The organism is Streptomyces sp. WM6386 (genome assembly GCF_000972385.1).
GTDB lineage: Bacteria > Actinomycetota > Actinomycetes > Streptomycetales > Streptomycetaceae > Streptomyces.
This window is the reverse complement of the sequence record NZ_JXTE01000049.1, coordinates 1-55463: the sequence shown is the minus strand read 5'-3', so window position 1 is coordinate 55463 and position 55463 is coordinate 1. Positions and strand designations below refer to the sequence as shown.

Genomic DNA, 55463 nt, shown 5'->3' with positions numbered 1-55463 from the left:
GCGAGCAAGTCCGTCCTCTTCGAGGAGCTGCTGCGGCACGGCGTGGGACTGCTCACCGCCTTCCTCCGGGAGGCCGCGGAGCGGACGGCGCAGGACGGCGGCAGCAAGACGGACGCCCTGGACGCGATGATCCGGGCCGGCCTGGTCTTCATCGACCGCTATCCGGCCTTCACCCAGCTCTACGTGGCCGAGCTCTGGCGCACCAACCGGGCCTGGCAGTCCACCCTCCTGGTGGTCCGGCAGCAGGCGGTGGCGGTCGTCGAGGACGTGCTGCGCGAGGGCATCGCGAACGGCGAGTTCCACGAGGCGATCGATGTCTCCCTGACCGCGTCCGCCCTGGTCGGCATGGTGCTGGTGGCGGCCCTGGACTGGAAGGCGTTCCAGGCGGAGCGCTCGCTGGACGATGTGCACTCGGCGCTGTCACGGCTGCTGCAGGGACGGGTGAGCGGCCGGGGCTGAGCCGGCGGTACGCGCGCGTGGACAGACGAAAGCGCCGGTCCGCTGTGGCCGCGTCCCCCGCGGGCCACCTCGAACCGGCGCCTTCTCCTGCTCCCCCGTGTTCCCCCGTTGGACCCCCGTTCGGTCATTCCCCCGGGCCCCCCGTGCCTCGCTCCCGCCGGCTTCCGCCGACGGAAGGAGCGGATCCGGGGCGGCTCCGCTCCGGCGCCCCGTGTCGCCGGTGCCGAGCCGTTCCCCTTCTCCGTGGCTCCACTCTCTCGTTCGCGCAGGTCGGCCCCCATCCGCGCGCGTACTCATCTCGCCCACTAGGTACGGATACTCAGACCTGCGTACTCAGGCCCAGGACGCTCCGTTGCCCAGTGGTTACGATCGCCTCCGTGTCGGTACTCCCTCTCGTCTTCACCAGCGGCTGGGCCAGCGGAATCAACGCCTACGCCGTCGTGCTGCTGCTCGGCGTCTTCGGCGCGACCGGGCTGAGCGACGACGTCCCCGAGACGCTCCAGCGCCCTGAGGTCCTCATCACAGCCGGCGTGCTGTTCCTGTGCGAGGCGGTCGCGGACAAGATCCCGTACGTCGACTCGGCGTGGGACTCGGTCCACACGGTGATCCGCCCTGCCGCGGGCGCCTGGGTCGGTGCGGTGCTCGCCGGGCAGAGCGGTTCGCTCAACGACGCGGTCGCGGGTCTGGTCGGCGGTTCGACGGCGCTGGCCAGCCATGCCGTCAAGGCCGGGACGCGGATGGCGGTGAACACCTCGCCCGAGCCGTTGAGCAACGTGATCGTGAGCCTGGCCGAGGATCTCGGGGTCGCCGGGATCGTCACCTTCGCCATATTCCACCCGGAGGCGGCGGCGATCATCGCGGGCGTACTGCTGGTCGGCGGCCTGGTGATACTCGTCTTCCTGATCTCCCGGATCCGACGGTTCCTGCGCCGCCGGGCGCAACGGCGGGAGGAGAAACGGCTTGCGGGGCGGACGGGGCACCCACCGGGCTGGTGACCCCCCGCAGTCCTCCGACGCCGCCCGCGGCCAGGGCTGTCAGTGGTGGCCGATAAAGTCGCAGGCATGGCACGGATTGCGGTGATCGGCGCCGGGATGGGCGCGATGGCGGCCGCTGCCCGGCTGGCCGTCGCGGGCCACCGGGTGGCGGTGTACGAGCGTACGGAGACGTACGGCGGTGCGGTGCGCCGCCTCGAGCGCGACGGGTTCGCGTTCGACACCGGCCCGGGGCTGCTCACCCTCCCCGCGGTCTACCGCGATCTGTTCGTCAAGACCGGCAAGGAGCCGCTGGAGTCGGTCGTCGAGCTGGTCCAGGTCGACCCGTCGACCCGGCATGTCTTCGCGGACGGCACGGAGGTCAGTCTGCCGAACGCCTCCCGCGCGGGTGTCGTGTCGGCGCTGGACGAGGCACTCGGCTCCGACTCGGGCGCCCGCTGGGGCGACTTCCTGGTCCGGGCCCGCGAGGCCTGGGACCGCACGCGCAGGCCGCTCCTGGAGGAACCCCTCTGGCCGAACTGGTCGGTGCTGGCCGACCGCGAGCCCTATCCGTCGGTCCCCCACAAGAAGCTGCTCCGCACCCGCCGGGCCGGCACGCTCGCCGAGGTCGGCGCCTGGGAGCTGCGCGATCCGAGGCTCGTCGCCCTCCTGGAGAGCCATGCCCTCGCGTACGGCCTGGACCCGAGGCTCACCCCGGCGAGCGCGGCGGTGCTGCCGTACATGGAGCACGCCTTCGGCACCTGGTATGTCCGTGGCGGCATGCGGGAGTTGGCGCGCGCGGTGTACGAGCGGTGTGTGGCGCGCAGGGTGGAGTTCCACTTCGGCGCCGAGGCCACCGGTGTGCTGGAGAAGGACGGCCGGGCGGCGGGACTCGAACTGGCGGGGGGAGAAGCGGTGGCGGAGGCGGACTTCGTCGTCGCCGGTGTCGCACCCGACGTGCTGAGCCGCTGCGTGCGGGGCACCGCGGTGCGGGAGGACGGTGCGGTCCCTCCGCTGCGCGGGCTGCCGAGCCGTTTGACGGTGCTGGTGGCGCTGCGCGGCGGGCGCCCGGAAGGAGCGGCGCACCGGACGGTCGTGCACGCGGAGGACCGGGAGCGCGAGCTGGATCTGCTGTTCGGCTCGCCCTGGGGGCTCGACGCGCGCCCCACGCTCACCGTGCTGCGCCCCGACGACCCCGGTGTGGTCCCGGGCCCGGACCGTGAGGCGATCACCCTCACCGCCACCGTGCCCGCCTACGCCGGCCGGGCCTGGCCGGCGTCGGAGGTCTTCGACAGTCACGCGGACAAGCTGATCACCGCAGCCGAGCGTGCCGTACCGGACATACGCGAGCGCCTTCTCTGGCGCGAGGTGCGCGTCCCGGCCGACATCGAGGAGGCGACCGGCGCGGAGGGCGGCGCGGTCCCCGCCCCGGCTCTCGCCGCGGCCGAAGGACGCCTGCTGCACCCGGCGAACACCACCGGCCTGTCTGGTCTGTTCACCGTCGGCGGCTGGTCCCACCCCGGCGGAGGCCTCCCGCACGCAGGCATGTCAGGTGCGCTGGTGGCCGGATTGATCGTGGAGGGGCCGGAGTTCCGGGGCTCTCGGTGACCGCTGGTCAGAAGCGGTACTGCTCGTCGTAGCCGTTGCCCTGCTGGCCGTTCCCCTGCTGGCCGTTGCCCTGGTAGGGGTACTGCTGCTCCTGCGGGAGTTCGCCGCCGTATGTCTCGTCGGTGCGCTGCTGCGGGACCCACACGCCGCCGGCCGGGGTCTCGCCACCGTAGGTGGGGTTGCCGTACTGGTCCTGGCCGTAGGCCTGCTGGCCGTACTGCTGCTGACCGCCGTAGGACGTGTCGTAGCCGCCGTAGGTCTGGGTGCCGATGTACGGGTCGGAGTAGGCGGCGTACTGCTGCTGTCCGGCCATGTCGTAGCCGTACTGCTGCTGGTCGTAGCCGGTGTAGCCGTCGTAGCCGTAGTTCTGGTCGGCGCCCTGGGCGGCCGTGGCGTACTGGTCCTGGGCCTGTCCCTGACCGGCGTACGTGCCGTCGTTGTTGTATATGCCGTAGGAGCCGGTGTCGTCGGGCATCGGCTGCGGCTCGTAGACCTCGGCTGCCGCGGGGCGGGCGGGCGTGAAGACGTCGTCGCGGTCGTAGTCGTCCTGGCCGTAACCGGACGCGTTCGGGGCGTAGTTGCCCTCGTCGCCGTAGGCGGCGTCCGTCGCCTCGAGGTCGGAGACCTCCAGCGTCGGCTCCTCGCGGCCGCGTTCGCGGCGCCCGCCGCGCTTGCCGCCGACCAGGCCGCCCAGGGCTTCCGGCGGATTGACCGCCCAGCCCTGTTCGAAGCCACGGCGGAAAGAGAGGGTGACGTAGGTCTGGCCGACCGCGAAGGCGATGGCGCCCAGTCCGATGACGACCACCGAGGGGATGAGCACACCGAGTACGACACCCACGAAGCCGGCGAAGGCGAGCAGTCGCCAGCGGAGCCGCGCCTTGTACTGCAGCAGCACCTCGCCCAGCAGCCACAGCGCGACGATTCCGAACGCGATGTAGAGGACCGTCCAGCCCATGTACGCCCCTCTCCCAGTGACCGCTACGCAGTGTGTCGTATATCCGTGCGGCCGGTCTAGGCCCGCGGTGGGTGGTGCAGGCCCAGGTTCTCGTAGATTTCCAGCGTCGCCGTGGAGTTGTTGAGCGTGATGAAGTGCAGTCCGGGCACTCCCTCGGCCAGCAGCCGGGCGCAGAACTCCGTGGCGAATTCGATACCGATGGAGCGTACAGCGGCCGGATCGTCTTTTGCTGTGAGGATCCGCTCTTTCAGGACAGAGGGGATGGCCGCGTTGCTGAGCTGTGGCAGGCGCTCCAGCATCCGCACGCTGGTCACCGGCATGATCTCGGGGATGACGGGGGTCTCGCAGGCCGCTTTGACGACTCGGTCACGCAGTCGCAGATAGGACTCCGGCTGGAAGAACATCTGCGTGATGGCGTAGTCGGCGCCGGCCCGGCACTTGTCGACGAAGTGCGCGACGTCGGCGTCCCAGTCCCCGGACCGCGGGTGCATCTCCGGGAAGGCGGCGACGCCGACGCAGAAGTCGCCCGATTCCTTGATGAGCCGGACGAGTTCGGCGGCGTAGGTCAGCCCCTGCGGGTGAGCCACCCAGTCGCCCATGGGGTCGCCGGGCGGGTCGCCGCGGACGGCCAGGATATTGCGGATCCCGGCGTCGGCGTACTGGCCGATGATGTTGCGCAGTTCGGCGATGGAGTGGTTGACGGCGGTGAGGTGGGCGACCGGCGTGAGCGTGGTGTCCGCGACGATCTGCTGGGTCTCCTTGACCGTGCCCGCGCGGGTGGAACCGCCGGCACCGTACGTGACGGAGACGAAGTCCGGGGCGACCGCCTCGACCCTCCTGAGCGCGCTCCACAGGTTCCGCTCACCCTTGGGGGTCTTCGGCGCCGAGAACTCGAACGAGTACGTCGCCTTGCCCGTGGCGAGCATGTCGCGCACGGTGCGTGCGCGGTCAGTCCTGGTGGATGCGGTTCCGAGGGCCATACCCGCAGGTTAGCCAGGGGGCAGCGGTCACCCAACCGGATCCGGGAAATTTGCCCGGTTTGTCGACTTGTTGTCCACCCCTCGGACACCGGAGCCGGTCACGCCGGATCCCTGAGCCGCTTCGCGAACTCCGCCGCGGCGGCTCCCGGGTCGTCGGCCTCCGTGATGGCCCGTACGACGACGACCCGGCGGGCGCCGGCCTCCAGCACCTCGTCGAGGTTGCCGAGGTCGATGCCGCCGATGGCGAACCAGGGGCGGCCGGTGTCGAGGGAAGCGGTGTATCGGACCAGGTCGAGGCCGGGTGCGTGGCGGCCGGGCTTGGTCGGGGTCGGCCAGCACGGGCCGGTGCAGAAGTAGTCCACGCCTTCCTGGACGGCGGCCGCGGCGGCCTCGGCCTCGGAGTGCGTGGAGCGGCCGACGAGGATGTCGTCGCCCAGGATCGCGCGGGCGGCGGGGACCGGGAGGTCGCCCTGGCCGAGGTGGAGTACGGCGGGCGGCCAGGGGTGGGTGGCCCGCGCCGCGTGCGCCAGGTCGGCGCGGTCGTTCACCGAGAGGACCTTGCCGTACATGTGGCACTTGTCGGCGAACAGTTCCAGCCAGCCCAGTTCCTCGTCCGCCTCCAGGGTCTTGTCACGGAGCTGGATGAAGTCGACTCCGTTCTCCAGGACGGCGTCCAGGAACTCGGGCAGGTCGCCCTGCTTCTTACGGGCGTCCGTGCAGAGATACAGCCGGGCGTCGGCCAGCTGGGCGCGGGCGTCGGTATCGGACGTGACGGGCATGGGGGTCCCCCGATGTCGGTGGCGTACAGGCCGCGGGCCGGTGCGGTCGACCTGGGCGGGCCGCCCGTAGTGAACCACAGGGCTGGCTCCGCGGCCCACGTCCGCCGACAGCTGCGACAGGCAGATCCGTCCCACGTCCTGGCGACAAACCCGCAGGTCACCGAGGCCAGGCGTGAGACACATCCGCCAATCACCGCCGTGGCACCCTGCGCACGGGCCGACCGCGACCCGTGCGGCGGGACGCGGGTGACGGCCCGCGCCGGGCGGTGCCGGACAGCGGCCGCCAGGCGCGGGGCGGTTCAGCTTCTCGGGTCAGACGGCGAGCGCCTGGGCCCTGCGCTTCACCTCCGTGCCGCGGTTCTCGCTCAGCGCCTGGGCGGGGGTGCCGGGCAGGCTGTCGTCGGGGGTGAAGAGCCACTCCAGCATCTCTTCGTCGGAGAAGCCGTCGTCCCTCAGGAGCGTCAGGGTCCCGGTGAGGCCCTTGACGACCTTCTGCTCGACCCCGTCGATGAAGGCGGCGGGGACGTGCAGTGCGCGGTTCTCACCACGGCGTACGGCGATGAGCTGGCCGTCCTTGACCAGCTGGCGCGCACGCGTCACCTCGACATCGAGGATTTCCGCGATGTCGGGGAGGGTGAGCCAGGCGGGGACGAGAGCATCGATCTTTGCGTCAATCTCGGTCACGGCATCAAGCCTGCCATCCCGCACCGACAGTCGGAAGCCAGACCCCTGCGACCTGGGCTTTCGAACTACACTGTCGCCGCCTTCAGCGGCCTCGCCGGGTCCGCCAGCAGCTCCGGGTCCAGCTCCGGCCCCGCCTCGATCAGCCGCCGTCCCTGTGCCAGGTCCCGGGGCCGGCCCACCGCCAGCAGGGCGATGAGGCGGTTCTCGCGCAGCCAGCAGACCGTCCAGGCCGGGCCGGACGGGTCGCCGCGCCACAGGACCGTGTCGGCGGACGTGTGGTGGCCGACGTACTGGACGAAGCGGCCGAACTGCTCGGACCAGAAGTACGGCACGGGGTCGTAGACCGCGGGCGTCTCGCCGATGATGTTGGCCGCCACCGTGCGCGGGCCCTGGAGGGCGTTGTCCCAGTGGTGGACCAGCAGTCGCTCGCCGTACCTTCCCGAAGGGAAGGACGCGCAGTCGCCGACCGCGTAGACGTCCGGCGCGGAGGTGCGCAGGCGGTCGTCGGCCACGACCTCGCCGTGCGCGCCGAGCTCGATGCCCGAGCCGGCCAGCCAGGCCGTGGCGGGGCGGGCGCCGATGCCGACCACGACGGCGTCCGCGGGCAGCCGGGTGCCGTCGTCCAGGAGGACCTCGCCGGGCCGCACCCGCTCCACGCGCGCGTGGGTGCGCAGCGCGGCACCCGCGTCGGCGTACCAGGACGACATCGGCGCGGCCACCTCCGCGGGGAGCGCCCCCGCGAGCGGCCGTTCGGCGGCCTCCACGACCGTCACCGCGCAGCCCGCCTCGCGCGCGGCGGTGGCGAACTCGGCGCCGATCCAGCCCGCGCCGACCACCACGATGTCGTGCTGTCGGGCGAGTACGGGCCGCAGTCGCTCGGCGTCGTCGAGGGTGCGCAGCAGATGGACGCCGGGGACGCCCTCCGCGCCGGGCAGCCGGATCGGTTCGGCACCGGTGGCGAGGACCAGGACGTCGTACGGCACAGGCCCGGACTCGGTGTCCAGTTCGTGCTCGGCGGGGCGGACGCCCAGCACCTCGCGGCCCAGTTCCAGTTCGATGCCGAGCGCCTCGAAGTCGACGTCGAAGGCGGAGCCCTCGGCCTTGCCGAGCAGTACGGCCTTCGACAGCGGCGGCCGGTCGTACGGCTGATGCGGCTCCGCGCCGATGAGGGTCACGGTGCCGGTGAAACCCTGTTCGCGCAGGGCCACCGCGGTCTGTACGCCGGCCATGCCCGCGCCGACCACGACCACGCGCCGCTGAGACTGCTCCGTCTGCTCACTCACCGGATCACCATAGACAACTGACAATTTGTCAGTCAGCGGTCATGCACCGTGACCTGCTCCACAACGCTCGTCCCGGTGCCCGACTGCGACTCCCACTCCCAGCTCTCCTCCAGCCGCACCCGCCCGTCGGGCAGTTCGACGACCGTGGACACGCAGTGCCCCGACGAGGTCGTCCCGTCGTGCTTGAGCTGGACGTACCGGAAGTCGAGCCGGTCGCCCTCCCGGGTACCCACCAGATGCCCGCGCACGACATCGCCGCCCGCGTACTCGGCCCAGATCTCGCCGCTCTTCTCGTGGTACGTGAACCGCGTGCGGGTACCCACCTGACCTGGGGCCTGGTCGGCGACAGGGGCGAGGACGAGGCCGTCCAGCGAGCGGGGCATGGCAGCAGGCTCCCTTACACAAGCGCAAAACCAAGAGCTAGGGTGGCCAACGTAGAGCACTCGCGGGAGCCCGGACGCACCGGGCTGAGAGGGAGGCTGGCGGCCTCCGACCGTACGAACCTGATCCGGGTCATGCCGGCGAAGGGAGGGGCTGGACGCCCATGTCCTCACGTACGTCAGACGTCCTCGTCGTCGGGGGCGGAATCATCGGCCTCGTCACGGCCTGGCGGGCCGCGCAGCGCGGTTTCGCCACGGCCGTCGTCGACCCCGAACCGGGCGGCGGGGCCGCCCAGGTGGCCGCCGGGATGCTGGCCGCCGTCACGGAACTGCACTACGGCGAGCAGACCCTGCTGGGCCTGAACCTGGCCTCGGCCCGCCGCTATCCGGAGTTCGCGGCCGAGCTCACCGAGCTGACCGGCCACGACCTCGGTTACCGCCGCTGCGGCACGCTCGCCGTGGCGCTGGACGCCGACGACCGTGCCCATCTGCGGGAACTGCACACCCTGCAGCAGGAGTCGGGCCTGGAGTCGGAGTGGCTGTCCGGGCGGGAGTGCCGGCGCCTGGAACCGATGCTCGCACCGGGCGTGCGCGGCGGGCTGCGGGTGGACGGCGACCATCAGATCGACCCCCGGCGGCTGATCAAGGCGCTGCTGGCCGCCTGCGAGCGGGCGGGCGTGGTCTTCCACCGCCTCTGGGCCGAACGCCTGGACCTGGTAGGGGACCGGGCCGCCGGCATCACGGCCACCGATGGCACCCGGCTGGGCGCGGCCCAGTTGGTGCTCGCCGCCGGCAGCCTCAGCGGGCGGCTCGCCGGCGTCCCCGACGACGTACTGCCGCCGGTGCGGCCCGTGAAGGGGCAGGTGCTGCGGCTGACCGTGCCGCAGCGGTACGCGCCCTTCCTGAACCGGACCGTGCGGGCCGTGGTCCGTGGCAGCCAGGTCTATCTGGTGCCGCGCGAGAACGGCGAGCTGGTGATCGGGGCGACCAGCGAGGAGCAGGGCTGGGACACCACGGTGACCGCGGGCGGGGTGTACGAGCTGCTGCGCGACGCCCATGAGCTGGTGCCGGGCATCACGGAGCTGCCGCTCACGGAGACCCGCGCGGGGCTGCGCCCCGGTTCCCCCGACAACGCCCCGCTGCTCGGGCCGACCGGACTGCCCGGGCTGCTTCTCGCGACGGGCCACTATCGCAACGGTGTGCTGCTCACGCCGGTCACCGGCGACGCGATGGCCCATGTGCTGACCACAGGTGAACTGCCTGACGAGGTCCGCCCCTTCACCCCCCGGCGTTTCACCTTCACGGAGCTGCCCGCATGAACATCTCCGTCAACGGAGAGCCGCGACAGATCGCTCCCGGCACGGCTCTCGACACCGTCGTGCGGGCCCTCGCCCCGGCCCCTGCCGGAGTGGCCGCGGCCCTCAACGAAACCGTCGTCCCGCGCGGACAGTGGCCGTCGACGTCCCTCCGTGAGGGAGACCGCGTCGAGGTCCTCACCGCCGTCCAAGGAGGCTGACCCATGGCCGACGATCCCTTCGTCCTCGGCGGCAGGACCTTCTCCTCCCGCCTGATCATGGGCACCGGCGGCGCGCCCAGCCCGGATGTGCTGGAGCGGGCGCTGATCGCCTCCGGCACCGAGCTGACCACGGTCGCGATGCGGCGGGTGGACCCGACGGTGCACGGCTCGGTCCTCTCCGTGCTGACCGGGCTCGGCATCGAGGTGCTGCCCAACACCGCTGGCTGCTTCACCGCGGGCGAGGCCGTGCTGACGGCCCGCCTCGCGCGCGAGGCCCTCGGCACCGACCTGATCAAGCTGGAGGTCATCGCCGACGAACGCACCCTGCTGCCGGACCCCATCGAGCTCCTGGACGCCGCGGAGACGCTGGTCGACGACGGTTTCACGGTGCTGCCGTACACCAACGACGACCCCGTCCTCGCACGGAAGCTGGAGGACGTGGGCTGCGCGGCGATCATGCCGCTGGGCTCCCCGATCGGCTCCGGGCTCGGGATCCGCAACCCGCACAACTTCCAGTTGATCGTCGAGCACACGCGCGTGCCGGTGATCCTGGACGCGGGGGCCGGTACGGCGTCGGACGCGGCGCTCGCGATGGAGCTGGGGTGCGCGGGTGTGATGCTCGCCTCGGCGGTGACACGGGCCCAGGAGCCGGAGCTGATGGCGCACGCGATGCGGCACGCGGTGGAGGCGGGCCGGCTGGCGTACCGGGCGGGGCGCATCCCCAAGCGGCATTTCGCCGAAGCCTCGTCCCCCAGGGACGGGTTGGCGCGACTGGATCCCGAACGCCCCGCATTCTGAACGTACGTTCGACGCAGGCCGAAATTCGTTGCGATGTCCGTCACAGGACGGCTTCAGTCCCGCCCCGATCTCGCCCGAACCCGCGGCCCTGTCAGTCGCGGCTCGTACACTCACCTGCGTGGATACGACCCTTCAGGACCCTCTGGTCGGGCAGGTGCTCGACGGCCGCTATCGCGTGGACGCGCGGATCGCGGTCGGCGGGATGGCCACGGTCTACCGGGCCGTGGACACCCGCCTCGACCGCGTGCTCGCGCTGAAGGTGATGCACCCGGGCCTCGCCGCCGACGTCACCTTCGTCGACCGGTTCATCCGCGAGGCCAAGTCCGTCGCCCGGCTCGCCCACCCCAATGTGGTGCAGGTCTTCGACCAGGGCACCGACGGGTCGTATGTCTATCTCGCCATGGAGTACGTGGCGGGCTGCACCCTGCGTGACGTGCTGCGCGACCGTGGCGCGCTGCAGCCGCGGGCCGCGCTCGACATCCTGGAGCCGGTCCTCGCCGCGCTCGGCGCCGCGCACCGCGCGGGGTTCGTGCACCGGGACATGAAGCCCGAGAACGTGCTGATCGGGGACGACGGCCGGGTCAAGGTGGCCGACTTCGGGCTCGTCCGGTCCGTCGACACCGTCACCAACACCACGGGAACCGTGCTCGGCACGGTCTCGTATCTCGCGCCGGAGCAGATCGAGAGCGGCACAGCCGACCCCCGCGTCGACGTGTACGCGTGCGGTGTCGTGTTCTACGAGATGCTGACCGGCGAGAAGCCGCATGACGGGGACTCCCCCGCCGTGGTGCTCTACAAGCACCTCCACGAGGACGTCCCGGCGCCCTCGGGCATCGTCCCGGGGCTGGCGTTCGAGCTGGACGAGCTGGTCGCCTCGGCGACCGCCCGCACCCCGGACATCCGCCCTTACGACGCGGTGGCGCTGCTCGCGCAGGCCCGCGCGGCGCGCGGCGCGCTCAGCGAGGACCAGCTGGACCTGGTGCCGCCGCAGGCCCTGTCCGTCGCGCACAGCGGCGCCGAGGACCGCACGAGCGTGATCCCGCGTTCCTTGACGGTGCCGCGGCCGCTGCCGGTCAACGAGGACGGGGCCGCGCTCCACCACACGAGCCGCTTCGAGTCCCCGCCGCCCCCGCCGCCCCGGCGCCGTTCGGGACCACCGCGCGGGCCGCTCGCGATCGTCGTCGCCCTGCTGCTGATCCTCGGTGTGGGAGCCGGCGTCTGGTACATCAACTCCGGCCAGTTCACCAAGGTCCCGGCGCTGATCGACAAGACCGAGGTGCAGGCCCGGGACCGGTTGGAGGAGGCCGGGCTCGAGGTCGGCAAGGTGAAACAGGAGTACAGCGACACCGTGAAGCGCGGCCGGGTCATCGGCTCGGACCCCTCCGTGGGCACCCGCATACGGAGCAACGACTCCGTGACGCTGACCGTCTCCAAGGGCCCCGAGACCGTGAAGCTGGGCGACCTGAAGGGCCTCCGCCTCGACAAGGCGAGGGCACGGCTCAAGGGCGACGGCCTCGAACCGGGCATGGTGACCCGGGAGTTCAGCGACGACGTCATCAAGGGCTTCGTGATCAGCACCGACCCGGAGGCGGGCACCACGCTCCGCTCGGGCGCGGCGGTCGCCCTGGTCGTCAGCAAGGGCAGCCCCGTGGACGTCCCGGACGTCACCGGCGAGAGCCTGGAGGACGCGAAGGCGGACCTGACGGACGCGGGGCTGAAGGTGAAGGTCTCCGCCCAGCAGGTCAACTCCGAGTACGACAAGGGCATGGTCGCCGCGCAGACGCCGCAGGACGGCAGCGAGGCCGCCGAGGGCGACACCGTGACGCTGACGATCTCCAAGGGCCCGGAGATGGTCGAGGTCCCGGACGTGGTCGGCGACAGCGTCGACGACGCGAAGGCCGAGCTGGAGGGGGCCGGCTTCGAGGTCGACGAGGACCGCGGGATCCTCGGGCTGTTCGGCGACACCGTCAAGAACCAGTCGGTGGAGGGCGGCGAGACCGCCCCCAAGGGGTCGACGATCACGATCGAGATCCGCTGAGCGGGCCCGATCACCATCCGTCGACAGGGTGCCCCGGGCCGCGTGACACCCTGGGCGGGTGATGACTCAGCGCAACCCCGTCGGCGGCCATGTCCCCGTGGCCGGCGGTCTGAACTCCGTCGGCCTGTCCTACGCCCGTGACCTCGCGGCCGAGACCGTGCAGGTCTTCGTCGCCAACCCGCGCGGCTGGGCCACGCCCACCGGCAACCCGCGGCAGGACGAGGAGTTCCGTGCGGCGTGCGCGGCGGAGTCGATCCCGGCGTACGTCCATGCCCCGTATCTGATCAACTTCGGCTCGCACACCGAGGCGACGGTGGAGAAGTCGGTGGAGAGTCTGCGGCACTCGCTGCGGCGCGGGCGGGAGATCGGGGCGCTCGGTGTCGTCGTGCACACGGGCAGCGCGACCGGCGGACGGGACCGGTCCGTCGCCCTCAAGCAGGTCCGGGAGTACATGCTGCCGCTGCTCGACGAGCTCACCCACGACGACGACCCGTTTCTGCTGCTGGAGTCGACCGCCGGTCAGGGCGCCTCGCTCTGCTCGCGGACCTGGGACTTCGGTCCGTACTTCGAGGCGCTGGACGCCCACCCCAAGCTGGGTGTCTGCCTCGACACCTGCCACATCTTCGCGGCCGGCCACGACCTGACCGGCCCCTGCGGCATGCACCAGACCCTCGACCTACTGGTGGACACCGTCGGCGAGGGCCGTCTGAAGCTGATCCACGCCAATGACTCCAAGGACGTGGTCGGCGCCCACAAGGACCGGCACGCGAACATCGGCGCCGGCCATATCGGCGAGGACCCGTTCCGGGCGCTGATGACCCACCCCGCCACCGAGGGCGTACCGCTGATCATCGAGACGCCCGGCGGCAAGGAGGGGCACGCGGCGGACGTGGAGCGGCTGAAAAAACTGCGAGACGCCCAACCCGATATGGAATACCCCTGGGGGGTATACGGTTCTTGCTCGGTGCAGGAACCGTAACCCGGCATTGGGGGCACACATGCAGCACGAGGCGCACGCGGAACACGCTCACCACCAGTCAGGCGGCAGCTGGGCCATGGCCGTCCGGGCCACCCTCCACTGCCTCACGGGGTGTGCCATCGGCGAGGTGCTCGGCATGGTCATCGGCACCGCGCTCGGCTGGGGCAACGCCCCGACCCTGATCCTGGCGATCGTCCTCGCCTTCTTCTTCGGCTACGCGCTCACCCTGCGTGGCGTCATGAAGGCGGGCCTGGACCTGCGCGCCGCACTGAAGGTGGCGCTGGCCGCGGACACCCTCTCCATCGCCGTGATGGAGCTGGTCGACAACGGAGTGATCGTGCTGTGGCCGGGGGCCATGGACGCCGAACTCGCCGACCCGCTGTTCTGGGGCGCGCTGGCGATCGCTCTGGCCGTCGCCTTCGTCCTCACCACGCCGGTCAACAAGTGGATGATCGGCCGGGGCAAGGGGCACGCCGTGGTGCACCAGTACCACCACTGAGCCCTACAGGTCCGGGCCGTCCCCCGGCACCTCCTGGTAGGAGTAGCGCTGCTCCCGCCAGGGGTCGCCGAGGTTGTGATAGCCGCGCTCCTCCCAGAAGCCACGGCGGTCGGCGGTCATGTACTCGACGCCGCGGACCCATTTGGGCCCCTTCCAGGCGTACAGATGGGGGACGACCAGCCGGAGCGGGAAACCGTGCTCGGCGGTGAGCAGCTCGCCGTCCTTGTGGGTGGCGAAGATGGTGCGCTCGGCGGCGAAGTCCGCGAGGCGCAGGTTGGAGCTGAAGCCGTACTCGGCCCACACCATCACATGGGTGACGGCCGGGGCCGGCGGGGCGATGTCCAGGATGGTCCGGGCGGGGACGCCGCCCCACTCGGCGCCGAGCATGCTGAACTTCGTGACGCAGTGCAGATCGGCCACGACGGTGGTGTGCGGCAGAGCCGTGAACTCGTCGTGGTTCCAGCACTGTTTCTCACCGTCGGCGGTAGCTCCGAAGACGCGGAACTCCCAGCGTTCGGGGCGGAACTTGGGGACGGGTCCGTAGTGCGTGACCGGCCAGCCGCGCTGGATTCGCTGTCCCGGCGGAAGCTCGGACTGTGCCGCTTCTCCTGACTCGCGTTCCACCGGCTGACCCATGACTCCATCCTGACAGACCTCGAGCAGTGCACATGACCAGCCCCTTACGGATTCACCTCAAATCGGACTAAGCATGCCCTTACTTACTAAGTGAAGACTTACTGGACGATCTTCGATACCGGTGCAAGGATGCGGCGCAACCTGCCAGTTCCCCCCGGTTGGAAGGAGCCTCTGCGATGCAGGGCGACCCCGAGGTCATCGAATTCCTCAACGAGCAGCTCACCGGCGAGCTCACCGCGATCAACCAGTACTTCCTGCACGCGAAGATGCAGGAGAACTTCGGCTGGACGAAGCTCGCCAAGTACACGCGCCACGAGTCGTTCGACGAGATGAAGCACGCCGAGGTGCTCACCGACCGGATCCTCTTCCTGGACGGGCTGCCGAACTACCAGCGCCTGTTCCACGTCCGGGTCGGGCAGACGGTCAAGGAGATGTTCGAGGCGGACCGGCAGGTCGAGGTCGAGGCGATCGACCGCCTCAAGCGCGGTATCGAGGTGATGCGCGCCAAGGGCGACATCACGTCCGCGAACATCTTCGAGTCGATCCTCGAGGACGAGGAGCACCACATCGACTACCTCGACACCCAGCTGGAACTGGTGGAGAAGCTCGGCGAGGCGCTCTACATCGCGCAGCTGATCGAGCAGCCGGAGAGCTAAGCGGCCTCGTCCAGCCCGGCAAGGACCGGCCGGCCCTGGTCGGCGAGCTCACGTGTCGGGCAGGCGCCCCGGCCCAGCAGCGCCTGGATGCGCCGCACACAGGAACCGCAGTCGGTGCCCGCCTTGCAGGCGGAGGCTATCTGACGCGGGGTGCAGGCACCGTCCGCCGCGTGCTTCTTGACCTGCTGCTCGGTGATGCCGAAGCAACTGCAGACGAACACGCGGTTCACCTCCCGCCGGGATGGATAAGTGGCGCCGTCCCGACTAATCGGTGAGGCTAACCTAACCTTACCCGGCGCGCAGGAGCCGCAAAAGTGGAGTGGGGCGCGGATCGTATGTGATCCGCGCCCCACCTCATGCTCCTGTAACAGGCGCATCCACTGCTGATCTGCTACTAGTCCCGGTACAGCTCCGCGACGAGGAACGCCAGGTCCAGGGACTGGCTGCGGTTGAGCCTCGGGTCGCAGGCCGTCTCATAGCGCTGGTGCAGGTCGTCGACGAAGATCTCGTCGCCGCCGCCCACGCACTCGGTGACGTCGTCGCCGGTGAGCTCCACGTGAATGCCGCCCGGGTGGGTGCCCAGACCCTTGTGGACCTCGAAGAAGCCCTTGACCTCGTCGAGCACGTCGTCGAAGCGACGGGTCTTGTGGCCGGAGGCCGCCTCGTAGGTGTTGCCGTGCATCGGGTCGGTGATCCAGGCGACGTTCGCGCCGGAGGCGGTGACCTTCTCGACCAGCTCGGGCAGCTTGTCGCGGACCTTGTCCGCGCCCATCCGCACGATGAAGGTGAGGCGGCCCGGCTCGCGGTCCGGGTCGAGGCGCTCGATGTACTGCAGCGCGTCCTCGGCCGTCGTCGTCGGGCCCAGCTTGATCCCGATCGGGTTGCGGATCTTCGAGGCGAACTCGATGTGCGCGCCGTCCAGCTGGCGGGTGCGCTCACCGATCCAGACCATGTGGCCCGAGACGTCGTACAGCTGGCCCGTACGCGAGTCGACCCTGGTCAGCGCCGACTCGTAGTCGAGGAGCAGCGCCTCGTGGGAGGCGTAGAACTCGACCGTCTTGAACTCCTCCGGGTCCGTGCCGCAGGCCCGCATGAAGTTCAGCGCGTTGTCGATCTCCCGCGCGAGCTGCTCGTAGCGCTGCCCGGACGGGGACGACTTCACGAAGTCCTGGTTCCAGGCGTGCACCTGGCGCAGGTCCGCGTATCCACCCGTGGTGAAGGCGCGCACCAGGTTGAGCGTGGAGGCGGAGGCGTTGTACATCCGCTTCAGGCGCTCGGGGTCCGGAATGCGGGCCTTCTCGTTGAACTCGAAGCCGTTGACCGAGTCGCCGCGGTACGTCGGCAGAGTCACGCCGTCGCGGGTCTCGGTGCCCTTGGAGCGCGGCTTGGAGTACTGGCCGGCGATCCGGCCGACCTTCACGACCGGCACCGAGGCGGCGTACGTCAGCACGGCGCCCATCTGGAGCAGGGTCTTGAGCTTGTTGCGGATGTGGTCGGCGGACACCGCGTCGAAGGCCTCGGCGCAGTCGCCGCCCTGGAGGAGGAACGCCTCTCCCTTGGCGACGGCCGCCAACCGGGCGCGCAGCTGATCGCACTCGCCCGCGAAGACGAGCGGCGGATACGACTCGAGGTCCGCAACGACTGCGCGCAGAGCCTCGGTGTCGGGGTACTCGGGCTGCTGCGCCGCGGGCAGGTCTCGCCAGGTGTTGCCGGCGCTCTGGCCGGTCTTAGCGTTCACGGTCACGGCCTCAACATTACGGGGTCGTGTCGCATCGCTTTCGCACGGCTCGACAGGTGAGACGCACCCATGCTCAGGTGCGCGTGGGGTAAGGTGCCTCGCATGTTCGCGCACTCGACCCAGAACTGGTGGTGGACCGCTCATCCGGCGGCCCACTGACTGCGCGTACGCAAGACTTCGCGAAGGCCGCCCGAGGGGCGGCCTTCGGTGTTTCCGGGGTCCGTTCCTCCCAGTGAACTCCTGATGAGTTCCCACCGAGAAGGACAACGGACCCATGCATCTGATCGACCTGCTCGACGATCCCCGCCCGTTCGCCCTGCTGCGCCGTCGCACACCGGGCCATGACGAGCGGACCGTGGAGCTGCTGGTCGGCCCGGTCACCACGTACGACCGCCTCGCCGACCTCCCCGACGAAGGCCTTGCCCTGGTCCCCTTCCGCCAGATCCGCGAGCGCGGCTTCGACGTGCGGGACGACGGGACGCCGCTCGCGGTGCTGACGCCCGAGGAGAGCCACACGCTGGATCTGGAGGAGGTCCTGGACCGGCTCCCGGCGCATGACGTGCGTGTCGAGCGCGGTGGCTTCGACGTCGGCGACGAGGAGTACGCCGCGATCGTCGAGCGCGTGCTGCGGGAGGAGATCGGGCAGGGCGAGGGCGCGAACTTCGTGATCCGGCGGACGTACGAGGGTGAGATCCCGGGGTTCACAAGAGCCGATGCGCTCGCCCTGTTCCGGCGGCTCCTCGAAGGTGAGCGCGGCGCGTACTGGACCTTCGTCGTCCACACCGGGGACCGGACCCTGGTCGGCGCCAGTCCCGAGGTGCATGTGCGCATGTCCGGCGGCACGGTCGTCATGAACCCGATCAGCGGGACGTACCGCTATCCCGCCGAGGGGCCCACCCCCGAGCACCTTCTCGACTTCCTCGCCGACGGCAAGGAGATCGAGGAGCTGTCGATGGTCGTCGACGAGGAGCTCAAGATGATGTGCACCGTCGGCGACATGGGCGGGGTCGTCATCGGGCCGCGGCTGAAGGAGATGGCTCATCTCGCGCACACGGAGTACGAGCTGCGCGGGAAGTCCTCGCTGGATGTGCGGGAGGTGCTGAAGGAGACCATGTTCGCGGCGACCGTCACCGGCTCGCCCGTGCAGAACGCCTGCCGGGTCATCGAGCGGCACGAGGTCGGGGGGCGCGGCTACTACGCGGGCGCGCTGGCGCTGCTGGGGAAGTACGCGGGTGGCGGGCGGGAAGGATCAGCCGGGGCCCAGACCCTGGACTCCCCCATCCTCATCCGCACCGCGGACATCGACGCGGACGGCCGGCTGCGGGTACCGGTCGGCGCCACTCTCGTCCGCGGTTCGGACCCGGCGGGCGAGGTGGCCGAGACGCACGCGAAGGCGGCGGGGGTGCTGGCGGCGCTGGGCGTGCGTGCGCAGCGGCCGCGCGAGGAAGGCGTACGTCCCCGGCTGGCCGACGACCCCCGGGTGCGGGCGGCTCTCGACGGTCGCCGGTCCTCGCTCGCCCCGTTCTGGCTGCGGATGCAGGAAGCCCCCGGGAAGGACGCGGAGCTCACCGGCCATGCCCTGGTCGTGGACGGCGAGGACACCTTCACGGCGATGCTCGCGCACGTCCTGCGGTCCAGCGGCCTTGAGGTCACCGTCCGGCGTTACGACGAGCCCGGTCTGCGCGAGGCGGTCCTCGCTCATGAGGGTCCGGTGGTCCTGGGGCCCGGTCCGGGCGACCCCTGCGACCTGACCGACCCCAAGATGGGCTTCCTGCGTGACCTGACCGCCCACGTCGTCCGCGAGAACCGGCACGGTGTGCTCGGCGTCTGTCTCGGGCACGAGCTGCTGGCGGCCGAGCTGGGGCTGGAGATCGTACGGAAGGAAGTGCCCTACCAGGGCGCGCAGACGACGGTCGATCTGTTCGGGCGGCCGGAGACCGTGGGCTTCTACAACAGCTTCGTGGCGCGGTGCGACGACGAGACGGCGGCGGAGCTGGCCGCGCACGAGGTCGAGGTCAGCCGGAGCGCTTCGGGCGAGGTGCATGCCCTGCGCGGGCCGGGCTTCGCCGGAGTGCAGTTCCACCCGGAGTCGGTGCTCACGCTGAACGGTGCCGCGGTCGTACGGGAGCTGGTGGGTCAGCTGCGCGGGACGAGCACGTTCTCCGAGCGGCGGCCGGCCCTGTAGTCGAGGACGTTGCGCACCGTGGCGTCGACGTAGTACGAGACCCGGGCGACCGTCATGCCGAGCCCTTCGGCGACCTTGAGGTCGATGTTGTTGAACCCGGTGGACCGCTGGGCGATCATCCGTGTGCCGCCGGCCGCGAGGACCTCCAGGACACGGGCGCCGAGTTCGGCGTTGACGCTGGTGGAGATCGCCTCGTAGCCGGCCGCGATGGGGGCGGTGTCCTCGTTGAGGAAGACATCGAGACAGCGGACCTCGTGGTGGCCCCGGAAGGCCTGCTGGATCAGCGGCTTCTCGTCCGCCTGGACACCGAAGGCGAGAATCTCCACGCGGCCCTCCGGGGTACGCCGGAATTGTCTGATACTGGCGAATATCTCACAGACCTCTACGGAGCCGCTCCGTCAGCGCGCGGCCCTGCTGCGGGGACGGGCGGGGTTCGGCGAGGCGGCTGTGGAGACGGTCGAGATGCAGGTCCACGGTGGCCTCGACGAGCTCCGCGTAGGCCCCGGCGGCGAGCGCGGCCCTTCGCTGCGCGACGGCGGCGGTCACCAGGGCGATCGGCGCGGCCGGGCCGTCGGGTCGACCAGGGGGCGCAGGTCGGGGGCGTGGAAGCGGGCCGTGCGCGGTGCAGCAGGGCGAGGGCGAGCAGGAGCGTGCTCCGGCGGATGGCCGCCCCGCCCGCGCCGGGCGTCGACCGACCGCCCGGCCGCCCGGAGCGGCTCGTCGAGCCCGGCCACCTGCCGAGGCGAGGGCGTCGGCGGCACCCGACCATCGGTCCTCCCCGTGACACGTGTGCCGAACGCCGCCACGGTAACCGCGGCGGCGTTCGGATGTCGCGCAACTCAAGTCACGGGAAGGGGAGTTGTTCCCGGCCCCGGGCTCAGCCGAAGAACACCCCGACCTCCTCGTACAGCTTCGGGTCCACCGTCTTCAGCTTGGCCGTCGCCTCCGCGATCGGCACCCGCACGATGTCCGTGCCGCGCAGCGCGACCATCTTGCCGAAGTCGCCGTCCCGGACGGCCTCGATGGCGTGCAGGCCGAAGCGGGTGGCGAGCCAGCGGTCGAAGGCGCTGGGGGTGCCGCCGCGCTGGATGTGCCCGAGGACCGTCGTACGGGCCTCCTTGCCGGTCCGCTTCTCGATCTCCTTGGCCAGCCACTCGCCGACCCCGGACAGCCGGACGTGTCCGAAGGAGTCCAGCGACTCGTCCTTGAGGACCATGTCGCCGTCCTTGGGCATGGCGCCCTCGGCGACGACCACGATCGGGGCGTACGAGGCCTTGAAGCGGGAGGTCACCCAGGCGCACACCTTGTCGACGTCGAAGCGCTGCTCGGGGATGAGGATGACGTTGGCGCCACCGGCCAGCCCCGAGTGGAGGGCGATCCAGCCCGCGTGCCGGCCCATGACCTCGCAGACCAGAACCCGCATATGGGACTCGGCGGTGGTGTGCAGCCGGTCGATGGCCTCCGTGGCGATGCCGACCGCGGTGTCGAAGCCGAAGGTGTAGTCGGTGCCGGACAGGTCGTTGTCGATGGTCTTCGGTACGGCGACGACGGGGACGCCGTACTCGTCGTTGAGGCGTGCGGCCACGCCCAGGGTGTCCTCGCCGCCGATGGCGATGAGCGCCTCGACCTCCTGCTTGGCGAGGTTCTCCTTGATGCGGCGGATGCCGCCCTCCACCTTCAGCGGGTTGGTCCGCGAGGAGCCGAGGATGGTGCCGCCGCGGGGCAGGATGCCGCGCACGGCGGGGATGTCGAGGCGGACGCTGTCGTTCTCCAGTGGTCCTCGCCAGCCGTCCCGGAAGCCGACGAAGTCATAGCCGTACTCCTGCACGCCCTTGCGGACGACGCCCCGGATGACGGCGTTGAGCCCGGGGCAGTCGCCGCCTCCGGTCAGTACTCCGACCCGCATGGAAATGTCCCTTCGCCGCGGTTGCCTGTGAGGGTCACGCTAATGGTGATCCAGGTCACACAGCGATGGGTGGGAAGGGCAATTCCGGTGAATCAGGGAGTCGTTGGTTTACGCGTCGTCAAGCCCGCGCTTCTACTCGTCGTCGAGCCCGCGCTCTATGGCGTACCGGACGAGCTCGACCCGGTTGTGAAGCTGCAGCTTGCCCAGGGTGTTCTGGACGTGGTTCTGGACCGTGCGGTGCGAGATGACCAGGCGCTCGGCGATCTGCTTGTAGCTCAGGCCCTTGGCGACCAGCCGCAGCACCTCGGTCTCCCGGTCGGTGAGCTGCGGCGCCTTGGGCTGGTCGGTGTCCGGGGCAGGCGCGGGCTCGGAGGCCAGCCGACGGTACTCCCCGAGGACGAGTCCGGCGAGGCCGGGCGTGAAGACGGGGTCCCCGACGGCCGTACGGCGTACCGCGTCCAGGAGTTCCTCGGTGGACGCCGACTTCAGCAGATAGCCGGTCGCGCCCGACTTCACGGCCTCCAGCACATCCGCGTGCTCACCGCTCGCCGACAGCACGAGAACCCGCAGCGCCGGGTTGTGCCCGACGAGTTCCTTGCAGACCTGGACGCCGGGCTTCAACGGCAGGTTCAGGTCGAGCACGAGCACATCGGGACCGGCGGCCTTGGCACGCCGTACGGCCTGGTCGCCGTCGCCCGCGGTGGCCACCACGTCGAAGCCGGACGCGTCCAGGTCTCGGGCGACCGCGTCGCGCCACATCGGGTGGTCGTCGACCACCATCACCTTGATCGGGCCCTGGTCACTCATCGCTGTCCTGCCTTCCCCCGCGAAACCTTCGGTACCTTCAGCTCGACCTCCGTGCCCTGCCCGGGCACCGAGATCAGTTCGGCGCTGCCGCCGAGTTCGCTCAACCGCCCCCGGATCGACAGGGCCACCCCCATCCGCCCCTCCCCCTCGGCCTGCGCGAGCCGCCCCTCGGGGATGCCGGGCCCGTTGTCCCGTACGGTCACCACGACCTCGTCGGGCTCGTCCTCGACGAGGATCCACGCGCGCGCGTGCTCACCGGCATGCTTGCGTACGTTGTCCAGGGCGGCCCCCACCGCGGCGGCCAGCTCCTTCGCGGCGGCCGGGGACAAGTCCACCGGGGCGCCGGGCTCGGCGAAACTGACCTTGGCGGCGGCGAACGGGGCGAGCAGCACGCGAAGATCGACGGGACCCTCGGGATCCGGCTCGTCGACGGCTCGTACGACCGCCCCCTGCGCCACGTCCTCGGACGCCCACGAGACAGGCCTCAGCCCTCCGGAGACCAGGGTGCGCAGCGCCACCTCCTGCTCGCCGGCCATCCGGCCCAGCTCGGCCGCCTCACCGCCGATGACGGCACCGCGCCGCTGCACCATGGCGAGCACCTGGAGCACGCTGTCGTGGATGTCCCGCGCGAGCCGCTCCCGCTCCCTGGTCGCGGCCTCGATCTCCAGGGCGCGGGCGAGAGTGCGCTCGGAGGCGCGGGCGACCTCGACGACGTAGCCGATGGCGATGGAGGCGACCCAGACGAGGATGACGTTGTGGACGGTGTCCCGGGCCGGCTGGCCGCGCTCGATCAGGTTGGCGGCGGCGACCGGTGTGGAGGCGAACGCGGCCCAGCGCCAGCCGCCCTTGATGGCGAACGCGAGGACCGAGCCGGCGGTCCATATCGACGGCAGGGTGGGGCCGCTGGTGTCGATGTGGTGGTCGCTGACGGCGAGCGGGGTCAGGAGGATCCCGGTGATCGCGACGGCGAGGTCCACGGCCAGGAAGCGCTTGGTGCAGGCGGCCTCGTTCTGGACCCGGGGCAGGGTGGCGAGCGTCCAGCCGCACAGGACGACGTAGTACGCGACGGCGATGCCCGGGCGGTCGTAGTTCTCGTAGCCGGTGGCGAACAGTCCGACCGCGTACAGCATGGTCAGCACCCGGTATCCGGTGAGCGCACGCCACAGCGGCAGCTCCACCGACATCCTCATCACACGCTCACGCCTGGCCATGTCCCCACCCCCGACCCCGAAGCCCCGTCTAGGACTCGGAGCGTTCCTTCTCAGCCTTCGCGAGTGCGGCCTTCGCCGCCTTCTCCGCTTCCTTCTCGGCCTTCGCCGCATCCGAGATCTGCCGCTTGGCGGCGGTCGCGTACATGTCGACGTACTCCTGGCCGGAGAGCTTCATGATTTCGTACATGACCTCGTCGGTCACCGCGCGCAGCACGAAACGGTCGTGCTCCATGCCCTGATACCGGGTGAAGTCCAGGGGCTCGCCGATGCGGATGCCCGGCCGCATCAGCTTGGGCATCACCTGCCCGGGCGGCTGGATCTTCTCGGTGTCGATCATGGCGACCGGAATGACAGGAGCGCCGGTGGCGAGCGCCACGCGCGCGAGGCCGCCCGGCTTGCCCCGGTAGAGGCGGCCGTCGGGCGAGCGCGTGCCCTCCGGGTAGATCCCGAACAGCTCACCGCGCTCCAGCACCTCGATGCCGGCCTTGACCGCCGCCTCGCCCGCGCCGCGCGCACCGGAGCGGTCCACGGGGAGCTGCCCGGCGCCCTTGAAGAACGCGGCCGTGAGCCGGCCTTTCAGTCCTGGCGTGGTGAAGTACTCCGCCTTGGCGATGAAGGTGACCTTGCGGTCGAGGACCGCGGGCAGGAAGAAGGAGTCCGAGAAGGACAGGTGGTTGCTCGCCAGGATCGCGGGGCCCTCGACGGGGATGTTCTCGAGGCCTTCCACCCAGGGCCTGAAGGCGACCTTCAGCGGCCCGCCGATGGCGACCTTCATCGTTCCGTACAACAACCCCGTGCCTCCTGTGTCTGTCGGTGAGACCTTAACCCGGAGCGCCGCCAAAGGGCCCGACGACCCTGGTCGGTGTCAGTGCGGTCGCGTACGGTGAACCTCACCTGGACTCGTTCACATCCTTCTCATGAACAGGAGACCGAAGGTGCCGGTCCTTGCTGGAGCCGAGCCGTTCCGCCACGAGGGCGGGGAGACAGGCGTCCTCCTCTGCCACGGCTTCACCGGTTCCCCGCAGTCGCTGCGCCCTTGGGCGGAGTACCTCGCCGAGCGCGGTCTGACCGTGTCGCTGCCCCTCCTTCCCGGGCACGGCACCCGCTGGGAGGACATGGCACTCACCGGCTGGCAGGACTGGTACGCCGAGGTGGACCGCGAGCTGCAGGCCCTGCGCGAGCGCTGCGCCCAGGTGTTCGTGGCGGGTCTGTCCATGGGCGGCGCCCTCGCCCTGCGGCTGGCCGCCAAGCACGGCGACGCGGTCAGCGCAGTGGTGGTCGTCAACCCGGCGAACCGTATGCACGGCCTCGCGCCGTACGCCCTTCCGGTGGTGCGCCATCTGCTGCGGACGACGCCGGGGATCGCCGACGACATCGCCAAGGAGGGTGCGCACGAGCTCGGGTACACCCGGGTGCCGCTGCACTCCGCGCACTCCCTGCGGCAGTTCTTCCGCCTGGTCGACGGTGAGCTCCCGCAGGTCACCCAGCCGCTGCTGCTCCTGCGCAGCGCCGAGGACCATGTGGTGCCGGCGGCCGACTCCGCGCGCGTGCTGAGCCGGGTGTCCTCGACGGACGTATCGGAGATCGTGCTGGAACAGAGTTACCACGTGGCGACGTTGGACCATGACGCGGAGCGGATCTTCGAGGAGAGCTTCGCGTTCATCGGCCGGCTCGCAACCGGTATCGGCAAGGAAGGGACGGCCGCACGTGGCTGAGCACGACTCCGAGCGCGAGGACCTCGAGCCGGACGAGCAGGGCGTGCCCTTCGACGAGGCGGCCGCCTGGGAGGCGATCGTCGCCGGGTACGGCGAGGAGCCGAAGGATCCGCCGGGCGCCAAGCCGTTCAAGTCGGTGGAGGACCTGGCGCTGCTGGAGCCGGAGACCATCTCCGAGGAGCCGAAGGAGCCGAAGGAGGACGAGAAGCCCGCCTCGGCCAAGCCGCTGGGCAGCTCCGTCGCCTTCGCGCCCGGTGTCGGCCCCCGTGACTACACGGCGCCCGAGCCGGCGGAGGAGGACTTCGACGAGGACGACGACGAGGGCCACTTCGTCCCGCCGGAGCCGCCGCCGCTGCCGGCCGCTGACACCACCGCGAAGTTCGCGTGGCTGGCTGTCGTGGGCGGCCCCCTGCTGCTCCTGCTGGCGATACTGCTCCGCTGGGACATGACCTGGTGGCTCGCCACCATCGGCATCGGCGGTTTCCTGGGCGGGTTCGCGACGCTGGTGATGCGGATGCGGACGGATGAGGACGAGGACGACGACCCGGGGCGCGGCGCGGTCGTCTGAGTCTCAGCTCGCCGGCACTCTGAGGGCGGCCAGGACCGGAAGATGGTCCGTGGCCGCCCTCAAGTCTGCCCCGGTGACGCCGGGAAGTTCGAGCGGTACTCCGCAGCCGAGCACCTCGATGCCCTTCGTCGCGAAGATCGCGTCGATGCGCTGGTGGGGTTCGGTGCGGGTCCAGGTGTGCTCGGCACCGTCGGGGGCCGTGGCCCAGCAGTCCTGGAGGGTGTCGGAGAGACGGGTGAAGGTGCGGCCGCCGGGGCGTTCGTTGAGGTCGCCGCCCGCGATCGCGTGCTCCACGCCCAGCGCGGCCAGGCGGTCGAGGAGCATGCCGCCCTGCTCGTAGCGCTCGTCCTTGCGCAGGGAGAGGTGGCAGCTGAGTACGCCGAGGCGGGCGCCGCCGATCCGGACGACCGCGGTGGCGAAACCGCGTCGGTGCTGTCCTGGTGTGAGCGGGAGCAGGACGTCTTCCGTGCGCTCGACCGTGGTGCGGAGGTTGCACAGGATCGCCGGTCCCGCGGCTGTGGCGCCACCGGTGAGGGTGACGAGGTCAGCCGCGCGGGCCAGGCGGGCGAGTTTCTTGCGCCAGCGGAAGAAGCGGGGGGCTTCCTGGATCAGTACGAGGTCCGGGGCGCAGGCGCGGATGACTCTGGCCAGTGCTTCGGTGTCGTCCCGCATGGAGCGGATGTTGTAGCTCAGGACTCGGACGAGGGTGGGATCGTCGGACGCCATGATGAGCAATTTACGCCTGATGACGAGGGGCGCGAGGAAGATGTGCGACTGCCGCATCGTCGTGGCTTGTCGCGCAGTTCCCCGCGCCCCTAGGCATGTCCACCTGCCCGGCATCACATGATCGGGTCAGGTTCCCTTGCCAGGTCTGCCGCGCCCACCAGTCCGGCCTTGTTGCCCAGTTGGGCCGCGATCACATCTGCCACCGGACGCCAGTTGCCGCCGACCAGCCAGCGCTTGTAGGACTTGCGGATCGGGTCGAGGACCAGTTCGCCCTCGTCCGAGAGGCCACCGCCGACGATGAAGGCGGACGGGTCGAAGAGGGAGGCGAGGTCGGCGAGGCCGGCGCCGGCCCAGCGGGCGAGCTCGCGGTAGGAGTCCACGGCGACCGGGTCGCCCTGACGGGCGGCCATGGAGATGTGCTTGCCCTCGATGCCGTCGGGGCTGCCGTCACCGAGGCCGAGGAGGAGCTCGGCGTTCTCCGGGGTGGCGTTGGCGCGCTGCTTGGCGTACCTCACCAGCGCACGCCCCGACGCGTACTGCTCCCAGCAGCCCTGCGAGCCACAGCCGCACAGCAGGCCGTCCGGGACCATCCGGATGTGGCCGAACTCGGCGGCGACACCGAAGTGGCCGCGGCGCAGCTTGTTGCCGATGATGATGCCGCCACCGAGGCCGGTGCCGAGGGTGATGCAGATGACGTTGCGGTGGCCCTTGCCCGCGCCGAACTTGTACTCGCCCCACGCGGCCGCGTTGGCGTCGTTCTCGACGACGACGGGGAGGCCCACGCGGGCCTCGACCTTCTCCTTCAACGGCTCGTTGCGCCAGTCGATGTTGGGTGCGAAGTAGACCTCCGAGCGCTGCCGGTTGACGTAACCGGCCGCACCGATACCCACGCCGACGATCTCGTGCCCGGCGCGCGCGCCGTCCACCGCGGAGGCGATGGCGTCCACGATGCCCTCGGGCGTGCCCGGGGTCGGCACCTTGTGGGTCGAGAGGATTTTGCCTTCCTCATCGACCACGCCGGCCGCGATCTTCGTGCCGCCGATATCGACGCCGATGGTGAGTCCCATGAATCCCTCAGTTTCGGTCGAGCCCCGCTACGGCCCACCGTACCCGAGGGCGCTCTAGTCCAGGTCGATGCGCTCGCCCGGTCCGGAGTCGTCGCCCCGGTCCTGGCGGGGCTCTTCCGGGGCCTTCGGATCGGTGGTCCGCTGGGTCCAGCGCTGCTCCTGCGCCTGGACGGCGGAGCGGTAGGCGGCGAGCAGTTCGGTGCCCGCCGCGGCCAGGTGGTCGAAGACGTCGGGGTTGCGCTCGATGACGGGCTCGACGGCGGCCTTGGCCTGCTGGACGACCTGGTGCACCACCTGCTGGGCGGCGGGTCCGGCGACCGCACCGAGGAGGGGCGACTGGAGCGAGGACAGCTTGTCGGTGACGGCGTCGACGAGCTTGCGCAGTTCCTCGGCGGCCGAGCCCGCGGGCTGGCCGTACTCGGCGCGACGGCGGGACTTCTCCGCCGCGAGGTCCTCGGCACACGCCGTCGCCCAGGCATCGGCGTCGGTCGCCCGCACCTCGTCGACAGCCTCACGACCGACGGCGTCTGACGGGGGGAGCTCTTCGCTCATGACGGACTCCTGACTGCGGTTCGTCCCTACGACGTTACCCGAATGGGCGTACCACGTTCACCGTGTCTCCGGCCAGAGGTCCGGGTCCGGCGCGAACCGGATGCACAGCTCCCCGTCGCGCAGGGCGGCACCGGCGACGGTGCAGCGACGCAGGGCGGAGGGAAGGGGCACGATACGGCGGAACTGCCCGGCGGTGACCACGATTTCGTCGCCGCGCCGGATGAGGTCGAGCTCGTCGCGTATCGCGCCGGGGAGCGGGATGTGCCATACGAAGACCCGGCTGACACCGTCGTCGGCGAGCCGGTCGGCGACGGACCACTCGACGGCGGAGGTGGCCTCCTCGACACCGGGGGCGGTGAGGGCGGCGAGGTCGTCGGTGCCGCGCGGGTCGTGACCGAGGTGGCGGACCGGTCGTACGTCGTACGTCTCCTGCCACTCCTCCAGCGCTTTGCGCTGCTGGGCGGCGGGACCGGCGAGCCAGGTGTCGTGCGCCTGCTCGGGCAGGACCCGGTTGGCCACCAGGACGTCGGGGCGCAGACCGCGCAGGGCGAGGGCGAGACCGGCGGAGCGCACGGCGTCGGCGCCGGCCGGGCCGGGCTCGGCGACCAGCCGTACGACGGTGTTGCGGTCCGTGACGACCGCCTCGACCGCGGCCAGCTCCATGTCCCACCGAGCGGCGGTCTCGTACAGCCACTCCGAGGGCATCGGCACCCCGGCCAGCCGTCCGAGCATGGGCCGCAGCGCACGGGCCGCCTGCCGCTCGGGCGGCAGGAGACGGCGCAGATAGCGGCGGAGTTCCTCGGGCAGGGCGAGCAGCGCGAGCGCCTGCGGTGTGGGCGGAAGGTCCACCACGAGCAGGTCGTGCCGCTCGGAGAGGGCCGCGTCGCGCAGGGCGCGGAGCAGGGTCAGTTCCTCGGCGCCGGGGAGGGGGGTGACCTCCTCGGCGTCCAGCCGGGAAGCGCCGAGAAGATCGAGAACGTTGGCGGCACGCTGCTGGAAGGCGGCGAGGTCGTCCCGGAACCCGGCGGTGGCGTCGGGCCGCCAGGCGGTGAGCCCCTCACGGACCTGGACGGGCGTCGCCCCGGTCGCCGTTCCGAGCACCGCGCCGAGGCTGTCGGTGCGATCGGCGCTCAGCACGAGCGTGCGAACGCCGGACAGAGCGGCGGCGACAGCGGTGGCGGCCGCAACGGTCGTACGACCGCTACCACCAGGCCCGGTGATCAGGAGGGTGCGCATGGGACTGAACGGTAGTCCCCCTACTTCGCCCCCGACTCCACCCGCTTCTTCAACCCGGCCAGCGCACGGTCGATGATGACCTTCTCGGCCTTGCGCTTGATCATCCCCAGCATCGGGATCTTGACGTCGACCGTCAGCAGATAGGTGACCTCGGTCGACCCGCTGCCCACCGGCTTCAGGATGTACGACCCGTCCAGCGACCGCAGCATCTGGGACTTCACCAGCGTCCAGGAGACCTCGTTCTCACCGGTCCACGTGTACCCCAGGACCTGGTCGTCCTTGATCGCCCCCGCGTCCATGACGAGCCGCACCTGCTCGGCACGCCCCTGTGCGTCGGTCGCGAGGACCTCCGCCTCCTTCACCTCGCCGGTCCAGTCCGGGTAGCGGGCGAAGTCGGCGATCACCCCCATGACATCGGCCGGTGCCGCCTCGATCGTGATGCTCGAGCTGGTGTGTTCCGCCATCGCTGTGGCTCCTCCAGATGCGGGCCGGTAGGGCAGGTCGTGCTGCGCACGTGTGTGCAGCGTGAAGGCTACCGCGCACGTGAGCGCCCGACTTCACCGCCCACTCACCATTCCAGGGCCCAGGGCCTGCCGCTCCCCGCGAAGTGCCCCACGTTCACGCACTCGGTCGCGCCGATCCGCATCCGCCGCACCAGCGGCTGGTGGACGTGCCCGAACAGGGCGTACCGGGGCCGGGTGCGCCGGATGGCGTCCAGCAGCGCCCGGCTGCCCCGCTCGAAGCGGCGCGCGACGGTGTCGTAGACCAGCTCCGGCACCTCGGGCGGGATGTGCGTGCACAGCACGTCGACCTCGACGACCGCCTCGATCTTCGCCGCGTACTCCTCGTCGCTGATCTCGTACGGCGTGCGCATCGGAGTCCTGAGCCCGCCGCCCACGAACCCGAACACCCGTCCCCCGATCTCCACCCGCTCACCGTCCAGCACGGTGGTGCCCGGTCCGGCGTATTCGGGCCACAGGGGCGGCATGTCGACATTGCCGTAGGTGGCGTACGTCGGTGTCGGGAAGGCCGCGAACATCTCGGCGTACTGCTTGCGTACCGCCTTCTCGATCGCGGCCGCCCGGTCGGTGCCGATGCCGGCCCACAGCCGGGCGCCGAACTCGCGGGCCTCCTCGAAGCGGCGGGCGGTGCGCAGTTCGACGATGCGGTCGGCGTTCTCCGCTCCGAACAGGTCGGGGAAGATGCCGCGTGAGTGGTCGGCGTAGTCGAGGAAGAGGACCAGGTCACCCAGACAGATCAGGGCGTCCGCGCCCTCGCCGGCTCTGGCCAGGTCACGGGCGTTGCCGTGCACGTCGCTGACCACATGTACGCGTGTCCTCCGGTTACCGGCCGGTGTGGGTGCCATGGCGATCAAGGGTAGGCGTGTGCGGCATACGTGAACAGTGGCGATGGGGCCTGCGGTTACTGGCTAGTCATCAGATGGGTGGACTACTGTGCGCGAAAAGAAGCACCAATCTGTGTGACGCAGCGAACATCTCGCCGGACCCCCCTGTCGGAGACGCCATACCGGCGGGTAACGTCCGGGCAGTCCAGTCGTGCTCAGGATTTCAACAAGTGGTGCAACCACTGAAGATCCCGAGCACCTGCCCGAGCCTTGGACCGCACCGTCGCATCGCACAACGTCGTGGCGCCGGCGCCCTATGAGGAGCAGCAGTCTTGCGCGAGTTCAGCCTTCCGGCTTTGTACGAGGTCCCTGCGGACGGCAATCTCACGGACATCGTCCGTAGAAACGCCGCGCAGCATCCCGACGTCGCCGTGATCGCCCGCAAGGTGGGCGGTGTCTGGCAGGACGTGACCGCCACGACCTTCCTGGCCGAGGTCCACGCCGCCGCCAAGGGCCTCATCGCCTCCGGCGTCCAGCCCGGCGATCGGGTCGGCCTGATGTCGCGCACCCGCTACGAGTGGACGATGCTCGACTTCGCCATCTGGTGCGCGGGCGCGATCACCGTGCCGGTGTACGAGACCAGTTCGGCGGAGCAGGTCCAGTGGATCCTCTCCGACTCGGGCGCCACCGCCATCGTCGTCGAGCTGGACTCCCACGTGGCCGCCGTCGAGTCGGTGCGCGACGGGCTGCCCGCCCTGAAGCACCTCTGGCAGATCGAGGCCGGGGGCGTGGAGGAGCTGGGCCGGCTCGGCAAGGACATCAGCGACGCCGCCGTCGAGGAGCGCAGCTCGCTCGCCAAGGCCGACGACCCGGCGACCATCGTCTACACGTCCGGCACCACCGGCCGTCCCAAGGGCTGTGTGCTGACCCACCGCAGCTTCTTCGCGGAGTGCGGGAACATCGTGGAGCGCCTGCGCCCGCTCTTCCGCACCGGCGAGTGCTCCGTCCTGCTCTTCCTGCCGCTCGCGCACGTCTTCGGCCGGCTCGTGCAGATCGCCCCGATGATGGCGCCGATCAAGCTGGGGACCGTCCCGGACATCAAGGACCTCACCAACGAGCTGGCCTCCTTCCGGCCGACCCTGATCCTCGGCGTTCCGCGCGTCTTCGAGAAGGTCTACAACTCGGCGCGGGCCAAGGCGCAGGCGGACGGCAAGGGCAAGATCTTCGACAAGGCCGCGGACACCGCGATCGCGTACAGCAAGGCGCTGGACACCCCCTCGGGCCCGTCGCTGGGTCTGAAGATCAAGCACAAGACCTTCGACAAGCTGGTCTACAGCAAGCTGCGCGCGGTCCTGGGCGGCAAGGGCGAGTTCGCCATCTCCGGCGGTGCCCCGCTCGGCGAGCGCCTCGGTCACTTCTTCCGCGGCATCGGCTTCACGGTCCTGGAGGGCTACGGCCTGACCGAGTCCTGCGCGGCCACCGCCTTCAACCCCTGGGACCGCCAGAAGATCGGCACGGTCGGCCAGCCGCTGCCCGGCTCGGTGATCCGGATCGCGGACGACGGCGAGGTCCTGCTGCACGGCGAGCACCTGTTCACGGGCTACTGGAACAACCCGGGCGCCACCGAGGAGGCCCTGGCCGACGGCTGGTTCCACACCGGTGACATCGGCACCCTCGACGAGGACGGCTACCTCAGGATCACCGGCCGCAAGAAGGAGATCATCGTCACCGCGGGCGGCAAGAACGTCGCCCCGGCCGTGATCGAGGACCGCATCCGCGCCCACGCGCTGGTCGCGGAGTGCATGGTGGTGGGCGACGGGCGGCCGTTCGTGGGCGCGCTGATCACCATCGACGAGGAGTTCCTGGGCCGCTGGGCGGCCGAGCACGGCAAGCCGGCGGGTGTCACCGCGGCGTCGCTGGTCGACGACCCGGATCTGAACGCGGCGATCCAGGCCGCGATCGACGACGGCAACGCCGCGGTGTCGAAAGCGGAATCGGTGCGGAAGTTCCGCATTCTCTCCTCCCAGTTCACGGAGGACTCGGGCCACCTGACGCCGTCCCTGAAGCTCAAGCGCAACGTGGTGGCGAAGGATTACGCGGACGAGGTCGAGGCGATCTACCAGAAGTAGCAGGCCCTCCGAAAGAGCGTCATGGCGCGGTGTCCTCCACGAGGACCCGCGCCATCGTCCGTTCGGCGAGCGCCGTGATCGTCACGAACGGGTTCACCCCGATCGATCCGGGCACGAGCGAGCCGTCGGTGACATACAGCTTCGAATACCCCTTCACCCTCCCGTAGTTGTCGGTCGCCCTGCCCAGCACACAGCCGCCCAGCGGGTGGTAGGTGAAGTCGTCGGCGAAGGTCCGGTTGGTCGAGCCGAACAGGTCGGTCCGGTAGATCGTGGTGTTCGCCGAGTTGATCCGGTCGAAGAGCTTCTTGGCCATGCCCGAGGACACGGCGCTCTGCGCGGCGGTCCAGCCGAGGTTCACGCCGCCCGTGGCGCTGTTGTACGTGAACGTCGCGCGCTGCGGGTTCTTGGTGATCGCCAGATAGAGGCTGACCCAGTGCTCCAGTCCCGTGGGTAAAGGAGCGATCTCCGCGAAGACGGGGTTGGCGGTGTTCGCCCAGTCGTCGATGCCCATGACCGGCATGGTCGACTGGTTCGCCCCGACGGTGTCCCACAGGTGGTTGGCCCGGCCGAGCATGGTGTTGCCGTTGGGTCCCCAGCCGGCCCCGACGCTCGCGTCCAGGGCGGGCAGGGTGCCCGTGTCCCGGGCCCGGACGAGGAGTTCGGTGGTGCCGAGGCTGCCACCGCCGAGGAAGAGGTAGGTGCAGCTGTACTGCTTGGTCTCGACGACCGTGCCGGCGTCGTTGACGCGGTCGGCGGTCAGCACGTACGTCCCGTCGCTCGCCCGGCTGACGGCCCTGACCCGTTCCATGGTGTTGATGGTGACCTTGCCGGTGCCGAGCGCGGCGGCGAGATACGTCTTGTCGAGGCTTCTCTTGCCGTGGTTGTTGCCGTAGATGACCTCCTGCGCGAGAGCCGACTTGGTCGCCGTGCCGGCGGCCTCCTTCTGCATGTAGGCGAAGTCGTAGGTGCTGGGCACGAAGGTGGTCCTCAGGCCGGTGTTCTGGGCGTGTTTGCGCGAGATGCGCGAGAAGCGGTACCACTCCGTCGACTCGAACCACGTGGGGTCGACGGTGTTGACGCCGAGCATGGAGTTGGCACGCGGGAAGTAGGTGCCGTACATCTCGTCGGCGTCGACGGTGGGGAACTGCTCGGCGAAGTACGACTTCAGTGGGGTCACCGCCATGCAGCCGTTCACCAGGGAGCCGCCGCCGACACCTCGCCCCACGAACACGGACATGTTGGCGAAGCGCACCCGGTCCAGGACGCCCGGGTACAGGCTGATGTCCTTGTTGACGACGTCCAGCCACAGGAAGGTGGCCAGCGGCGCCTCGGTGCGGGTGCGGAACCACATGGAACGCTGGTCCGGGTTGGCGGTGGAGCAGAAGACCTTGCCGTCGGAGCCGGGGGTGTTCCAGAGCCGGCCCATCTCGATCATGATCGTGCGGATGCCCGCCTGACCGAGGCGGAGGGCGGCCACGGCGGCGCCGTAGCCCGAACCGACCACGATGGCGGGGGCGTTGTCGACGGCGGCCGGTTCTACGGCCTGTGCCGACTGGAGACCGATGCGGGTGAGACCTGCGGCGGCGGCCGTCTGGAGGGCTGCCATGCCCAGTATGTGACGTCTCGTCAGCTGACGCTGCATCAGTTTTGCTGTCATGCGCGCAGCATCGGCGGATTATCCGCTTCCGGCTATAGCAACGTCTTCAACTTTTCCGCCAACAGATCCCATCGCCACTTCTCCTCGACCCACTCCCGCCCCCGCTCCCCCATCCGGCTCCGCAGTTCCGCGTCCGCGAGGAGGACGACGATGCGCTCGGCCGTCTCCTCCACCGAGCCGCCCCGCACCACCCAGCCGGTCTCGCCGTCCAGTACGGCGTCCGGGGCACCGCCCGAGTCCCCCGCCACCACCGGCAGCCCCGTCGCCGACGCCTCCAGGTACACGATCCCCAGCCCCTCGACGTCCAGCCCGCCCCGACGGGTCCGGCAGGGCATGGCGAAGACGTCCCCGGCACCGAAGTGCGCGGGCAGCTCGGACCAGGGCACGGCGCCGGTGAAGCGGACGGAGTCGGCGACCCGGGTCTCGTGGGCCAGCTTGCGCAGCTCCTTCTCGTACGGCCCCCCGCCGACGATCAGCAGCACCGCGTCCGGCTCGGCGGCGAGGATCCGCGGCATCGCCAGGATCAGCGTGTCCTGCCCCTTGCGCGGCACGAGCCGCGAGACACACACCACCACCGGCCGGTCGGCCAGCCCGAGCCGGGCCCGCACGGCATCGCCCCCCGACCCCGGATGGAAGGTCTTCTCGTCCACCCCCGGCGGCAGCTGCACCATCCGCGAGGCCGCCGCGGGCGTCAGCGCCCCGGCGATCCGTGAGCGCGTGTACTCGCCGAGGTAGGTGATCGTGTCCGTGCCCTCCCCGATCCGGCGCAGCAGCTGCCGCGCGGCGGGCAGCTGGGCCCACCCCGCCTCGTGCCCGTGGGTCGTGGCCACCAGCCGCTCGGCCCCGGCCTTCCTGAGCGCGGGCGCCATCAGCCCGAGCGGCGCGGCCGCCCCGAACCACACCGACGTACAGCCGTGCTCCCGCAGCAGTCCGACGGCCGTACGCGTGGCCGCGGGCGTCGGCAGGAGCATCGTCGTACGGTCGCGTACGACGGTGAAGGGCTGCTCGGCGTCGAAGGCGGCCGTAGCCTCGGCGCCCTCGCGGCCGCGCTTCCAGGTGGACGCGTGGACGACGAGCCGTTCCGGGTCGAGCCGCAGCGCCATGTTGTGCAGGAAGGCCTGGATACCGCCCGGCCTGGGCGGGAAGTCGTTCGTCACGATCAGGGTCTTGTGCATCGCCGCCGACCCTATCCAAAGCACCCGCCCAGCCTGTTCCACGGCCCGCCCACAGCTCGGCCCGGCCGCGTTGGTGGCAAGCACACAGGTGGACGGGACATCATGGCCATCTCAAGAGTGGCAACCTCAGGAACGGCAACGGGCGAACAGGGGCTCCGGTGGACATGGCGAGTGCGAGGCGGTCTCCGGCCGGACTGCTGGTGACCTGGGGGCTGACGCGGCTGCTGCTGCTCCTGTTCGTGCTCAAGGTGTTCGTCTTCCCCGGCCCGGACGTCACCAGCGATGTCTCCGTGATCTACCAGGGCTGGTACGACGTCCTGCGCACCGGAACGTTCCCGCTGGACGACGTCACCTGGCAGTACCCGCCGGCCGCCGCGCTCGCGATCCTCTCCCCCGCTCTGCTGCCCTTCCTCCCGTACGCGACGGCGTTCTTCGTCCTCGCCTTCCTCGCCGACCTGGTCGCCTTCTCCCTGCTCCTGTACGCGGGCCTGCGCCCCGGTCGCTCGCTGCGCGGCGCCTGGGTGTGGGTGGTGGGCGTACCGCTGCTCGGGCCGACCGTCTACGCCCGCTACGACGTGATGGTCACCGCCGTCGCGGTGGCCGCGCTGCTCGCGGGCGCCCGGCACCCTCGCGTGGTGGGCGTTCTCGTGGGGTTCGGGGCGATGCTCAAGGTGTGGCCGGCGCTGCTGCTGGTCGCCGTCCGCAGGCGGAGCACCTGGATGGCGACGGCGGTCACCGCGGCCGGCCTCGCGGCCCTGTTCTCCGTCGCCATGCCCGGCGCCTTCGCCTTCCTGACCTTCCAGGCCGACCGGGGCACCGAGGTGGAGTCGCTGGGCTCCCTCGTCTTCCATGTGGCCCGGCAGTACGGCTGGGACGGCCAGGTGCTGCTCAACTACGGTTCGGTCGAATTCCTCGGCCCCTGGGTCAACGTCGTCAGCACGGCCGCCCTGGCCCTGACCGGTCTCGCCTTCGGCTGGCTGCTGCTGTGGCGGCTGACGGCCACCCGGTTCGAGGCGCACACCGCGGCCGACGCGGCCTTCGTGGCGGTGCTGATGTTCACCACGACCAGCCGGGTGATCAGCCCGCAGTACATGGTGTGGCTGATCGGTCTCGCGGCCGTGTGCCTGTGCTTCCGGGCGAGCCGGATGGGGGCGCCCGCCCTGATCGTGCTGGTGGCGTCCTTCGTGACGGTGCTGGAGTTCCCGATCTACTTCGGCAACGTCGTCGCCAGCGACGGCCTCGGCGTCACCCTGCTGTTCATCCGCAACGGCCTGCTGGTCGTGGCGGCCGTCCTCGCGGCCGTGCAGTTGTGGCGCTCGACGGCCTCGCCCGAGGCCGAGACGCCGCTGCCCACTCAGCCCACGCTCACCACCGAGGAGACCCCGGTCTCCTCCTGACGCCGACCGCTTCGGAGCGGGGCTCCCGCGCCCGGCGCATCCCCCCGCTCGGACGCGATGGCCCGTCGATCGCCACCACACCCCGCGATGCCCTGCGGCCATGGCGTTCGACGCCACCGCCCCGGCCCGGGACATCGCCGCCCCTCAGACCGAAGCCGGCGCCACCAGGACCTCGGTCTCCTCCTGACGCCGGGCCGCGAGCAGGGCGACCGCCGCGCACTGGAGCGCCATGGACAGCGCGAGCGCCAGGCACACACCAGGCAGCCCCAGCCCCGACAGCCCGTACGCCAGGGGCAGTTGGACCGCCGTGCCGAGCAGCGTCACCCGCAGCAGGGCCGGCGCTCCTCCGCTGCCCTCGAAGACCCCGCCGAGCGCGATGAAGCAGGCCATCAGCAGCAGATAGGGCCCGACACAGCGCAGGAAGAGCACTCCGTCGTGGGCGACGCCGGGTCCGGCGCCGAAGGCGGCCATGATCCAGGGGGCGGTCAGAGCCAGCAGAAGGGCGGCCCCCAGCGCGAACCCTCCTGAGACCAGCACGGCCTGCCGCCCGATCGCCCGCCGCGCGTCCCTCCCGGCGCCCAGCAGATGCGCGGTGTGGATGGAGGCGGCCTGGCGTACCGCGTAGAAGCCCATGGTGGCCACGTACATGACCTTGTACGCGATCGAGTACCCGGCCACCGCCGTCACCCCCAGCCGCGCCACGATCGCGACCAGGACCAGCGCCCCGCCCTGCCGCACGGTGAAGTCGGCGGCCATGGGCAGCCCCGTGCGCAGCGTCCTCCGGAAGGCCACCCCGGGTCCGGCGGCGGTGCGCAGCAGCGCGTTCCGCCGCAGTGCCACCAGGCCCGCCCCCAGGGCCACGCCCCGGCACAGCACCGTCGAGGCGGCGGCGCCCCGGACGCCGTAGAGGTGGATGAGGAACGGGTCGCAGACCAGGATCAGCCCGCCTGCGAGCAGCGCCAGCCGCATCGGGGTCCTCGTGTCCCCCGCGCCCTTGAGGATCCCGTCGACCAGCTGCTGGGCGAAGAACACGGCGATGCCCGGCATCGAGACGGCGAAGTACCCGACCGCCAGCGGCAGTGCCTCGCCCCCTCCGAGGACCAGCCGGGCCAGCGGTTCCCGCAGCAGGAACCCACCCGCCACCACCAGCGGCGTGATCGCCCCGAACACCGCCCAGCCCCCGCGCACGGCCGCCCGCACGGCCCCCGGATCCCGCGCGCCCCGGGCGTGCGCGACCAGCACCGTCGTACCGGAGCCGAAGACCAGGGCGAGGCCGAGCAGCACGTTCTCGGTGTTGGTCGCCACCGCGACGGCGGCCACGGCCGGACCGCCGAGCCGGGAGACCCAGACGGTGTTGATGATCCCGGCGGCGACGGAGGCGAGGAGCGAGAAGTAGACGGGGTGGGCGAGGGCGATGAGCTGCTTGCGATGAGTGTGCACCTGTGGACCCCTCTTATCGAGCTACCTCGAAACGAGATAGCTCGATAAGAGGTAGCATGGCGTCACGACACCCGCAAGGAGGAACCACGGTGCTGGAGCTGTCGATCCTGGGCTTCCTGGCCGAAGAGCCGCTGCACGGCTACGAGTTGAAGGAGCGCATCAAGGCGCTCAGCGGCCATGTCCGCCCGGTCAGCGACGGCGCCCTCTACCCGGCGATCACGCGCCTCATCAAGGCCGGCAAGCTCGACCAGCACGAGGAGCCGGGCACGAGCGCGGCCCCGCGCCGCATGCTCTCCCTGACCGACGAGGGCCGCGAGGACCTGCTGGAGCGCCTGCGCCATCCCAAGCAGGCCGAGATCACCGACCAGGTCCGCTTCAACTCGGTCCTGTCGTTCCTACGACACCTGCCGGACCGCCGCGAACAGGCCGAGGTGCTGCGCCGCCGCCTGGACTTCCTGAACGCGCCCACGAGCTTCTTCTACGACGGTGGCGAGCCGGTCCGCGCGGAGGAGACGGACGACCTGTTCCGGGCGGGGATGCTGCGGGTCGCGCGAGCCACCGGAGCGGCGGAGCACGCCTGGCTGACGGAGGCGATCGAGAAGCTCGGTCAGCCCAGCTGAGCGCGCAGATAGTCCCGCCACCGGGCGGTGAAGTCGTCCAGGTCCGTGTCCAGGACCCGCTCCAGCGCGTCCTCGACCGCCCCGGCCCGCTCCTCGCGGGCGCCCACGGCCTGGTAGAACTCCCGCAGCTTTGGCTCGCCCCACTGGTCCGCGACCATCCGGCACGCCATCCAGCCGCTCTCGTAGGCCTGCGCGAGCTCGGTCGCGTTGCCGCTGAAGCCGAAGTCCCCGTCCTCGGGCAGCGCCGTCGGCACCCGCCCGTCGGTCACGGCCCGCCAGAGTTCGGGGGCGGCCTGCGCGGGCGAGCGGCCGGAGTCGAGGTAGCCGACGAAGTCGGCGTACCCCTCGGACAGCCACAGGGGCGTGGCGGCGCTGGTGTGGGCGCGGGTGGCTACATGGGTGGTCTCGTGGGTGAGCACGACCTGCTTGCCGACATCGCCGAGGACGCCGTACGCGTCGGGGTTGACGATGATCCGGTCCGCGGGCGCGCTCGCCGGGGCGCCCGTCTCGCCCGTGGTGACGGCCGCGATCCCACGGTAGGAGGAGGCGGGCGAGCCGAGCAGGGCCGCCATGCCGTCGAGGGAGTTCGGTACGAGGACGACGACATGCCGGGACCAGTCGGTGCCCCAGGCCGCCGAGACGGCCGGCACGGCATGGTCCGCCAGATCGGCGTAGGAGTGCAGGACCTCGGTCGACTGCTCGGCGCCCAGGACGAGGCTGTGCTCGCCGCGCACGACGGCCACCTCGCCCTGGTCCCAGAGCTGCTGGGCGGACTTCTCGGCGGGCTTCTCCGTGTCCACGTACCACTGGCCGCTCGCGTCCAGGCTCAGCGTGAGGGTACGGCCGACGCTGACCGGTGCGTTGTCGTAGCCCTGTATCCGGTAGTCGAGCTCGGCCTCGGCGGTGGCGGTGGCCCCGTCGCGGTGCAGGGCGGTCAGGCGGTACGACCAGGCCGCGAACGGCACGCCACGGGCGTTCTCGAACCAGTCGAGGGCACCCGTCCTGCGAAAGGCCGCCCGGTCCCGGTCCAGGACGGCGGCCGAGCGCCGGTCCAGGAGCCGCTGGACATCGGCCCCGGCGGTGTCGGAGGCGGGCCTGCCGCCGCATCCCACCAAGGAGACGAGCAGCAGGCACAGCGCCACGACACCGTGCTTCGACGCCCGCCCTCGACCAGCCATTTCCCGATCGTACGGCGGCGGCGAGGCGTTGGTCAGACCCTGGTGACCGTCGCCCCCGGCATCATGCCCACCGGGTCGTAGCGCACGGGTGCGCCGGGGTAGGGCGCGTGGATGACCTGGCCGTTGCCCACGTACATCCCGACATGGCTGGCGTCCGACCGGTAGGTGACCAGATCACCGGGCTGGGCCTGGGAGAGCGGGACCTGGCGGCCGGCATGGCGCTGGGCCTGCGAGGTGCGCGGCAGGGAGACACCGGCCTGGCGGTACGACCACACCATCAGGCCCGAGCAGTCGAAGCCGGAGGGGCCGGTGGAGCCCCAGACGTACGGCTTGCCGAGCGCGCCGCGGGCGGCGGCGACCGCGGCACCGGCCCGGGCGTTGGGCGGGACCGCGCTGCCGAGGTCGGGCATGTCCGCACGGCCCGACCGCGAGGCCCGGTCGTAGGCGGCGCGCTCCGCGGACGGCAGGGAGTTGAGGAGCTCACGGGCCTTGGCGAGCTTCTTCTCGACGGTCCGCTTGTGGCTCGCCACCGCCTTGCGGCTCTTCTCCAGCTCGGAGAGCTGCCCTGCCGCCTCCACGCGCTCCTGGGTGAGCTCGCGCATCGCCTCCTGGAGGTCTTTGAGCTCACCGGCCTGGTGGGCGCTGATCCGGTCGAGGGCGGCGGCCTTGTCGAGGTAGTCGTCCGGGTCGTCGGAGAAGAGCAGGGCGAGGGAGGGGTCGAGGCCGCCAGCGCGGTACTGGGCGCCGGCCAGCGAACCGAGCGCCTCCCGCATGGAGTTGATGCGCTCCTGCTGCCGGGCGATCCGGTCCTGTGCGGTGGAGACCTGCTTGCGGAGGGTGTCGGCGCGTTCGTCGGCCTTGTTGTAGGCCTCGGTGGCCTGCTCGGCCTGCTCGTAGAGACGGTCCACCTCGGCACGGGTGTCGTCGTGCGGCGCGGCCGACGCCGGTACGGCTCCGAGGGCCGCGGCGGTGGCTGACAGGACACAGAGCGCGGCGGACGCGCCCCGGTCGAACCCGGACGGTGCAAGGCGGCGATGGGACCCCACGGGAAGCCGCACTCCTTCCGCTGGCGGACAGGGAAACGCGGCAGACAGTAGCTCCGTGACCGGGTGACGACCAACGACCTCTGTGGGCACACACAGTGACGCCCCGCCTATGACGCAGGTCATGGGCGGGGCGTGGGGTCAGTTCATGTTCCCGCAATTCGCCCGTTCGGGCGGTGCGGTGTCGTGATCTTGAGGGTGATCAGACCCGGACGCCGAACTGGAACGGCATGTTGCCGATCGACTCGTAGCGGACGACCGTGCCGGTGCGCGGGGCGTGGATCACCTGGCCGTTGCCCGCGTAGAGGCCGACGTGGTGCTGGTCGCCGTAGAAGATGACGAGGTCGCCGACCTGGAGTTCGCTCATCGACAGATGCCTGCCGTAGCCGGCCTGGGCCTGCGAGGTGCGCGGTATGGAGACACCGGCCTGGGCGTAGGCCCAGGAGGTCAGGCCCGAGCAGTCGTAGGAGGCGGTGCCCGTGGCGCCGTAGACGTAGGGCTTGCCGAGCTGGCTCTGGGCGGCCGAGAAGGCGGCTGCCGCACGGCCGGAGGCGGCGGTGGAGTTGCCGAGGTCGACGCGCTCGCCGGCGGAGCGGCTGGCGCGGGCGTCCTCGGCGGCGATGGCGGCCTTCTCGGCGGCCGTCAGCGTGTTGAGGAGCTTCTGCGCCTCGCCGAGCTTGCCCTGGACTTCCTTCTTCTTCTTGGCCAGCTCGGTGCGGGTGCTGGAGAGGTCCTTGAGCTTCTCGGAGGCCTCGGAGCGCTCCTGGGCGAGCTCGCGCTGCTTCTCCTGGATCTTCTTCAGCGCGTCGACCTGCTGGGCGCTCAACTGGTCGGCGGTGGACGCCTTGTCCAGGTAGTCGTCCGGGTTCGACGACAGGAAGAGCTGGAGGGAGGAGTCGATGCTGCCCGTGCGGTACTGGGCGGCTGCCGCCAGACCCATGGAGTCCCGGAGGTCGTTGAGCTCCTCCTGGCCGCGGGCGACGTTGTCCTGGATCGTGGAGATCTCCTTCTGGAGCTTCTCCTGCTTCTCCTTGGCGCCGTTGAGCTTCTCGGTGGCCTGCTCGGCCTCTTCGTAGAGCTTGTCGACCTTGGACTTGACCTCGTCCTTGCTGGGCTTCTCGCTCGGCGCCGCGTTGGCGGCGTTGGCACTCAGAGCGACTGCAGCGGCAGCAGCTGTGGTCAGCACGGTCACGCGCGTGCGGCTCGGCTGCTTGGGTCGACGGTGGGACGCCACGGAGGTGAGCTCCTTCTTGTGAGTGATCACCCGTTCGGAGGTTCGAGCCCAGACCCTAGTGACCTTCTTGTGATCAGTTCAAATCCTCACGAGAAAAAACCCGTCACAGACTGCATTCTTTACACACAACTCACGAGCAGTAATGCTCGATTGACGCTACGTTGCGTGACGATTCCGCCAATTCGGGCATTAAACCTGGAAGTTAAACGATCAGGACAGTCGCTTCAAAAGCATCGCCGAAGCGACAGGCCGGGCCCCCGCCTTGGCCACCCCGTCGGCGACCTCGCGGTCGGTGGAGGCGACGATGAGCGGCCGCCCCGGCGGCTCGGCGCGCACCAGCTGACGGATCAACTCATCAGCGGTGACACCGGGCTTGGAGAACAGCACCCGCACCCCGCGCGGCGGCGCGAGCAGCACCGGCGCGGCCAGCTCGGCCCCGTCGAAGACACATGTCACCTCTGCCCCGGTTTGAGCGGCGAGCTGCGAGAGCTGACCGAGCAGCCTGAGACGCTGCTTCTCCAGGGGCATCTGGGGATAGCCGGTCTTGGTGACGTTGTAGCCGTCGACCACCAAGTGCGCCTGCGGCAGGGCGAGAAGCTGGTCCAGGATCGCCGGGTCGTGCTCGGACAGTGCCCGCGCCGCGATGTCCTTCGGGGTCATTCGTCCCGGTTCGACCGCATCGACGGTCTCGGCCGGCCGTACGGACACCGGCGGCAACGCCAGCTCCCGGCGCAGCCCTTGGGCCGCGTCGAGCACGGTGTCCAGAAGCAGCCGCACCCGCATGTCCTCGACGCTGCGCCCCTCGCGGGCCGCCCTGCGGGTGGCCTCCAGGGCGGCCTCGACCTCGCCCAGGCGGGCCTTGAGCCGCCGGGACTCGACCTCGGCGGCGGAGACCTGGGTCCGCCCCTCCGCGCGTACCGTCTCCATCTCGCCCTGGATCTTGCGCAGGGCGGCCTCGCCGCGCTTGACGTCGCTGAGGGCGGCGCGCAGCTTTCGGTGCAGCGATTCCGCTTCCTTCTTCGCCGACTCCAGCTCGGCGCGCAGCCGCTCGGTCTCGGTCCGGGTGTGCTCGCGCGCGTGCGCGAGCTCCTCGCGCAGTCGTTCCAGCTCGGCGCGGCTCTCCTCGTCGGCGCGCTCGGCGTCGGCCCGCAGGGCCTCCTCGCCGGCCGCCGTCACGAGCTTCACCCAGCCGGTGGGGCGCAGTACATAGGCCGCGGCCGCCACATCGAGCGGATCCGCGGCCGGGGGCGGTGAGAGGGAGTCGAGGGCGCCGGAGAGCTCCGGCTGGGCCTCTCTGAACTTCTCCCCGATCCGCTGCCGGAACAGCGGATCGGTCTCCAGAGCCGCGGCCATCGCGTTGCCGGCGAACTTGGCCCGCCGGTTGGGCGCGAACCGCGCGTACTGTCTGAGCTGTGCGGGCAGTTCCCCGACGGTCAGCCCGCCGAAGCCGTCGGACACGATCTGTACGACCCGGCGGCGCACGCCGTCGGGCAGCGGACGGTCGAGCACCTCAGCGGCGCCGTCGCCCGGCCCCCCGCCCGCGCTCTCCACCATCCGTCAACACCCCAACCGTTCCGCGGGGCCTGCTCCCTCAGGAGCCGGCACCCGGCCTGTCCACGAGTTCCACCTGATCCACGGCATTGCACCAGCGGCAGCGCACCGACTCGATGCTCTCACTGACCACCTCGCGCTCCTCGACCTTCGGCTCACCGGCGAGGTCGAGATGGACGTACTCGACGACCTTCGACGAGCGGGTCACGTCGAAGCGCGTGAGGTTGCCACAGAGGGTGCAGCGCCACCGCGTCGAGGCGGTCGGCAGGGGAACCGTCATCGTGACTGTGCTCATTCCTTCTAGGTCTCTATTGTCCGTGACGCGCCGGTCTCCCGGCGCGTGTGGCCGTAACCCTACGGCCTGGCGGGGACTCGCCGCTGGTCCGTCCACGGCGGCGAGGCGGTCTGTCGGCTTGCGTCCCGTTACGTCATGCTCTGTGTTCATGATCAGCAACTGGAGCGTGGTGGCCGGCCGGGCGAGCAGGTCGCTGTGGCGGTCGGCGCCGATGACCTACGGCCTCATCGCCCTGTGCTGCGCGCTCTTCGTGATCGGCCCGGCGGCGGGCCTCAATCCGGCGTACGGCTCCGGCGACGCGCTGCTCGCCGCCCAGCGCGCCTACTTCCACCGCTGGGGCGTGGTCCCCGCAGAACTGTTCGAGGGTTCGGCCAGAGCCGTGCTCACCCCGGCGACAGCGCTCTTCGTCCACGGCAGCTGGGTCCACCTCCTCGGCAACATGCTCTTCCTCTACGTCTTCGGCGTGCTGACCGAGGCACGGATGGGCCGCGTCCAGTTCACCCTCTTCTACCTGGGCTGCGGCTATCTCGCGCTGCTGGGCTACGCGGCCGCCAACGCCGACTCCGAGCAGTCCCTGGTCGGCGCCTCGGGGGCGATCTCCGCGGTCCTTGGAGCGTTTCTCTACCTGTTCCCCGGGGCCCGGGTGACAAGCCTGCTCCCGTTCCTCTTCTTCCTCCCGCTGCGCTTCCCGGCCTGGGTCGTGCTGCCCTTCTGGGCGGCCCTGCAGTGGCTGGCGGCGGGACAGGCGTCGCACGGCCCGGGGGTGGCGTATCTGGCGCACCTGGTGGGCTTCGGCCTGGGCTTCGCCTACGCATGGGTGCGGTTCCCCCCTGCGACTAGAGTGAAGGTCGCCCCAGCTCCGGCCCCCGAGGGAGAGAACCAGCAGTGATCACCGCGATCGTCCTCATCAAGACCAGCGTGGACCGGATCCCCGAGATCGCCGAGTCGATCGCGGCCCTGGACTCCGTGAGCGAGGTCTTCTCCGTCACCGGCACGTACGACCTGATCGCCATGGTCCGGGTCAAGCAGCACGAGGACCTCGCCGAGGTCATCCCCGGCAGCATCAGCAAGATCCCGGGCGTCGAGGGCACCGACACCCACGTCGCCTTCCGCACGTACTCCCAGCACGACCTGGAGGCGGCGTTCGCGATCGGCCTCGACAGCTAGGCGGTGACGTCGAGGGCGGTGATTCCCTCGCTGGAGGCGGTGTAGAGGCGGTTCGTGCAGTACGGGGGCCGCCGTCCCGTTCTGGTGTCCGGCGCGGTAGCCCCGCCGTCCGTCGCGCGCCCCTCGTTCCCCGGGTCCCGCAGCCACAGCCACCCGCCGACCCCGCCCCCGGCAGCCACCACGGCCCCGCCGGTGAGGGCCTTCAGCAGCCCCCGCCGCGAGGGCGAGGAAGCGGGGATCACGGTCGCCGCCGGGACGTCGGGCGCCGCCACATCCGGCACCGGTGTGTCCGTCGCCGTCACCGGCGCCACGTACTCGACGCGGCTCTCCCGCTCCCCCGACTCCCCCTGCGGAAGCCACCGTTCGTCACCCCGGGCAGCCACGGACTCCTCCGAGACGGCCCTGAACCAGCCCGCCCGTACGCTCTCCCGCAGCGACCCCGCCGTATGCTCCACGGCCCCGACCACCGCCTGAGGTGTCGGCCGCTCCCCCGGCTCGTCCCGCAGACAGGACTCCACCAGCGGCAGCAGCCCGTCCGGGCCGCCCTTCAGGTCGAAGTCCCGGGTCAGCACCCGCAGCAGGATCGAGGAGGCAGGTATAGCAGGCCCGTCAGCAGGTCAGACCGCCGGGACGCAACGGCCGTCCTCCGTGCGGTACTTCCACTTCGCACCGTCCCGGACGAGCTCCTTGACGGCCGTCACGAAGCGCTCGACGTGCTCGTCCGGCGTCCCCGCGCCGAAGCTCACCCGGATCGCGTTGAGGGACTTCTCGCCGGGCGCGGCCTCCGGGGCTCCGCACTCGCCCTGGGTCTGGGGGTCGCTGCCGAGGAGGGTGCGGACGAGGGGGTGGGCGCAGAAGAGGCCGTCGCGGACGCCGATGCCGTACTCGGCGGAGAGGGCGGCGGCGAAGTGGGAGCTGTTCCAGCCCTCGACGACGAAGGAGATCACGCCGACGCGCGGGGCGTCGTCCCCGAAGAGGGAGAGGATCCGGACCTCCGGGACCTCGGCGAGGCCGGTCTTCACCTTCTCGATCAGGTGCTGCTCACGGGCGACCAGGGTGTCGAAGCCGGCCTCGGTGAGCGCCTTGCAGGCCGACGCGATGGAGTAGGAGCCGATCACGTTCGGGGACCCGGCCTCGTGGCGGGCCGCGGTCTCGTGCCACTCGACGTCCACGCCGCCGTCCGTACGGCGGGTGACCTTGCGGCTGGCGCCGCCGCCGGCGAGGTAGGGGTCGGCGGCCCGGAGCCAGTCGGCGCGGCCCGCGAGGACACCGGAGCCGAAGGGGGCGTACAGCTTGTGGCCGGAGAAGGCGATCCAGTCGACGTCCAGGTCCTGCACGGAGACCGGGTGGTGGGGGGCCAGCTGGGCGGCGTCCAGGACGATCCGGGCGCCGTGCGCGTGGGCGGCGGCGGCCAGCTCACGCACCGGCCACAGCTCGCCGGTGACGTTGGATGCGCCGGTCACGCAGACCAGGGCCGGGCCGTAGCCCTCTTGAACAGATGCGGTGCGGGCGGCGAGGGCCTGCTCCAAGGTCTCGACGGCCTGGGCGGGGGTGCGCGGGGCGTTGAGGTAGGTGACCCGGGCGTCCTGCCAGGGCAGCAGGCTCGCGTGGTGCTCGGTCTCGAAGACGAAGACCTGGCAGTCGGCGGGGAGCGCCTGGGCGAGGAGGTTCAGGGAGTCCGTGGTCGAGCGGGTGAAGATCAGCTGGTCGTCGGCGCGGCAGTCCAGGAACTCGCAGATTGTGTTCCGAGCGTTCTCGAAGAGGTCCGTCGACAGCTGGGAGAGGTAGCCGGCGCCGCGGTGGACGCTGCCGTAGTACGGGGCGTAGGCCGCCACGTCGTCCCAGACGCGCTGCAGTGCGGGGGCGCTGGCCGCGTAGTCGAGGGCCGCGTAGGTGACCTCGCCGCCGGTGACGAGCGGGACGGTGACATCGCTCCCCAGAACGGACAGCGGGGCACAAATGGTCTGGGCGGCGGCAGCGGTGGAGACAGACATGGGGAACTCCCGTGAGAGCGCATGCCGAAGAAGGACATGCGGAGGTGAGGAAAAGGGTGCGCGGAGGCGGGGCTCGGCAGCCCTATCGCATTCGCTTGCTCACGGAAGACTCCCTCGAACGACCAGGACCCCTGGATTCGAGAGGGGCCCGCGCTTGCCGTAGACCTCACTGCCTACGGCCTGGTCTTCACCCGGGGCACCCCGCCACGGACGGAGGGTTGCCGGACAGTCGGCCGGGGCCTCATGACTGTCACTCATGACCTGGTCAAAGAACGTACGCGATGTGATCGTCGTCCCGCAACCCGTGTCCGGATCGCGGGACGACCATCGGTGGACGTCAGGCGTTGCTGGCCGCCGCCCAGCGCTCCAGCGTCCGCTTGGCCGCGCCGGAGTCGATCGACTCGGCCGCCTTCACCATGCCGGCCCGGAGCTGGTCCACGAGCGGCGCCTCCGTCGGTGCGAACGCCACCAGCGCCGCGGCCGAGTTGAGCAGTACCGCGTCCCGCACCGCTCCGGTCCCGCCGTCCAGCAGACGTCGGGCGACCTCGGCGTTGAACGAGGCGTCCGCGCCTCGCAACGCCTCCACCGGCACCAGTTCGAGACCGACGTCCCGCGGGTCGAAGGCCTCCTCGCGCACCTTGCCGTCGCGGACGATCCACACCCGTGAAGTGGCCGTGGTCGTCAGCTCGTCGAGACCGTCGTCACCGCGGAAGACCAGCGCTGAGGAGCCGCGCTCGGCGAGCACTCCGGCGATGAGCCCCGCCATGCGGGTGTCGAAGCAGCCGACCGCCGAGGCGGTGACCCTCGCGGGGTTGGTCAGCGGGCCGAGCAGGTTGAACGAGGTCGGGATCCCGAGGTCCCGGCGGACCCCGCCGACGAACCGCATCGACGGGTGGAACTTGGCCGCGAAACAGAAGGTGATGCCGGCCTCGTCCACCACCTGGGCCACCCGCGCGGGCGACAGGTCCAGATTGATGCCGAGCTTCTCCAGGACGTCGGAGGAACCGCTCGCCGAGGACGAGGCCCGGTTGCCGTGCTTGACGACCTTCGCCCCGGTGCCCGCGATCACGATGGCGGACATCGTCGAGATGTTGACCGTCTTCGCCCGGTCGCCGCCGGTGCCGACGATGTCGACGGCAGGGCCGGGGATGTCCAGCGGCTGCGCGTGCTTGTACATCGCCTCGACGAGACCGGTGATCTCCTCGACCGTCTCCCCCTTGGCCCGCAGCGCCACCATGAAGCCCGCGATCTGGGCGTCGGTGGCCTCGCCGCTCATGAAGCGGTCCATGGCCCACGCCGTGTCACCGGAGCTCAGGTCCTGGCCACCGAGCAGGGCGCTCAGTACCTCGGGCCAGGAACGGCCCGCCGCGATGTCGCCTCCAGCGGGGGTCACAGCGCTCATAAGGCCGCTCCATGATGTCGTAGAAGAGTGTGCCCCCACCCTATCCAGCCGCAGGGCACGGCAAAGGGCCCCGTCCGGTGTTCGGACGGGGCCCTTCGTGCGCGTGGCGAGCGCAGCGATCAGTGGTGGCCGTGGCCGCTCGTGATCTCCTTGTACTCCTCGGCGGTCGGCTTGGGGATCTGGGACTCCTCGCCGAAGTAGGCCTTGCTCAGCTTGACCCGCAGCTTCTCGGAACCCGCCACCTTGCGCTCGACGCCGTTGTCGTCGACCGTCGGGCCGATCTCGGCCGGCATGTACTGCTCGTGCGCGGTGAGCGTGTGCAGCGCGTCCTGGCTGAGCGGCTCGTGCACCTCGATGAACTCACCGTGCGGCAGGCGCTTGATGATGCCCGACTCGCGGCCGTGCAGCACCTTGTCCCTGTCCCGGCGCTGGAGGCCGAGGCAGATCCGCTTGGTGACGATGAACGCGATCACCGGGGCCACGAAGAACCCGATGCGGACGAACCAGGTGATCGAGTTGATCGACAGATGGAAGTGCGTGGCCCAGAGGTCGTTGCCGCCACCGATGAGCAGCACCATGTACCAGGTGATCCACGCGACACCGAAGGCGGTACGCGTCGGAGCGTTGCGCGGGCGGTCCAGGATGTGGTGCTCGCGCTTGTCGCCGGTGACCCAGGCCTCGATGAACGGGTAGACCGCGATCGCGACCAGGACCAACGGGAAGATCATCAGCGGGATGAACACACCCAGGACGAGCGTGTGACCCCAGAAGTTGATCTCCCAGCCCGGCATGACACGGATCAGACCCTCGGAGAAGCCCATGTACCAGTCGGGCTGGGCGCCCGTGGACACCTGGTCCGGACGGTAGGGACCCATGGCCCAGATCGGGTTGATCGAGGCGATGGCCGCGATGACCGCGATGACACCGAAGACCAGGAAGAAGAAGCCTCCGGCCTTGGCCGTGTAGACCGGGAACAGCGGCATGCCGACCACGTTCTTGTTGGTCTTGCCGGGGCCCGCGTACTGCGTGTGCTTGTGGACGAACACCAGGATCAGGTGCGCCACGATCAGGCCGAGCATGATGCCCGGCAGCAGCAGGACGTGCACCGAGTAGAAGCGGGCCACGAAGTCGCCGCCCGGGAACTCGCCACCGAACAGGAAGAACGACAGGTACGTGCCGACGATCGGCACGGACAGGACCGCGCCCTCCATGAAGCGGACACCGGTGCCGGAGAGCAGGTCGTCCGGGAGCGAGTAGCCGGTGAAACCGGTGAACATGCCCAGGACGAACAGCAGGAAGCCGAACAGCCAGTTGACCTCACGCGGCTTGCGGAACGCGCCCGTGAAGAACACGCGCATCATGTGCACGAACATGCCGGCGAGGAAGATCAGCGCCGCCCAGTGGTGGATCTGCCGGATCAGCAGACCACCGCGCACATCGAAGGAGATGTGCATGGTCGAGTTGAACGCCTCGGACATCAGCTGTCCCTGCAGCGGGACGTAGCTGCCGTGGTACTCCACCTCGTTCATCGACGGGTGGAAGAACAGCGTCAGATACACACCCGTGAGGATGATGATGATGAAGCTGTACAGGCAGATCTCGCCCAGCATGAACGACCAGTGGTCGGGGAAGATCTTGCGCATGTTGGCCTTGGCCAGGGAGTAGATCCCCAGCCGGCCGTCGGCCCAGTCGGCGAGCTTCTCGCCGGCCGGCGCCTTCCCGCGGTCGCGGGCGGACTCGTTGTTCTCGTTGGTGCTCATCCGCGCTCCCAGAAGGCAGGACCGACAGGCTCTTCGAAGTCGCCGCGCGCCTCGAGGTAGCCCTCGTCGTTCACGCCGATGCGCAGCTGCGGCAGGGCGTGACCGGCGGGGCCGAAGATCACTCGGGCACCGTCGGAGAGGTCGAAGGTGGACTGGTGGCAGGGGCAGAGCACGTGGTGCGTCTGCTGCTCGTACAGGGAGATCGGGCAACCGACGTGGGTGCAGATCTTCGAGTACGCGACGATGCCCTCGTGCGACCACTCGAGCTCGCGCTTGTCCTTGATGTCGTCCGGCTGGATCCGGACGATCATCAGGGCCGCCTTGGCGATCTCCGTCTGGAATTCGTGGTCGTCCTCCTCCAGGCCATCGGGCTTGGCGAAGGTGAGCGAACCGACGGCGACGTCCGAGGGGCGCAGCGGCTCGTTCGTGTTCATGTTGACGAGCAGCAGCCCCTTCTTCCACATGGTGTGGCGGAGCTTGGTCCCGGGCAGCGGGCCGAGGTCACGCAGCAGCACGACTCCGGCCAGCGGCACCAGGGTGAGCGCACCGAGCATCGTGTTGCGGATCAGCTTGCGACGGCCGATCGCGGACTCCTTGGTGCCCGCCTTCCAGTCGTCGAAGACCTTCTCGCGGACCTCGGGGGTGGCCGAGATCGGGTGCCGCTCGTCGACCATCTCCTCGTCGGACATCAGCGTGCGGGCCCAGTGGACCGCGCCCGCGCCGATCGAGAAGAGCGCCACACCGAGGGTCAGACCGAGCGCGAAGTTCAGCGCGTTGATGTGACCGATCGGGAAGACGAAGATCGCCTTGTCGTGCGGCACCGCCACGTACGAGGCGATGAAGGCGACCGTGGCCAGCATCGACAGCGTGAACAGGAAGGCGACCACACGCTCGGAGCGCCGGGCGGCCACCTCGTCGATGTCCTGGACGCGGTGCTCGTGGGGCGGCAGGCCGGGGTCGGCGAACGGGTTCTTGTCGTCCGCGACGCTTACCGCACCATGTGCGTCCTGCTCTGCGGGCAGGTTCTCGTTCTCTTCCGGAATGTCTTGGCTACTCATGACTTCTTGGCCTTTGCGGTCCGGGCGGCGAGCCAGACGGCAACCGCGATGAGCGCACCGAGTCCGAACACCCACGCGAACAGACCCTCACTGACCGGACCGAGTCCGCCCAGTTCGAGGCCGCCGGGGCTCTCGGTGTCCTCCCCGTTGACCGCGTCGAGGTACGCGATGATGTCCTGCTTGTTCTGCTCCGACAGGGTGGTGTCAGGGAACGACGGCATGTTCTGCGGGCCGGTCTGCATGGCCTCGTAGATGTGCTTCGGGTCGACGCCCTCGAGGTCGGGCGCGAACTTGCCGTGCGTCAGCGCGCCACCCTTGCCGGTGAAGTTGTGGCACTGCGCGCAGTTGGTGCGGAACAGCTCGCCACCCTTGGCGATGTCCGCTCCGTCCGGGCTGTACTCGTTCTTCGTCGGGATGGCCGGACCGGCACCCAGCGAGGAGATGTACGCGGCGAGCTGGTCGATCTCGGCCTGCGTGTAGATGACCTTCTTCTTCGGGACCTGCGCCCCGGGCTGCTGGGCCGGCATACGGCCGGTGCCGACCTGGAAGTCGACGGCCGCAGCGCCCACACCCACGAGGCTCGGGCCGTCGGTGGTGCCCTGACCACCGGTGCCGTGGCAGCTTGCGCAGCCCACGGCGTACAGCTTCTTGCCCTCCTCGATGGTGAGGGACTGGGCGGTCTCATCGGCCTGCGCCTTGTCCGCCGGCGCGAACGCGGCGTACAGCCCCCCGGTGGCCGCCAGCGCGAGGAGTAGGACGACGACCGCCGCCAGCGGATGGCGTCGTCGTGCGGAGAGCTTTTTCACGGATTACCCCGGTGTCAGGATCTTCTGCGTCGATGCTTCTGGAATGTGCGGGCGCGGGCCCGGCTACTTGATCAGGTAGATCGTGGCAAAGAGGCCGATCCAGACGACATCGACGAAGTGCCAGTAGTAGGACACGACGATGGCGGCGGTCGCCTGCTCGTGCGTGAACCTCTTGGCCGCGTAGGTGCGGCCGAGGACGAACAGGAAGGCAATGAGGCCACCCGTCACGTGCAGCCCGTGGAAACCGGTGGTCAGGTAGAAGACCGAGCCGTAGGGGTCGGAGGAGAGCGAGAGCCCGTCCTTCTTGACCAGCTCGGTGTACTCGTACACCTGGCCGCCGATGAAGATCGCACCCATCACGAACGTGACGATGAACCACATCCGGAGCTTCTTCACGTCACCGCGCTCGGCGGCGAACACGCCGAGCTGGCAGGTGAGGGAGGAGAGCACCAGGATCGTGGTGTTGGTCGCCGAGAACGGAAGGTTCAGGCTGTGCGCCATTTCCTTCCAGTGGTCGGGACCCGTCACCGATCGCAGGGTGAAGTACATCGCGAAGAGGGCCGCGAAGAACATCAGCTCGGAACTCAGCCAGATGATGGTTCCGACGCTGGTGAGGTTCGGCCGGTTGACCGACGGGTGCGCGTGCCCGGTTTCTACTGTCGTTGCTGTCGCCACGACCGACATTATGTCGGTCCCTTATCCCGCCCTCACTCCCGGGGGTGCCGTTCGGGGTGTCCGCAGCGTGTGTACTGCCCGTATGGCCCATCGCAGAGGTGTTCAAGCGGGTGTTGACCGGGTGTTCAAGGGAGTAGCATCCGCCGCATCGGGCTCTGCCCGTTCATGGCCGTACGACACTGATGTCACGGAGGAACCATGCAGGCGACCGCCACGGTGCTGGTCTACAGCGACGACTCCAACACCCGCGAGCAGGTGCGGCTCGCCACCGGACGCAGGCCCGCTCCCGACGTCCCCCAGGTCGAGTTCGTGGAGTGCGCCACGCCTGCCGCCGTCATCAAGGAACTGGACCGGGGCGGTATCGATGTCGCTGTCCTGGACGGCGAGGCCGTGCCCATGGGCGGCATGGGGCTGTGCCGGCAGGCCAAGGACGAGATCTTCAACTGCCCGCCGGTGCTGCTGCTGATCGGGCGCCCCCAGGACGCCTGGCTGGCCACCTGGAGCCGCGCCGAGGCCGCGGTGACGCATCCCGTGGACCCGGTGGAGTTCGCGTCGGCGCTGGCGTCCCTGCTGCGTCAGAAGAGGGCTCTGAGCGCCTGATACGGACGCTCAGACCGATTCGGGACGCAGTCTCGCCTTCTCCTCCGGGCGGGGGCCGTCGGGGCTTCCGCCCACCAGGGCGCTGCCGTTGCGCCACTTCTTCCAGCCGAGGTTCCAGTCCCCGAAGCCGTTGCCGAAGGCTTCCATGGTGTCGCCGTAGGAGTTCACGACCTTGACGACGTCACCCTCACGGACGTTGTCGAAGAACCACTCGGCGTTGCCGGTGCTCATACCCGTGCAGCCGTGGCTGACGTTGGCATAGCCCTGTGACCCCACCGACCAGGGGGCGGCGTGCACGTACTCGCCGCTCCAGGTGACGCGGGTGGCGTAGTAGACGGGCAGGTCGTACGACTCCGAGGATCCCTCGGAGATACCGATGCTGGTGCCGCGCATCCGTACGAAGTACTCCTTGCCCAGGACGACCTTGACGCCGTTGCGGGTCTCGAAGCCGGGCTTTCCGGTGGTGACCGGGATGTCGTTGATCGCCTTGCCGTTCTTGTAGACCGTCATGGAGTGCGAGGACGCGTCCGTGACGGCGATGACCCGGTCGCCCGTGGTCAGCTTGAGGGGCTTGACCTTGCCGCCCCACAGCCGGTCGCTGATCTTGATGCCGTCCAGGTTGCTTCGAACCTGGATGGTGGCCTTGCTGGGCCAGTACTCCTTGGGGCGGTAGTGGAGTTCCTTGTCGTCCACCCAGTGCCAAGCGCCTTCCACGGCGGGCATCGAGTCGACCTTGAGCGCGCGCTCCACGATGGCCCGCTGTGCCTTGTCCTTGACGGGCTTGCTGAGTTCGGCCGTGATGGGCTGGCCGACGCCGTACTTGCCCGCCTTGGGGCCGAAGGTGACCTTCAGGCGCTTCTTGGTGAGGGGCTTGCCGGTGTCGAAGGCGAGGACCTTGCGGCCGGGCGCCCCGTCCTCGTCCTCGGTGCTCACCCGCACCGTGTAGTGGGCGCTGGCGGCCAGCGGGCTGGTGCTGTGCCAGCGGGTGCCGTCGGCGGAGAGTTCGCCCGCCACATAGCGTCCTGTCGCGTCCAGGGCCGTGACGTCCGTGATGCGCCCGTCGTCGTCCTCGGCGGTGACTTCCAGGGGCTTGTCCGGGTCGGCCTTCTTGCCGTCGCCCGAGGGGCCGTTGAAGGAGATCTGGTCCGCCGCGTCGTACGGCGCCGCCGACAGCGGGCTGCCCTCGCTGCTGCAGGCGGTGCCGCCGGCGGTCAGGGCGACCACCAGCAGCGTGCAGGAGATGACGGTGCGTGTACGCGGAGTCTGGCTCATGGCTTCACGCTAGGAAGCTTCGTCAGCGGCGGCGCGGTGGGTAACTCGTACGAGGGAACAGCACTGCTGCAAAAGCGGGAGCCCGGACGCTCCTGACGGAGTGTCCGGGCTCTTCTGCGCTCAGCTCGTGCTACTGGGTGCGGTTCTCACCGCGGTAGTACTCGAAGACCCAGCCCCACAGGCCGATCATGATCAGCGGCGCCGAGAAGTACATCAGCCACCAGCCGATCGCGATCGACAGGAACGCCAGCGCGCCACCGATGGCGAGCGACAGCGGCTGCCAGCTGTGCGGGCTGAAGAACCCGACCTCGCCGGCGTCGTCCGCGACGTCCGCCTCCTTGTTGTCCTGCGCACCGACGTCGACCCGCCTGGCCGTGAAGCCCAGGTAGAAGCCGATCATGATGCACAGGCCGAAGGCCAGGAAGAGCGCCGTGGTACCGGCAGGCTCCTTCGACCACACGCCGTAGACGACCGCCATGGCGAGCACGAAGACGCTCAGCCACATGAACATCCAGCCTTGGACCTTCACTTGCCGGCCTCCTTGCCACCAGCCAGGGCCTTCTCACCGTGAGGCGCGTTCTCGAGCTGGTCGAGAGCCGCGATCTCCGGGTGATGCAGGTCGAACGCCGGGGATTCGCTGCGGATCCGCGGCAGGGTGAGGAAGTTGTGCCGCGGGGGCGGGCAGGACGTCGCCCACTCCAGCGAGCGGCCGTAGCCCCACGGGTCGTCGACC

General features: G+C 70.3%; 57 protein-coding genes, 2 pseudogenes and 2 riboswitches (1 of these 61 running past the window's edge). Of the genes and pseudogenes, 20 read left to right on the top strand and 39 right to left on the bottom strand.

Annotated elements, in window-relative coordinates:
* From TN53_RS26980 to TN53_RS26970, 3 genes are all read left to right on the top strand, one after another.
* Positions 1 to 459, top strand: the 3' portion of a protein-coding gene (locus TN53_RS26980; protein ID WP_046261269.1) for a TetR/AcrR family transcriptional regulator. The gene continues 159 nt to the left of window position 1, outside the view; 459 of the gene's 618 nt are visible here — the last part of the coding sequence; its start codon lies off the left edge, out of view; the stop codon is at positions 457 to 459.
* A 377-nt stretch (positions 460 to 836) separates the two neighbouring features.
* Positions 837 to 1454: a DUF4126 domain-containing protein gene (locus TN53_RS26975; protein ID WP_046261268.1), complete on the top strand. Its 618-nt coding sequence runs from the start codon at positions 837 to 839 to the stop codon at positions 1452 to 1454.
* 66 nt (positions 1455 to 1520) lie between these two features.
* Complete coding sequence (locus TN53_RS26970; protein ID WP_046261267.1) at positions 1521 to 3038, top strand: phytoene desaturase family protein; 1518 nt, start codon at positions 1521 to 1523, stop codon at positions 3036 to 3038.
* Positions 3039 to 3045: 7 nt separating this feature from the next.
* On the opposite strand, the gene TN53_RS26965 is transcribed toward TN53_RS26970, so the two are convergent.
* From TN53_RS26965 to TN53_RS26940, 6 genes are all read right to left on the bottom strand, one after another.
* Entirely contained in the window at positions 3046 to 3993 is a 948-nt protein-coding gene (locus tag TN53_RS26965) for a hypothetical protein (protein WP_046261266.1), read from the bottom strand.
* 56 nt (positions 3994 to 4049) lie between these two features.
* Entirely contained in the window at positions 4050 to 4973 is a 924-nt protein-coding gene (metF, locus tag TN53_RS26960; RefSeq protein ID WP_046261265.1) for a methylenetetrahydrofolate reductase [NAD(P)H], read from the bottom strand.
* A gap of 98 nt (positions 4974 to 5071) precedes the next feature.
* On the bottom strand, positions 5072 to 5752 hold the full coding sequence (thiE, locus tag TN53_RS26955) for a thiamine phosphate synthase (protein ID WP_046261264.1): 681 nt from the start codon (positions 5750 to 5752) through the stop codon (positions 5072 to 5074).
* 312 nt (positions 5753 to 6064) lie between these two features.
* Positions 6065 to 6436, bottom strand: a complete 372-nt coding sequence (locus tag TN53_RS26950; RefSeq protein WP_046261263.1) for an Rv2175c family DNA-binding protein — start codon at positions 6434 to 6436, stop codon at positions 6065 to 6067.
* A gap of 65 nt (positions 6437 to 6501) precedes the next feature.
* The gene (locus TN53_RS26945; protein WP_199924656.1) at positions 6502 to 7719 is read right to left on the bottom strand and encodes an NAD(P)/FAD-dependent oxidoreductase; all 1218 of its coding nucleotides are present in this window, start codon (positions 7717 to 7719) and stop codon (positions 6502 to 6504) included.
* A gap of 32 nt (positions 7720 to 7751) precedes the next feature.
* Positions 7752 to 8102, bottom strand: coding sequence for a hypothetical protein (locus tag TN53_RS26940; protein ID WP_046261261.1), 351 nt, complete (start codon positions 8100 to 8102; stop codon positions 7752 to 7754).
* A 52-nt stretch (positions 8103 to 8154) separates the two neighbouring features.
* Positions 8155 to 8266: riboswitch (TPP riboswitch) on the top strand.
* Between TN53_RS26940 and thiO the strand changes: the two genes are divergently transcribed.
* The 6 genes from thiO to TN53_RS26910 all read left to right on the top strand — a co-directional run bounded on the left by thiO (position 8264) and on the right by TN53_RS26910 (position 13929).
* Positions 8264 to 9418, top strand: coding sequence for a glycine oxidase ThiO (thiO, locus tag TN53_RS26935; protein WP_046261260.1), 1155 nt, complete (start codon positions 8264 to 8266; stop codon positions 9416 to 9418). Its footprint overlaps the riboswitch before it by 3 nt.
* Positions 9415 to 9615, top strand: coding sequence for a sulfur carrier protein ThiS (gene thiS, locus TN53_RS26930; RefSeq protein ID WP_046261259.1), 201 nt, complete (start codon positions 9415 to 9417; stop codon positions 9613 to 9615). The genes thiO and thiS overlap by 4 nt, the downstream gene beginning before the upstream one ends.
* Before the next feature lie 3 nt (positions 9616 to 9618).
* Entirely contained in the window at positions 9619 to 10413 is a 795-nt protein-coding gene (locus tag TN53_RS26925) for a thiazole synthase (protein ID WP_046261258.1), read from the top strand.
* Between the two features lie 118 nt (positions 10414 to 10531).
* Complete coding sequence (gene pknB / locus TN53_RS26920; protein WP_046261257.1) at positions 10532 to 12451, top strand: Stk1 family PASTA domain-containing Ser/Thr kinase; 1920 nt, start codon at positions 10532 to 10534, stop codon at positions 12449 to 12451.
* Positions 12452 to 12512: 61 nt separating this feature from the next.
* Entirely contained in the window at positions 12513 to 13430 is a 918-nt protein-coding gene (locus tag TN53_RS26915) for a deoxyribonuclease IV (protein WP_046261256.1), read from the top strand.
* Positions 13431 to 13449: 19 nt separating this feature from the next.
* Positions 13450 to 13929, top strand: coding sequence for a DUF4396 domain-containing protein (locus tag TN53_RS26910; protein ID WP_046261255.1), 480 nt, complete (start codon positions 13450 to 13452; stop codon positions 13927 to 13929).
* Positions 13930 to 13932: 3 nt separating this feature from the next.
* On the opposite strand, the gene TN53_RS26905 is transcribed toward TN53_RS26910, so the two are convergent.
* Positions 13933 to 14565 (bottom strand): sulfite oxidase-like oxidoreductase, encoded by a 633-nt coding sequence (locus tag TN53_RS26905; protein ID WP_046261254.1) that lies wholly within the window; start codon positions 14563 to 14565, stop codon positions 13933 to 13935.
* A 176-nt stretch (positions 14566 to 14741) separates the two neighbouring features.
* Here TN53_RS26905 and bfr point away from each other — a divergent pair, with 176 nt between their 5' ends.
* Positions 14742 to 15221, top strand: coding sequence for a bacterioferritin (gene bfr / locus TN53_RS26900; RefSeq protein ID WP_030596293.1), 480 nt, complete (start codon positions 14742 to 14744; stop codon positions 15219 to 15221).
* Here the strand turns inward: bfr and TN53_RS26895 are convergent.
* The gene (locus TN53_RS26895) at positions 15218 to 15442 is read right to left on the bottom strand and encodes a (2Fe-2S)-binding protein (RefSeq protein ID WP_199924655.1); all 225 of its coding nucleotides are present in this window, start codon (positions 15440 to 15442) and stop codon (positions 15218 to 15220) included. The two genes, bfr and TN53_RS26895, sit on opposite strands and share 4 nt — an antisense overlap.
* Positions 15443 to 15615: 173 nt before the next feature.
* A complete protein-coding gene (locus TN53_RS26890) occupies positions 15616 to 16965 on the bottom strand; it encodes a class II 3-deoxy-7-phosphoheptulonate synthase (RefSeq protein WP_046261252.1) in 1350 nt (449 codons plus the stop codon).
* A 63-nt stretch (positions 16966 to 17028) separates the two neighbouring features.
* Between TN53_RS26890 and TN53_RS49620 the strand changes: the two genes are divergently transcribed.
* Both TN53_RS49620 and TN53_RS26885 read left to right on the top strand, forming a co-directional pair.
* Entirely contained in the window at positions 17029 to 17118 is a 90-nt protein-coding gene (locus TN53_RS49620; protein ID WP_095046750.1) for a trp operon leader peptide, read from the top strand.
* Positions 17119 to 17233: 115 nt separating this feature from the next.
* Positions 17234 to 19144, top strand: coding sequence for an anthranilate synthase family protein (locus TN53_RS26885; protein ID WP_046261251.1), 1911 nt, complete (start codon positions 17234 to 17236; stop codon positions 19142 to 19144).
* A 14-nt stretch (positions 19145 to 19158) separates the two neighbouring features.
* Here the strand turns inward: TN53_RS26885 and TN53_RS26880 are convergent.
* From TN53_RS26880 to TN53_RS26860, 6 genes and pseudogenes are all read right to left on the bottom strand, one after another.
* Positions 19159 to 19470: pseudogene (locus TN53_RS26880) on the bottom strand (2-hydroxyacid dehydrogenase); the annotation flags it as partial.
* 46 nt (positions 19471 to 19516) lie between these two features.
* Positions 19517 to 19690 (bottom strand): hypothetical protein, encoded by a 174-nt coding sequence (locus TN53_RS47440; RefSeq protein ID WP_159038203.1) that lies wholly within the window; start codon positions 19688 to 19690, stop codon positions 19517 to 19519.
* Between the two features lie 331 nt (positions 19691 to 20021).
* Positions 20022 to 21050, bottom strand: coding sequence for a 6-phosphofructokinase (locus TN53_RS26875; RefSeq protein ID WP_046261249.1), 1029 nt, complete (start codon positions 21048 to 21050; stop codon positions 20022 to 20024).
* 132 nt (positions 21051 to 21182) lie between these two features.
* Positions 21183 to 21857, bottom strand: coding sequence for a response regulator (locus TN53_RS26870; RefSeq protein ID WP_046261248.1), 675 nt, complete (start codon positions 21855 to 21857; stop codon positions 21183 to 21185).
* A complete protein-coding gene (gene macS / locus TN53_RS26865; RefSeq protein ID WP_046261247.1) occupies positions 21854 to 23068 on the bottom strand; it encodes a MacS family sensor histidine kinase in 1215 nt (404 codons plus the stop codon). The genes TN53_RS26870 and macS overlap by 4 nt, the downstream gene beginning before the upstream one ends.
* Positions 23069 to 23096: 28 nt before the next feature.
* A complete protein-coding gene (locus TN53_RS26860; RefSeq protein ID WP_046261246.1) occupies positions 23097 to 23843 on the bottom strand; it encodes a lysophospholipid acyltransferase family protein in 747 nt (248 codons plus the stop codon).
* Between the two features lie 160 nt (positions 23844 to 24003).
* On the opposite strand from TN53_RS26860, the gene TN53_RS26855 reads away from it, so the two are divergent.
* Both TN53_RS26855 and TN53_RS26850 read left to right on the top strand, forming a co-directional pair.
* A complete protein-coding gene (locus TN53_RS26855) occupies positions 24004 to 24783 on the top strand; it encodes an alpha/beta hydrolase (RefSeq protein ID WP_046261245.1) in 780 nt (259 codons plus the stop codon).
* Complete coding sequence (locus TN53_RS26850) at positions 24776 to 25351, top strand: hypothetical protein (RefSeq protein ID WP_046261244.1); 576 nt, start codon at positions 24776 to 24778, stop codon at positions 25349 to 25351. The genes TN53_RS26855 and TN53_RS26850 overlap by 8 nt, the downstream gene beginning before the upstream one ends.
* A gap of 3 nt (positions 25352 to 25354) precedes the next feature.
* On the opposite strand, the gene TN53_RS26845 is transcribed toward TN53_RS26850, so the two are convergent.
* From TN53_RS26845 to TN53_RS26820, 6 genes are all read right to left on the bottom strand, one after another.
* Positions 25355 to 26077 (bottom strand): endonuclease/exonuclease/phosphatase family protein, encoded by a 723-nt coding sequence (locus TN53_RS26845; protein WP_046261283.1) that lies wholly within the window; start codon positions 26075 to 26077, stop codon positions 25355 to 25357.
* 113 nt (positions 26078 to 26190) lie between these two features.
* Positions 26191 to 27144 (bottom strand): ROK family glucokinase, encoded by a 954-nt coding sequence (locus TN53_RS26840; RefSeq protein ID WP_046261243.1) that lies wholly within the window; start codon positions 27142 to 27144, stop codon positions 26191 to 26193.
* Between the two features lie 54 nt (positions 27145 to 27198).
* Positions 27199 to 27696 carry a DUF5304 domain-containing protein gene (locus TN53_RS26835; RefSeq protein WP_046261242.1) on the bottom strand — a complete coding sequence of 166 codons (498 nt, stop codon included), beginning with the start codon at positions 27694 to 27696 and terminating at the stop codon, positions 27199 to 27201.
* A 57-nt stretch (positions 27697 to 27753) separates the two neighbouring features.
* Entirely contained in the window at positions 27754 to 28932 is a 1179-nt protein-coding gene (locus tag TN53_RS26830; RefSeq protein WP_046261241.1) for an ArsA family ATPase, read from the bottom strand.
* 20 nt (positions 28933 to 28952) lie between these two features.
* The gene (locus tag TN53_RS26825) at positions 28953 to 29396 is read right to left on the bottom strand and encodes an SRPBCC family protein (RefSeq protein WP_046261240.1); all 444 of its coding nucleotides are present in this window, start codon (positions 29394 to 29396) and stop codon (positions 28953 to 28955) included.
* Positions 29397 to 29500: 104 nt separating this feature from the next.
* On the bottom strand, positions 29501 to 30298 hold the full coding sequence (locus TN53_RS26820) for a metallophosphoesterase family protein (protein WP_095046749.1): 798 nt from the start codon (positions 30296 to 30298) through the stop codon (positions 29501 to 29503).
* 311 nt (positions 30299 to 30609) lie between these two features.
* On the opposite strand from TN53_RS26820, the gene TN53_RS26815 reads away from it, so the two are divergent.
* Entirely contained in the window at positions 30610 to 32406 is a 1797-nt protein-coding gene (locus TN53_RS26815) for an AMP-dependent synthetase/ligase (RefSeq protein ID WP_046261238.1), read from the top strand.
* A 19-nt stretch (positions 32407 to 32425) separates the two neighbouring features.
* On the opposite strand, the gene TN53_RS26810 is transcribed toward TN53_RS26815, so the two are convergent.
* Together TN53_RS26810 and TN53_RS26805 are read right to left on the bottom strand one after the other, a co-directional pair.
* Positions 32426 to 34012 carry a GMC oxidoreductase gene (locus tag TN53_RS26810; RefSeq protein WP_046261282.1) on the bottom strand — a complete coding sequence of 529 codons (1587 nt, stop codon included), beginning with the start codon at positions 34010 to 34012 and terminating at the stop codon, positions 32426 to 32428.
* 83 nt (positions 34013 to 34095) lie between these two features.
* Positions 34096 to 35238 (bottom strand): glycosyltransferase family 4 protein, encoded by a 1143-nt coding sequence (locus TN53_RS26805; protein ID WP_046261237.1) that lies wholly within the window; start codon positions 35236 to 35238, stop codon positions 34096 to 34098.
* A gap of 164 nt (positions 35239 to 35402) precedes the next feature.
* Between TN53_RS26805 and TN53_RS26800 the strand changes: the two genes are divergently transcribed.
* The gene (locus tag TN53_RS26800) at positions 35403 to 36635 is read left to right on the top strand and encodes a glycosyltransferase family 87 protein (protein ID WP_046261236.1); all 1233 of its coding nucleotides are present in this window, start codon (positions 35403 to 35405) and stop codon (positions 36633 to 36635) included.
* Between the two features lie 144 nt (positions 36636 to 36779).
* On the opposite strand, the gene TN53_RS26795 is transcribed toward TN53_RS26800, so the two are convergent.
* A complete protein-coding gene (locus tag TN53_RS26795) occupies positions 36780 to 38075 on the bottom strand; it encodes an MATE family efflux transporter (protein WP_046261235.1) in 1296 nt (431 codons plus the stop codon).
* A gap of 89 nt (positions 38076 to 38164) precedes the next feature.
* On the opposite strand from TN53_RS26795, the gene TN53_RS26790 reads away from it, so the two are divergent.
* A complete protein-coding gene (locus TN53_RS26790) occupies positions 38165 to 38695 on the top strand; it encodes a PadR family transcriptional regulator (protein ID WP_046261234.1) in 531 nt (176 codons plus the stop codon).
* Here the strand turns inward: TN53_RS26790 and TN53_RS26785 are convergent.
* From TN53_RS26785 to TN53_RS26765, 5 genes are all read right to left on the bottom strand, one after another.
* Positions 38683 to 39873 carry a lipoprotein gene (locus TN53_RS26785; RefSeq protein WP_046261233.1) on the bottom strand — a complete coding sequence of 397 codons (1191 nt, stop codon included), beginning with the start codon at positions 39871 to 39873 and terminating at the stop codon, positions 38683 to 38685. The genes TN53_RS26790 and TN53_RS26785 overlap by 13 nt on opposite strands.
* Positions 39874 to 39905: 32 nt before the next feature.
* Complete coding sequence (locus TN53_RS26780; RefSeq protein WP_046261232.1) at positions 39906 to 40919, bottom strand: NlpC/P60 family protein; 1014 nt, start codon at positions 40917 to 40919, stop codon at positions 39906 to 39908.
* A 199-nt stretch (positions 40920 to 41118) separates the two neighbouring features.
* Positions 41119 to 42150, bottom strand: coding sequence for an NlpC/P60 family protein (locus tag TN53_RS26775; protein WP_046261281.1), 1032 nt, complete (start codon positions 42148 to 42150; stop codon positions 41119 to 41121).
* A 210-nt stretch (positions 42151 to 42360) separates the two neighbouring features.
* Positions 42361 to 43704 (bottom strand): NYN domain-containing protein, encoded by a 1344-nt coding sequence (locus TN53_RS26770; RefSeq protein WP_046261231.1) that lies wholly within the window; start codon positions 43702 to 43704, stop codon positions 42361 to 42363.
* Positions 43705 to 43741: 37 nt separating this feature from the next.
* Entirely contained in the window at positions 43742 to 43981 is a 240-nt protein-coding gene (locus tag TN53_RS26765) for a hypothetical protein (protein ID WP_046261230.1), read from the bottom strand.
* 163 nt (positions 43982 to 44144) lie between these two features.
* Between TN53_RS26765 and TN53_RS26760 the strand changes: the two genes are divergently transcribed.
* Both TN53_RS26760 and TN53_RS26755 read left to right on the top strand, forming a co-directional pair.
* On the top strand, positions 44145 to 44885 hold the full coding sequence (locus tag TN53_RS26760; protein WP_046261280.1) for a rhomboid family intramembrane serine protease: 741 nt from the start codon (positions 44145 to 44147) through the stop codon (positions 44883 to 44885).
* Complete coding sequence (locus TN53_RS26755; protein ID WP_046261229.1) at positions 44882 to 45163, top strand: Lrp/AsnC family transcriptional regulator; 282 nt, start codon at positions 44882 to 44884, stop codon at positions 45161 to 45163. The genes TN53_RS26760 and TN53_RS26755 overlap by 4 nt, the downstream gene beginning before the upstream one ends.
* Here the strand turns inward: TN53_RS26755 and TN53_RS26750 are convergent.
* From TN53_RS26750 to TN53_RS26720, 7 genes are all read right to left on the bottom strand, one after another.
* Complete coding sequence (locus TN53_RS26750; RefSeq protein ID WP_046261228.1) at positions 45160 to 45735, bottom strand: hypothetical protein; 576 nt, start codon at positions 45733 to 45735, stop codon at positions 45160 to 45162. The genes TN53_RS26755 and TN53_RS26750 overlap by 4 nt on opposite strands.
* A gap of 45 nt (positions 45736 to 45780) precedes the next feature.
* Entirely contained in the window at positions 45781 to 47157 is a 1377-nt protein-coding gene (locus TN53_RS26745) for an aminotransferase class V-fold PLP-dependent enzyme (RefSeq protein ID WP_046261227.1), read from the bottom strand.
* A gap of 145 nt (positions 47158 to 47302) precedes the next feature.
* A riboswitch (SAM riboswitch) is annotated at positions 47303 to 47419 on the bottom strand.
* A gap of 75 nt (positions 47420 to 47494) precedes the next feature.
* Positions 47495 to 48559 carry an anthranilate phosphoribosyltransferase gene (gene trpD / locus TN53_RS26740; protein WP_046261226.1) on the bottom strand — a complete coding sequence of 355 codons (1065 nt, stop codon included), beginning with the start codon at positions 48557 to 48559 and terminating at the stop codon, positions 47495 to 47497.
* 119 nt (positions 48560 to 48678) lie between these two features.
* Positions 48679 to 50319 carry a cytochrome b gene (locus tag TN53_RS26735; protein ID WP_046261225.1) on the bottom strand — a complete coding sequence of 547 codons (1641 nt, stop codon included), beginning with the start codon at positions 50317 to 50319 and terminating at the stop codon, positions 48679 to 48681.
* Complete coding sequence (locus TN53_RS26730) at positions 50316 to 51377, bottom strand: ubiquinol-cytochrome c reductase iron-sulfur subunit (RefSeq protein WP_046261224.1); 1062 nt, start codon at positions 51375 to 51377, stop codon at positions 50316 to 50318. Before TN53_RS26730 ends, TN53_RS26735 begins: the two co-directional genes overlap by 4 nt.
* Positions 51374 to 52183, bottom strand: coding sequence for a c-type cytochrome (locus TN53_RS26725; protein ID WP_046261223.1), 810 nt, complete (start codon positions 52181 to 52183; stop codon positions 51374 to 51376). The genes TN53_RS26730 and TN53_RS26725 overlap by 4 nt, the downstream gene beginning before the upstream one ends.
* 63 nt (positions 52184 to 52246) lie before the next feature.
* The gene (locus TN53_RS26720; protein WP_046261222.1) at positions 52247 to 52867 is read right to left on the bottom strand and encodes a cytochrome c oxidase subunit 3; all 621 of its coding nucleotides are present in this window, start codon (positions 52865 to 52867) and stop codon (positions 52247 to 52249) included.
* 189 nt (positions 52868 to 53056) lie between these two features.
* Between TN53_RS26720 and TN53_RS26715 the strand changes: the two genes are divergently transcribed.
* A complete protein-coding gene (locus TN53_RS26715) occupies positions 53057 to 53458 on the top strand; it encodes a hypothetical protein (RefSeq protein WP_046261221.1) in 402 nt (133 codons plus the stop codon).
* Between the two features lie 9 nt (positions 53459 to 53467).
* Here the strand turns inward: TN53_RS26715 and TN53_RS26710 are convergent, their stop codons facing one another.
* The 3 genes and pseudogenes from TN53_RS26710 to TN53_RS26700 form a co-directional block, all read right to left on the bottom strand.
* Complete coding sequence (locus TN53_RS26710; RefSeq protein ID WP_046261220.1) at positions 53468 to 54730, bottom strand: L,D-transpeptidase; 1263 nt, start codon at positions 54728 to 54730, stop codon at positions 53468 to 53470.
* Between the two features lie 130 nt (positions 54731 to 54860).
* Positions 54861 to 55259, bottom strand: coding sequence for a cytochrome c oxidase subunit 4 (locus TN53_RS26705; protein WP_046261219.1), 399 nt, complete (start codon positions 55257 to 55259; stop codon positions 54861 to 54863).
* Positions 55256 to 55463 (bottom strand): annotated as a pseudogene (locus TN53_RS26700) (cytochrome ubiquinol oxidase subunit I); the annotation flags it as partial. The gene TN53_RS26705 and the pseudogene TN53_RS26700, both read right to left, overlap by 4 nt.

Bases quoted from the DNA above. Each gene is read 5' to 3' on its own strand.
- TN53_RS26970 (WP_046261267.1), top strand. From the start codon at position 1,521: ATGGCACGGATTGCGGTGATCGGCGCCGGGATGGGCGCGATGGCGGCC.
- TN53_RS26965 (WP_046261266.1), bottom strand. From the start codon at position 3,993: ATGGGCTGGACGGTCCTCTACATCGCGTTCGGAATCGTCGCGCTGTGG.
- metF (WP_046261265.1), bottom strand. From the start codon at position 4,973: ATGGCCCTCGGAACCGCATCCACCAGGACTGACCGCGCACGCACCGTG.
- thiE (WP_046261264.1), bottom strand. From the start codon at position 5,752: ATGCCCGTCACGTCCGATACCGACGCCCGCGCCCAGCTGGCCGACGCC.
- TN53_RS26940 (WP_046261261.1), bottom strand. From the start codon at position 8,102: ATGCCCCGCTCGCTGGACGGCCTCGTCCTCGCCCCTGTCGCCGACCAG.
- thiO (WP_046261260.1), top strand. From the start codon at position 8,264: ATGTCCTCACGTACGTCAGACGTCCTCGTCGTCGGGGGCGGAATCATC.
- thiS (WP_046261259.1), top strand. From the start codon at position 9,415: ATGAACATCTCCGTCAACGGAGAGCCGCGACAGATCGCTCCCGGCACG.
- TN53_RS26925 (WP_046261258.1), top strand. From the start codon at position 9,619: ATGGCCGACGATCCCTTCGTCCTCGGCGGCAGGACCTTCTCCTCCCGC.
- TN53_RS26915 (WP_046261256.1), top strand. From the start codon at position 12,513: ATGACTCAGCGCAACCCCGTCGGCGGCCATGTCCCCGTGGCCGGCGGT.
- TN53_RS26910 (WP_046261255.1), top strand. From the start codon at position 13,450: ATGCAGCACGAGGCGCACGCGGAACACGCTCACCACCAGTCAGGCGGC.
- TN53_RS26905 (WP_046261254.1), bottom strand. From the start codon at position 14,565: ATGGGTCAGCCGGTGGAACGCGAGTCAGGAGAAGCGGCACAGTCCGAG.
- bfr (WP_030596293.1), top strand. From the start codon at position 14,742: ATGCAGGGCGACCCCGAGGTCATCGAATTCCTCAACGAGCAGCTCACC.
- TN53_RS49620 (WP_095046750.1), top strand. From the start codon at position 17,029: ATGCTCAGGTGCGCGTGGGGTAAGGTGCCTCGCATGTTCGCGCACTCG.
- TN53_RS26885 (WP_046261251.1), top strand. From the start codon at position 17,234: ATGCATCTGATCGACCTGCTCGACGATCCCCGCCCGTTCGCCCTGCTG.
- TN53_RS26875 (WP_046261249.1), bottom strand. From the start codon at position 21,050: ATGCGGGTCGGAGTACTGACCGGAGGCGGCGACTGCCCCGGGCTCAAC.
- TN53_RS26870 (WP_046261248.1), bottom strand. From the start codon at position 21,857: ATGAGTGACCAGGGCCCGATCAAGGTGATGGTGGTCGACGACCACCCG.
- macS (WP_046261247.1), bottom strand. From the start codon at position 23,068: ATGGCCAGGCGTGAGCGTGTGATGAGGATGTCGGTGGAGCTGCCGCTG.
- TN53_RS26860 (WP_046261246.1), bottom strand. From the start codon at position 23,843: ATGAAGGTCGCCATCGGCGGGCCGCTGAAGGTCGCCTTCAGGCCCTGG.
- TN53_RS26845 (WP_046261283.1), bottom strand. From the start codon at position 26,077: ATGGCGTCCGACGATCCCACCCTCGTCCGAGTCCTGAGCTACAACATC.
- TN53_RS26840 (WP_046261243.1), bottom strand. From the start codon at position 27,144: ATGGGACTCACCATCGGCGTCGATATCGGCGGCACGAAGATCGCGGCC.
- TN53_RS26835 (WP_046261242.1), bottom strand. From the start codon at position 27,696: ATGAGCGAAGAGCTCCCCCCGTCAGACGCCGTCGGTCGTGAGGCTGTC.
- TN53_RS26830 (WP_046261241.1), bottom strand. From the start codon at position 28,932: ATGCGCACCCTCCTGATCACCGGGCCTGGTGGTAGCGGTCGTACGACC.
- TN53_RS26825 (WP_046261240.1), bottom strand. From the start codon at position 29,396: ATGGCGGAACACACCAGCTCGAGCATCACGATCGAGGCGGCACCGGCC.
- TN53_RS26820 (WP_095046749.1), bottom strand. From the start codon at position 30,298: ATGGCACCCACACCGGCCGGTAACCGGAGGACACGCGTACATGTGGTC.
- TN53_RS26810 (WP_046261282.1), bottom strand. From the start codon at position 34,012: ATGGCAGCCCTCCAGACGGCCGCCGCCGCAGGTCTCACCCGCATCGGT.
- TN53_RS26805 (WP_046261237.1), bottom strand. From the start codon at position 35,238: ATGCACAAGACCCTGATCGTGACGAACGACTTCCCGCCCAGGCCGGGC.
- TN53_RS26800 (WP_046261236.1), top strand. From the start codon at position 35,403: ATGGCGAGTGCGAGGCGGTCTCCGGCCGGACTGCTGGTGACCTGGGGG.
- TN53_RS26785 (WP_046261233.1), bottom strand. From the start codon at position 39,873: ATGGCTGGTCGAGGGCGGGCGTCGAAGCACGGTGTCGTGGCGCTGTGC.
- TN53_RS26770 (WP_046261231.1), bottom strand. From the start codon at position 43,704: ATGGTGGAGAGCGCGGGCGGGGGGCCGGGCGACGGCGCCGCTGAGGTG.
- TN53_RS26765 (WP_046261230.1), bottom strand. From the start codon at position 43,981: ATGACGGTTCCCCTGCCGACCGCCTCGACGCGGTGGCGCTGCACCCTC.
- TN53_RS26760 (WP_046261280.1), top strand. From the start codon at position 44,145: ATGATCAGCAACTGGAGCGTGGTGGCCGGCCGGGCGAGCAGGTCGCTG.
- TN53_RS26745 (WP_046261227.1), bottom strand. From the start codon at position 47,157: ATGTCTGTCTCCACCGCTGCCGCCGCCCAGACCATTTGTGCCCCGCTG.
- trpD (WP_046261226.1), bottom strand. From the start codon at position 48,559: ATGAGCGCTGTGACCCCCGCTGGAGGCGACATCGCGGCGGGCCGTTCC.
- TN53_RS26735 (WP_046261225.1), bottom strand. From the start codon at position 50,319: ATGAGCACCAACGAGAACAACGAGTCCGCCCGCGACCGCGGGAAGGCG.
- TN53_RS26730 (WP_046261224.1), bottom strand. From the start codon at position 51,377: ATGAGTAGCCAAGACATTCCGGAAGAGAACGAGAACCTGCCCGCAGAG.
- TN53_RS26720 (WP_046261222.1), bottom strand. From the start codon at position 52,867: ATGTCGGTCGTGGCGACAGCAACGACAGTAGAAACCGGGCACGCGCAC.
- TN53_RS26715 (WP_046261221.1), top strand. From the start codon at position 53,057: ATGCAGGCGACCGCCACGGTGCTGGTCTACAGCGACGACTCCAACACC.
- TN53_RS26710 (WP_046261220.1), bottom strand. From the start codon at position 54,730: ATGAGCCAGACTCCGCGTACACGCACCGTCATCTCCTGCACGCTGCTG.